This window comes from Paraburkholderia sp. J11-2 (assembly GCF_905220185.1).
Lineage (GTDB): Bacteria > Pseudomonadota > Gammaproteobacteria > Burkholderiales > Burkholderiaceae > Paraburkholderia.
In genome coordinates this window covers 57,672-114,611 of record NZ_CAJMYY010000003.1, presented here as the reverse complement: position 1 = coordinate 114,611, position 56,940 = coordinate 57,672, and the positions used below count along the sequence as shown (strand labels likewise).

General features: G+C 64.3%; 49 protein-coding genes (1 of these 49 cut by a window edge). 34 read left to right on the top strand and 15 right to left on the bottom strand.

The window, feature by feature from the left end; all coding sequences use genetic code 11:
- The 5 genes in view from U5A57_RS04955 to tssJ are tightly spaced (at most 12 nt apart) and all read left to right on the top strand, a layout consistent with a single transcriptional unit that may run on beyond the window.
- Positions 1–2,539, top strand: the 3' portion of a protein-coding gene (locus tag U5A57_RS04955; RefSeq protein ID WP_321908732.1) for an ImcF-related family protein. Its footprint begins 1,064 nt before the window's first position; only the last 2,539 of its 3,603 coding nucleotides appear in the window; its start codon lies off the left edge, out of view; the stop codon is at positions 2,537–2,539.
- Positions 2,536–4,122: a type VI secretion system protein TssA gene (tssA, locus tag U5A57_RS04950; RefSeq protein ID WP_321908729.1), complete on the top strand. Its 1,587-nt coding sequence runs from the start codon at positions 2,536–2,538 to the stop codon at positions 4,120–4,122. Before U5A57_RS04955 ends, tssA begins: the two co-directional genes overlap by 4 nt.
- A gap of 12 nt (positions 4,123–4,134) precedes the next feature.
- Entirely contained in the window at positions 4,135–5,949 is a 1,815-nt protein-coding gene (tssF, locus tag U5A57_RS04945) for a type VI secretion system baseplate subunit TssF (RefSeq protein ID WP_321908726.1), read from the top strand.
- Positions 5,946–7,037, top strand: a complete 1,092-nt coding sequence (gene tssG / locus U5A57_RS04940) for a type VI secretion system baseplate subunit TssG (protein ID WP_321908723.1) — start codon at positions 5,946–5,948, stop codon at positions 7,035–7,037. Before tssF ends, tssG begins: the two co-directional genes overlap by 4 nt.
- Entirely contained in the window at positions 7,030–7,590 is a 561-nt protein-coding gene (gene tssJ / locus U5A57_RS04935; protein ID WP_321908720.1) for a type VI secretion system lipoprotein TssJ, read from the top strand. The genes tssG and tssJ overlap by 8 nt, the downstream gene beginning before the upstream one ends.
- Before the next feature lie 160 nt (positions 7,591–7,750).
- Here tssJ and U5A57_RS04930 read toward each other — a convergent pair whose 3' ends face one another.
- The 4 genes from U5A57_RS04930 to U5A57_RS04915 form a co-directional block, all read right to left on the bottom strand.
- Positions 7,751–8,743, bottom strand: a complete 993-nt coding sequence (locus U5A57_RS04930; RefSeq protein WP_321908719.1) for a sugar-binding protein — start codon at positions 8,741–8,743, stop codon at positions 7,751–7,753.
- A gap of 172 nt (positions 8,744–8,915) precedes the next feature.
- Complete coding sequence (locus U5A57_RS04925; protein ID WP_321908717.1) at positions 8,916–9,911, bottom strand: ABC transporter permease; 996 nt, start codon at positions 9,909–9,911, stop codon at positions 8,916–8,918.
- Between the two features lie 108 nt (positions 9,912–10,019).
- Positions 10,020–10,760, bottom strand: coding sequence for an ATP-binding cassette domain-containing protein (locus U5A57_RS04920; protein WP_321908714.1), 741 nt, complete (start codon positions 10,758–10,760; stop codon positions 10,020–10,022).
- Positions 10,761–10,971: 211 nt separating this feature from the next.
- Positions 10,972–11,445, bottom strand: a complete 474-nt coding sequence (locus U5A57_RS04915; protein WP_158757692.1) for an Lrp/AsnC family transcriptional regulator — start codon at positions 11,443–11,445, stop codon at positions 10,972–10,974.
- 269 nt (positions 11,446–11,714) lie between these two features.
- Between U5A57_RS04915 and U5A57_RS04910 the strand changes: the two genes are divergently transcribed.
- The 12 genes from U5A57_RS04910 (at position 11,715) to U5A57_RS04855 (ending at position 23,942) form a co-directional block, all read left to right on the top strand.
- Complete coding sequence (locus U5A57_RS04910; protein WP_415765211.1) at positions 11,715–13,094, top strand: amino acid permease; 1,380 nt, start codon at positions 11,715–11,717, stop codon at positions 13,092–13,094.
- Positions 13,095–13,137: 43 nt separating this feature from the next.
- A complete protein-coding gene (locus tag U5A57_RS04905; RefSeq protein ID WP_321908709.1) occupies positions 13,138–14,334 on the top strand; it encodes an amino acid aminotransferase in 1,197 nt (398 codons plus the stop codon).
- A gap of 484 nt (positions 14,335–14,818) precedes the next feature.
- A complete protein-coding gene (locus tag U5A57_RS04900; RefSeq protein WP_321908707.1) occupies positions 14,819–15,229 on the top strand; it encodes a DnaJ family domain-containing protein in 411 nt (136 codons plus the stop codon).
- A gap of 98 nt (positions 15,230–15,327) precedes the next feature.
- Positions 15,328–15,933 carry a tRNA adenosine(34) deaminase TadA gene (gene tadA / locus U5A57_RS04895; RefSeq protein WP_321909193.1) on the top strand — a complete coding sequence of 202 codons (606 nt, stop codon included), beginning with the start codon at positions 15,328–15,330 and terminating at the stop codon, positions 15,931–15,933.
- A 25-nt stretch (positions 15,934–15,958) separates the two neighbouring features.
- Positions 15,959–16,885 (top strand): muramoyltetrapeptide carboxypeptidase, encoded by a 927-nt coding sequence (gene ldcA / locus U5A57_RS04890; RefSeq protein ID WP_321908705.1) that lies wholly within the window; start codon positions 15,959–15,961, stop codon positions 16,883–16,885.
- A gap of 309 nt (positions 16,886–17,194) precedes the next feature.
- A complete protein-coding gene (locus U5A57_RS04885; RefSeq protein ID WP_321908703.1) occupies positions 17,195–17,917 on the top strand; it encodes a GntR family transcriptional regulator in 723 nt (240 codons plus the stop codon).
- A gap of 313 nt (positions 17,918–18,230) precedes the next feature.
- Positions 18,231–19,745, top strand: a complete 1,515-nt coding sequence (locus tag U5A57_RS04880; RefSeq protein WP_321908702.1) for an NCS1 family nucleobase:cation symporter-1 — start codon at positions 18,231–18,233, stop codon at positions 19,743–19,745.
- Between the two features lie 37 nt (positions 19,746–19,782).
- Entirely contained in the window at positions 19,783–20,571 is a 789-nt protein-coding gene (locus tag U5A57_RS04875) for an aspartate/glutamate racemase family protein (RefSeq protein WP_321908701.1), read from the top strand.
- 258 nt (positions 20,572–20,829) lie between these two features.
- Positions 20,830–21,789: an allantoinase PuuE gene (gene puuE / locus U5A57_RS04870; RefSeq protein ID WP_321908699.1), complete on the top strand. Its 960-nt coding sequence runs from the start codon at positions 20,830–20,832 to the stop codon at positions 21,787–21,789.
- Positions 21,786–22,307, top strand: a complete 522-nt coding sequence (gene uraD, locus U5A57_RS04865) for a 2-oxo-4-hydroxy-4-carboxy-5-ureidoimidazoline decarboxylase (protein ID WP_321908698.1) — start codon at positions 21,786–21,788, stop codon at positions 22,305–22,307. The genes puuE and uraD overlap by 4 nt, the downstream gene beginning before the upstream one ends.
- 81 nt (positions 22,308–22,388) lie before the next feature.
- Positions 22,389–23,399 carry an allantoicase gene (gene alc / locus U5A57_RS04860; RefSeq protein WP_321908696.1) on the top strand — a complete coding sequence of 337 codons (1,011 nt, stop codon included), beginning with the start codon at positions 22,389–22,391 and terminating at the stop codon, positions 23,397–23,399.
- An 18-nt stretch (positions 23,400–23,417) separates the two neighbouring features.
- Positions 23,418–23,942 (top strand): ureidoglycolate lyase, encoded by a 525-nt coding sequence (locus U5A57_RS04855; RefSeq protein WP_321908695.1) that lies wholly within the window; start codon positions 23,418–23,420, stop codon positions 23,940–23,942.
- On the opposite strand, the gene U5A57_RS04850 is transcribed toward U5A57_RS04855, so the two are convergent.
- The 3 genes from U5A57_RS04850 to uraH all read right to left on the bottom strand — a co-directional run bounded on the left by U5A57_RS04850 (position 23,875) and on the right by uraH (position 26,291).
- Positions 23,875–24,411 carry a hypothetical protein gene (locus tag U5A57_RS04850; RefSeq protein ID WP_321908693.1) on the bottom strand — a complete coding sequence of 179 codons (537 nt, stop codon included), beginning with the start codon at positions 24,409–24,411 and terminating at the stop codon, positions 23,875–23,877. The two genes, U5A57_RS04855 and U5A57_RS04850, sit on opposite strands and share 68 nt — an antisense overlap.
- Positions 24,412–24,518: 107 nt before the next feature.
- Positions 24,519–25,712, bottom strand: a complete 1,194-nt coding sequence (locus U5A57_RS04845; RefSeq protein WP_321908692.1) for a urate hydroxylase PuuD — start codon at positions 25,710–25,712, stop codon at positions 24,519–24,521.
- A 225-nt stretch (positions 25,713–25,937) separates the two neighbouring features.
- Complete coding sequence (gene uraH, locus U5A57_RS04840) at positions 25,938–26,291, bottom strand: hydroxyisourate hydrolase (protein ID WP_321908690.1); 354 nt, start codon at positions 26,289–26,291, stop codon at positions 25,938–25,940.
- A gap of 598 nt (positions 26,292–26,889) precedes the next feature.
- Here uraH and U5A57_RS04835 point away from each other — a divergent pair.
- Positions 26,890–28,290, top strand: coding sequence for an 8-oxoguanine deaminase (locus U5A57_RS04835; RefSeq protein ID WP_321908689.1), 1,401 nt, complete (start codon positions 26,890–26,892; stop codon positions 28,288–28,290).
- Between the two features lie 71 nt (positions 28,291–28,361).
- Here U5A57_RS04835 and U5A57_RS04830 read toward each other — a convergent pair whose 3' ends face one another.
- A complete protein-coding gene (locus tag U5A57_RS04830) occupies positions 28,362–29,294 on the bottom strand; it encodes a LysR substrate-binding domain-containing protein (RefSeq protein WP_158757707.1) in 933 nt (310 codons plus the stop codon).
- A 267-nt stretch (positions 29,295–29,561) separates the two neighbouring features.
- On the opposite strand from U5A57_RS04830, the gene U5A57_RS04825 reads away from it, so the two are divergent.
- The 4 genes from U5A57_RS04825 (at position 29,562) to U5A57_RS04810 (ending at position 34,550) form a co-directional block, all read left to right on the top strand.
- Positions 29,562–31,187, top strand: a complete 1,626-nt coding sequence (locus U5A57_RS04825; protein WP_321908687.1) for an ABC transporter ATP-binding protein — start codon at positions 29,562–29,564, stop codon at positions 31,185–31,187.
- A gap of 66 nt (positions 31,188–31,253) precedes the next feature.
- Positions 31,254–32,360 (top strand): ABC transporter permease, encoded by a 1,107-nt coding sequence (locus U5A57_RS04820; RefSeq protein ID WP_321908685.1) that lies wholly within the window; start codon positions 31,254–31,256, stop codon positions 32,358–32,360.
- Between the two features lie 39 nt (positions 32,361–32,399).
- Positions 32,400–33,329, top strand: a complete 930-nt coding sequence (locus tag U5A57_RS04815) for an ABC transporter permease (protein WP_321908684.1) — start codon at positions 32,400–32,402, stop codon at positions 33,327–33,329.
- Positions 33,330–33,464: 135 nt separating this feature from the next.
- On the top strand, positions 33,465–34,550 hold the full coding sequence (locus U5A57_RS04810; RefSeq protein ID WP_321908682.1) for a BMP family ABC transporter substrate-binding protein: 1,086 nt from the start codon (positions 33,465–33,467) through the stop codon (positions 34,548–34,550).
- Between the two features lie 172 nt (positions 34,551–34,722).
- On the opposite strand, the gene U5A57_RS04805 is transcribed toward U5A57_RS04810, so the two are convergent.
- The gene (locus U5A57_RS04805) at positions 34,723–34,932 is read right to left on the bottom strand and encodes a dodecin (RefSeq protein ID WP_158757712.1); all 210 of its coding nucleotides are present in this window, start codon (positions 34,930–34,932) and stop codon (positions 34,723–34,725) included.
- A 188-nt stretch (positions 34,933–35,120) separates the two neighbouring features.
- Between U5A57_RS04805 and U5A57_RS04800 the strand changes: the two genes are divergently transcribed.
- The 5 genes from U5A57_RS04800 (at position 35,121) to U5A57_RS04780 (ending at position 41,535) form a co-directional block, all read left to right on the top strand.
- On the top strand, positions 35,121–36,020 hold the full coding sequence (locus U5A57_RS04800) for an NAD(P)-dependent oxidoreductase (protein ID WP_415774579.1): 900 nt from the start codon (positions 35,121–35,123) through the stop codon (positions 36,018–36,020).
- A gap of 213 nt (positions 36,021–36,233) precedes the next feature.
- Positions 36,234–37,826 (top strand): ABC-F family ATPase, encoded by a 1,593-nt coding sequence (locus tag U5A57_RS04795; protein ID WP_321908680.1) that lies wholly within the window; start codon positions 36,234–36,236, stop codon positions 37,824–37,826.
- A 192-nt stretch (positions 37,827–38,018) separates the two neighbouring features.
- Positions 38,019–39,452, top strand: coding sequence for an aldehyde dehydrogenase family protein (locus tag U5A57_RS04790; protein WP_321908678.1), 1,434 nt, complete (start codon positions 38,019–38,021; stop codon positions 39,450–39,452).
- A 165-nt stretch (positions 39,453–39,617) separates the two neighbouring features.
- On the top strand, positions 39,618–40,808 hold the full coding sequence (locus U5A57_RS04785; protein ID WP_321908676.1) for a nitronate monooxygenase family protein: 1,191 nt from the start codon (positions 39,618–39,620) through the stop codon (positions 40,806–40,808).
- Positions 40,809–40,890: 82 nt separating this feature from the next.
- The gene (locus tag U5A57_RS04780) at positions 40,891–41,535 is read left to right on the top strand and encodes an OmpW/AlkL family protein (protein WP_321908674.1); all 645 of its coding nucleotides are present in this window, start codon (positions 40,891–40,893) and stop codon (positions 41,533–41,535) included.
- A gap of 53 nt (positions 41,536–41,588) precedes the next feature.
- Here the strand turns inward: U5A57_RS04780 and U5A57_RS04775 are convergent, their stop codons facing one another.
- Entirely contained in the window at positions 41,589–41,792 is a 204-nt protein-coding gene (locus tag U5A57_RS04775) for a DUF1289 domain-containing protein (protein WP_028204006.1), read from the bottom strand.
- 466 nt (positions 41,793–42,258) lie between these two features.
- On the opposite strand from U5A57_RS04775, the gene U5A57_RS04770 reads away from it, so the two are divergent.
- From U5A57_RS04770 to U5A57_RS04755, 4 genes are all read left to right on the top strand, one after another.
- Positions 42,259–43,359, top strand: a complete 1,101-nt coding sequence (locus tag U5A57_RS04770) for a polyamine ABC transporter substrate-binding protein (RefSeq protein ID WP_321908671.1) — start codon at positions 42,259–42,261, stop codon at positions 43,357–43,359.
- A gap of 111 nt (positions 43,360–43,470) precedes the next feature.
- Entirely contained in the window at positions 43,471–44,631 is a 1,161-nt protein-coding gene (locus U5A57_RS04765) for an ABC transporter ATP-binding protein (protein WP_415765183.1), read from the top strand.
- Positions 44,628–45,563, top strand: a complete 936-nt coding sequence (locus tag U5A57_RS04760) for an ABC transporter permease subunit (protein ID WP_321908669.1) — start codon at positions 44,628–44,630, stop codon at positions 45,561–45,563. The genes U5A57_RS04765 and U5A57_RS04760 overlap by 4 nt, the downstream gene beginning before the upstream one ends.
- Positions 45,560–46,378, top strand: coding sequence for an ABC transporter permease subunit (locus U5A57_RS04755; RefSeq protein ID WP_158757721.1), 819 nt, complete (start codon positions 45,560–45,562; stop codon positions 46,376–46,378). Before U5A57_RS04760 ends, U5A57_RS04755 begins: the two co-directional genes overlap by 4 nt.
- Positions 46,379–46,461: 83 nt before the next feature.
- On the opposite strand, the gene U5A57_RS04750 is transcribed toward U5A57_RS04755, so the two are convergent.
- Positions 46,462–47,883: a methyl-accepting chemotaxis protein gene (locus U5A57_RS04750; RefSeq protein WP_321908668.1), complete on the bottom strand. Its 1,422-nt coding sequence runs from the start codon at positions 47,881–47,883 to the stop codon at positions 46,462–46,464.
- A 217-nt stretch (positions 47,884–48,100) separates the two neighbouring features.
- Here U5A57_RS04750 and U5A57_RS04745 point away from each other — a divergent pair, with 217 nt between their 5' ends.
- Together U5A57_RS04745 and U5A57_RS04740 are read left to right on the top strand one after the other, a co-directional pair.
- Positions 48,101–48,232, top strand: coding sequence for a hypothetical protein (locus U5A57_RS04745; protein WP_267904745.1), 132 nt, complete (start codon positions 48,101–48,103; stop codon positions 48,230–48,232).
- Between the two features lie 19 nt (positions 48,233–48,251).
- Positions 48,252–49,022 (top strand): class I SAM-dependent methyltransferase, encoded by a 771-nt coding sequence (locus tag U5A57_RS04740; protein ID WP_321908666.1) that lies wholly within the window; start codon positions 48,252–48,254, stop codon positions 49,020–49,022.
- Here U5A57_RS04740 and U5A57_RS04735 read toward each other — a convergent pair.
- From U5A57_RS04735 to U5A57_RS04720, 4 genes are all read right to left on the bottom strand, one after another.
- Positions 49,019–50,500, bottom strand: coding sequence for an NAD(P)/FAD-dependent oxidoreductase (locus U5A57_RS04735; RefSeq protein ID WP_321908664.1), 1,482 nt, complete (start codon positions 50,498–50,500; stop codon positions 49,019–49,021). The genes U5A57_RS04740 and U5A57_RS04735 overlap by 4 nt on opposite strands.
- Positions 50,501–50,624: 124 nt before the next feature.
- Complete coding sequence (locus U5A57_RS04730) at positions 50,625–51,794, bottom strand: tetratricopeptide repeat protein (RefSeq protein WP_321908663.1); 1,170 nt, start codon at positions 51,792–51,794, stop codon at positions 50,625–50,627.
- Positions 51,795–51,904: 110 nt separating this feature from the next.
- A complete protein-coding gene (locus U5A57_RS04725) occupies positions 51,905–52,585 on the bottom strand; it encodes a PspA/IM30 family protein (RefSeq protein ID WP_042265728.1) in 681 nt (226 codons plus the stop codon).
- A 398-nt stretch (positions 52,586–52,983) separates the two neighbouring features.
- A complete protein-coding gene (locus tag U5A57_RS04720) occupies positions 52,984–53,661 on the bottom strand; it encodes a hypothetical protein (RefSeq protein ID WP_321908661.1) in 678 nt (225 codons plus the stop codon).
- A gap of 600 nt (positions 53,662–54,261) precedes the next feature.
- On the opposite strand from U5A57_RS04720, the gene U5A57_RS04715 reads away from it, so the two are divergent.
- A complete protein-coding gene (locus tag U5A57_RS04715) occupies positions 54,262–56,802 on the top strand; it encodes a penicillin-binding protein 1A (RefSeq protein WP_321908660.1) in 2,541 nt (846 codons plus the stop codon).
- Positions 56,803–56,940 lie beyond the last annotated feature (138 nt).

Sequence of the window (56,940 nt, the reverse complement as noted above, 5' to 3'; positions counted from 1 at the left end):
AACTGGCACACCTGAAACCGTTCACCGCACAGTCTGGCAGTTCATCGCGGATCACAGCCGCAACGTTCACGGACGCCGCGTCGGCTTCTCGTTTTCGACAGCGGCAACATGGGTCGCAACGGCCGCTGTCGGCTTGTGGACGGTCGGCATGATGATCTCGGGGTTCTCTAACCGCGCGACGATCAACACTGCCTCCGGCACACTCGAAAAGCTCACGGCCACCACCGACCGCACACAGTCGCTGCAACTCCTTGACAGCCTCGACAAACAGATCGACACGCTCGAGTATCGCCAGCAACACGGCGCACCGTGGATCACCCGCTTTGGGCTCAATCACGACCGCGCGCTGCTCGACGCGCTCTGGCCCGGCTACGACATCGCAGCCTCACGGGTGCTCGTCGCACCGATGCGCGAGAAGCTCGAGGAGCGTCTGCGCCAGCTCGCCTCCCTGACCGATGCCGAAATCGCCAGTGGCGGTGAAGCCCAGGCCCAGGCAGCCTACGACACACTCAAGACCTACCTGATGCTCGCCCAACCCACGCGTGCGCTCGCGAGTTTCCTCACGCCGCAACTCATCGCAACCGACGTACCGGCGCGCCCGCTGAACGCGCCAATTTCGGCCGGCACCTGGCAGGATCTGCGCGAGCACACGATCACATTCTTCGCCAATCACATCGGACACCCGGTGAGCGCAGGCGCGGCGCTTGCAATCACACCTGATGCGGGACTCGTTGCTAGTGCGCGGCAAACGGTGATCGGCGTGCGCGGTATCCAGAACTCGACCGATACCCTTTACCAGCAGATCATCACCGAGGCGCAGTCCAAATATCCGCCCGTCACGCTGGCGACGCTCCTGGGCGATACCACGAGCCGCGGCCTCTTCACCACTTCAGCAACGATCCCCGGTGTGTTCACGCGTGCCGCGTGGGACGAGCGCATCTCGAAGGCCATCGATGACGCAAGCGGACAACGCGAGGTGGCCGGTGACTGGGTGCTCTCTGATGTGCAGGCAAACAACGCGGCACCCTCAGCACTGCGCGATGCGCTGCGTCAGCGCTATTTTGACGACTACCTGCGTGCGTGGGCGGTGTTTCTCAACAGCATGCGCTGGCAGAGCGCACCAAGCCTGACGGGCACCGTCGACCAGCTCACATTGCTGGGCGATCCGCAACGCTCGCCGCTCGTCGCCTTGATGAACGTGATTGCCTACCAGGCCGCAGCGGGTGCGAGTTCGCAGTCACTTTCCGACACGCTCATCAGAAAGGCACAGCAGCTTGTGGGCGGCGGCGAGAAAGATCCCTCGAAACAGCCACAGGCGCAGGCACCGGTTGCGCCGCTGGCTGCGGGCTTCGGCCCGATTCTCAGGCTCACGGGTAGTGATCTCGTGAGCGGCGCGCCAGCGGCAACAGGCAAGGATGCGGCGAGGCTCGCTGCAACCAGCGATCTGAGTCTCGCGCGCTATCTCGAGCGCGTCACCGCGATGCGCCTGAAGGCACAGCAGATTGCCTCGAGCCCCGACGCCGAGGCCATGTCACGTCAGGCGGCGCAAGCCGTGCTGCAGGGACGCCCATCGGACATCGCGGACAGCCGTGAGTACGCGAGCCGCCTGGCCGCAAGCCTGGGCGAGCAATGGGCCGGATTTGGCGAGCTGTTCCGTGCGCCGCTCGACCAGAACTGGCGTGTCGTCGTTCAGCCGGCTGCGGCAAGCCTCAATGACATCTGGCGCCGCTCGATCGTCGCCGACTGGAACCGTTCGTTTGGCGGCCGGTATCCGTTCTTTGATTCCGACAACGAAGCCTCGCTGCCTGAGATGGCGCGCATCATGCGACCCGACAACGGCGTGATCACGCAGTTCGTTACGACGCAGCTCGCGGGTGTCGTCGAGCGTCAGGGCGATCGCTGGGTGGCAGTGCAGGGCGCCAACCGCGGCTCGCTCACGCTCGATCCCGCGTTCCTTGACGGGTTGAACCGGCTCACGCGTGTCGCAAACGTATTGTTCCCCACCGGCGACGCCCATCTGCGCTTCGAGCTGCGTGGTGTACCGACACCGGGCATCACGGATATGCGCATCGTTCTTTCGGGCAACGAGCTGCACTACTTCAACCAGCGGGAGGAGTGGCAACCGTTCGAGTGGCCGGGCCAGGCGCTGGAAAACATCTCGCATATTGAGTGGCAGACGGCCGAGGGCGGACTGCGTTCAGCGTTCGACGCACAGGGCCGCTTTGGTCTCATCCGTCTGCTGGAGCGCGCACAGGCCGAACAGCAGGATAGCGCGCGCTGGCTGCTAACCTGGAAGCCCGATGCAAGCCAGGCGGTCCCGCTGCGCGTCCTCATGCGTAGCGAGGCGGGTACCGGCCCGCTCGACGTGCTCAAGCTGCGGCACTTCACACTGCCGGAGCGGATTTTTATCAGCGCGTCGCCCTCATCCGGAACGGCAATGACAGGCGCAAGTCCGCCGCCGTTGCCGGCAGCGGCAATCGCAGCGGGCAAGCGTGCGGCGACGCCGCTGCCGGGCGGCGCGGCGCCGGAGGACGAATGAAGCTCGGAGACATTTTCAGAAGTCTCTTTCCCTCGCGCGACGTGGAGCAGGTCGCACGCGAGCGCCTTGATGCCTGGGCGGACTGGCTCCAGCCGCTTGCCGGCGAAACCGGCGTGGGACGTGACCCGGGCTACGAGGACACGTTTTTCCACCTCAGGGACGAGGCGGCAAAACTGTCGGATATCGACGATGCGCTCATCGTCGCGTGCTGTGAGCGCCTGACGAAGGAAACCGGCAAGGACCTGCGTGTGGCGGCCTACTACGCGCAGGCAAGGCTGCGTCAGGACGGGCCGGCGGGCTTCGCCGACGGTCTTGAACTGGCCGCCGCGCTCACCGACCGCTTCGGTGAGGCCGTGATGCCAGTGCGCCCAGAGGCGAAGAAGGGCGCGCTTGAAATGCTGGCCACCACACGCATGGTGGATCTGCTCGAGCGCCGTGGCGAATTTGCGCCTGCGGACCTGGAGCGGGCCATCGCGGCACTCGACGTGCTCGTCGCGCGTACGCAGGCATGGCCGGAGGCGGCCCGTCCCAATCTGCAGCCGCTCGTCTCGCGGTTCCAGCGCAACGACGAGAGCACCTCGACAGCCACGACCCAGGCGTCGCCACCCGTTTCCTCCGTTTCGGCGCCGACAACCGCCACTTTGGGCGCCATTGCCTCCACACGCGATCTTCTCGAACAGGCGCGGGTCATGGCTACGTGGCTGCGCGACCAGGAGAACGGCTATCTGTCGTCGGTGCGGCTCGTGCGCAGCGTGCGATGGGACACGCTGCACGAGGTACCGCCGGCCGACGCTGCCTCGCGTACGCGCCTCATACCGCCGCGCGCCGAACTGCGCCAGCAAATGACGCGGCTCGTGCTGCAGAAGCAATGGAGTGAACTGCTCGAACGGGTCGAGGGCGCTTTCATGGAGGGCGTCAACCACCTCTGGTTCGATCTTCAGTATTTCCAGCACCACGCGCTCGACCATCTCGGCGCGCCGTATGACACGTGGCGCGAACAGCTGCGCGCGGACTTTGCGCTTTTCCTCGAAAGGTTGCCGGGTATCGAACGTCTCGCCTTCAACGACGGCACCGCCTACGCCGACGACACCACGCTCGAATGGATCGCACGGCACGCAGTGGTGCGGGACCTGGAGGCCGGTGAGACGCCTGCGCCTTTGCCCGTTTCGGCAGCGGATGATGGCTCGGCCGGCGACTGGCCGGAGATCGAGGCGCAGGCGAAGGACATGAATTCACGCGAGGGCGTCGAAGCGGCGTTCGCATGGCTCGAGGCACTTCCCGGCATGAAGGGCGAGCGTCATCATTATCTGCAACGCCTCATCATGGCGCGACTCGCCGAGCACGCAGGTCGACCCGACATGGCCTGCGCGCTGCTCACCGAGCTCGACGCGATCGCGCAAACTCTGCCGCTCACGCGCTGGGAACCCGCGCTCATCTTCGAGATAAAGCAGCAATTGATGCGTGTGCTCAAGGCACAGGCGAACCGCAAGGACGCCGACAAGGTGACGCTGATGAACCGCGCCGCTGGACTGCAGTCGGAACTGGCCGTGCTAGATCCGGCGCGCGCGCTGACTCTTTCTTAAATATAGAAATCGATGGAAAACGACGATCCCATCCTGCGGTACTTCGAGGAAGAAATGCGCTACCTGCGTGAATCCGGCAAGGAGTTCGCAAAGGCGCACCCCGACCGCGCGCGCCTGCTGAACCTCGATCGCGTCGGTGACCGTGATCCCTATGTCGAACGGCTTCACGAAGGGTTCGCCTTCCTGACCGGACGACTGCGGCAGAAGCTTGACGACGAATTTCCCGAACTGACGGAGGGCCTGGTCAGCCTGCTCTGGCCACACTACCTGCGTATGATTCCGTCGCTTTCTGTGGTCGAGCTTGTGCCACTCGCCGAAAAGCTCGAGAAGACGGAAGTTCTGCCCGCGGGTGTGCCGGTGCGCTCCGCGCCGATCGCCGTGCCGTCGCCAACCGGTACCGAAAGCGCGACCCCGCGCACGATCCAGTGCCACTACCGCACCACGCAGCCCGTGACGCTGCAACCGCTCAACCTCACACAGGCGGCCCCAGGCGTGCGGCACGATGGCCGCTCGGTGATCCGGCTGGCCTTCGCGCTCCACGGCTCCGCCCGCCGCAAGGAGACCGATCTCTCGCGTGTGCGCCTCCACCTCAGCGCCGATCTGCCAACGGCGTTCGCGATGCATCTGGCGCTCACGCGTCAGGTCGACTCGATCGGCTGGCGGATTCCAGAGTTGCGCAACGGCGAACTGCTGCCGCTGCGCGAGGTGAAAATAGAATCCGCCGGTTTCTCAACTGAGGAACGCCTGTGGCCGAAACCCGATGAGGCGTTTTCGGGCTACCAGTTGCTCCTCGAATACTTCACGTTCCGCGAGAAGTTTCTCTTCGTCGATCTTGTCGGTCTCGACATCGAAAAAATTCCGCCTGGGTCGACCCGCTTCGAGCTGGAGATCGTGCTCAGCGAGATGTACCCGGGTGACCAGCGCTTTACGACGGAAAACATCCGGCTGTACTGCACGCCTGTCATCAACCTGTTCGAGGTCGATGCCGAGCCGGTGACGATTGACCACCACCAGACGGAATATCGGGTCGTGCCGGCCGGGCAGGGGAACAACAACATCGAAACGTACTCGGTGGACAAGGTTTCGGCGTTCGACCACCTCGACGCCAACCGCTACGAGTATGTCCCGTTCGCGACGTTTCGGCATCGTGGCGGCATGCTGCGACATGAGGCGCCCGAGCGATACTTCCATACGCGGGTACGTGCCGGGGTGTCGGGGCTGCACGAGACCTGGCTCGTGCTCGGTGGCCATGCATGGGATACGCTGGAAAACCTGCCGGAGGAAAGTCTCTCGCTGCAGATGACCGCGACCAATGGCATGCTGCCGCGCAAGGGCCTGCGTGAGGCAAGCATCTGCGAACTTGCCGAAAGCACACCAGATGTTGCGGGCGTGCGCAACCTGGTCGCTCCCACACTGCCGCTTTACCCGCCGACCGGCGACCGCTTCCAGTGGCGGGTGCTCTCGCACCTTGCTCCTAATTTCCTCTCGCTGATGAACGCCGAAGTGCTGCGCGGTGCGCTTGCCCTCTACGACTGGACCAACGACGAGCTGAACCGCCGACGCCTTGCGGGCATCCTGTGGGTCTCACAGGAGCTGCTCGAGGAGGTGTCGGGCGGCTCAGTCGAGCGCGGCGTGCTAATCGAGGTGACGCTCGACTCCCACGCGTTCGCGGGTGAGGGCGACGTCATGTTATTTGGCGAGATGCTGCACCGGTTTTTCGAGCTGTACGCGGAGATCAACCTGTTCACGAAACTGTCGATCGTCAGTCTCCCATCGCAAACGCGTACGACATGGCCTCGCAGCAAGACACACAGGGCTGCGCTATGAAGCCGCGCGACGTACCTGATCTCGAGCCGCTTGTCGCGGCGCTGCTTGCCCGCGCGCCACAGATGAGCTTCATGCAGCTCTGCAGGCTACTGGAACACAGCGCGCCAGATCACTCTGGCTTCGGCGCGCAGGACACCCCGGCCGGTGAACCTGTGCGGTTCCGGCCGCGGCCGCGCATGGGTTTTCCGGCGGGCGAAATCGCTGCGGTGGAGTTCGATGACGAACGGCCTGATGCACCGCCCACCGTACGTACGACGTTCATGGGTCTTTATGGCGTCGATGCGGCGATGCCGCCGCATTTCGTGGACGACATCGCGTTGCGCGAAGAAGGGCACGAGGCGCTTGAAGCGTTTCTCGATCAGTTCAATCACCGCAATGTCACGCTGCTTTACCGCGTGTGGAAGAAGTATCGCTATCCGGAGAGCTTCCGCGCCGGTGGCATCGACGATCATTCCCGTAACCTGCTCTGTCTCGGGGGCTTCGGTTGGGGCGGGAAGCCGGCGCGTGCCGGACTCCCAGATTCACGCATGCTCGCGCTGCTCGGCTTGCTGATCCAGCGTACGCGAACGGCAGAGGGCCTCGCCGGTGTGATCGCACTGGCCGCACCCGGCGTCGGAGTACGCGTCGAGGAGTTTCACGCTGCATATGCCAACACCGGCGCCCCGCGGCCACTCACCGCAAAGCCAGCAGCTCAGCCGGTGCAGGCCGCACGCCGCGGGTTGGGCGCCGGATATGTGCTCGGCAAGCGCCTCGCATACCGTAGCCGCGCCGTACGTGTGACACTGCGCCCCGCCGACGCGCAGCAGGCTCACGATCTCTTGCCGGGTGCGTGGCTGCACCGGGAGGTGAAGGCCTTTGTACAGCTCTATATCGGCGAGAAGGCTGACGTGCACCTGCGTATGGAGCTGTCCACCCGGCTTGTGCCGGAACCGGCCATTGCTGCTGTGCATGCAGACGCCCCTCCGCGCCTCGGCTGGACAACGGTCCTCCCCGCTGAAGAGGACCGCCTGATTACCATTGCGCTCGGCGTCCACGAAGCGATTCCTGCGCCTGCGCCCAATCCGTATCTGACTCCCCAACATGTCTGAAACCAACTCCTGGACTCAACGGTGTCTTGCTGCCGTTCTCGCCCTTGCTGCGCCGACCCTCCTGCTTTCGGGCTGTGGCGCCTGGCAGACCATTTCCGATACCACGTCAAATGCATTCCATGCGGTGTTTTATCGTCAGGTCAAGGTCCTCAATGTTGATCTGACGGCACGCGGAGCCGTCAATCCCGACGACGCCGGGAAGGCCAACTCGGTCGCCGTGCGTGTCTACCAGCTCAGGGAGCGTAAGGGATTCGACGGCGCATCTTACGACGATCTGCTCAGGCGAGATCAGACGGTACTCGCGCAGGATCTCAATGCAAGCATGGCGGCAGTCGTAAATCCGGGCGCATCGTCGAGCCTCTCGGAGCCGATGAATAAAGACACGAAGTACGTGGCGGTCGTGGCGTTCTACCGGCAGCCTGGTACGGACGGCGCGTGGAAACGTGTGATCGAGACGAAGAGGCTGGATCCTGAAAAACCGCTGGCGCTTGAGCTTGTTGCCAGCCGGGTGCAGTCACCGGGCGAGGGTAGTGGTGGGAAGACCGAGAAATAGGGTGGCTTCCGTCTCTGGCAATTGCTTACGATGTTCCGGGCAACGCAGATTGAGGGCTAGGCGGTGAGCTCCGCGGCCACCTCCGGGAGGAACGTGGCAAGGCAAACCCATGCACCGCAAGCCGAGCTATCCAAGCCTCGGCCCGCGCACGGTCACGCCCTCAATGCTTGAGGCACGTATCCGCATTCTTCCACGTACACGTATCCAGCCCAGTGTGAATAATCGGCTTCACCATCTTCCCTTCCGCCAGATCACGCATCACCATCGCTGCTTGATAGCCCATTTCCTCAGGCCGCTGCCCAACCAGCACATTGACCTTGTGTTCTTTGAGCGCCTGCAACTCAGGCCCAAGCGTATCGGCTGAAACGATCACGAACTGGCCGCTGTTGATTTTGTCCATGATCGGCGCGACGACCTGCGAATACGCTTCAGGCGCAAAGAGCGGCCAGCCGCCCTCGAGCACGAACGCCTGGAGACTGGTGGCGTTCGCCGTGAGCGTGTCCTGCATCATCTGGTTCGCTTTCGCGGCGTCGTCGTTCACGTAGAGCGGGCAGGCGCTGATCTCATGCCAGTTGTTCTCGCCAGCAAGCTTCTTGACGCCCTTCTTGCCAGAAAGCACATCGCGCGTCCCCTGGGCGCGCTGGTTGATATTCTCGGCCGCCGGGTTGCCCATCACGAGGCAGATGTTGCCGCCCTTGGGCATGAGCATCTTCAACTGCTCGCCGAGCTTCACGCCCAGTTCGTAGTTGTCGGTACCCACATACGCCTTGCGCAGCGACTGGTCCTTCGGCAGCAGATCGGCGTCCGCGGTGATGATCGGGATCTTCGTGTTGCGGCGGCGGATCACCTCAGCGATGGCTGGCGCGTTCGAAGGCGATATCGCAATCGCCGCGACGCCCTTGGTCAGCAGGTCGTCGACGATCTGCACTTCGGCGCTTTCGTCGGCCGCCGTGGCTGGGCCGGTGTAGTAGCAGTTGTAGCCCTGTTTGCCGAGTTCCTTGTTCGCCCGGTCGCAACCCTGTTTCATGAGGTCGAAGTACGGATTGTCGAGGCCCTTCACGACCAGCGCGAGGGTCTTGTCGGCTGCGTAGGCGGAAGACGCCAGCATGGCGAGCCCTCCGATCGCAGCGAGATACTTCCACGCTTTCTTCATGGTTTCCTCCTGTTCGGCGCCGGTTGTGCGGCGCGCGTGTCTCGTACAGTCTTCGTCATCGGAAGGAAAGCCCGCGCCCGTGCCTTGGGCTTCCTGCGGAACCTTGCGTTTTGTGTGATCGCTGGCGTCCGGCGGTTCCGCGTGCAGTCCGGCCGCGCCTCCCTGAAACGGTTCAGTCTCCTTGCCGCTCGCCGCCGAGCCGGTTGAACAGCACCGCGATGATGATGAAGCCGCCCACCACAGTGCCCTGCCAGAACGAGTCGACGCCGAGCAGGATCAGGCTGTTGCGGATCACTTCGATGAGCGCGGCGCCGACGATCGTGCCGAAGGCGCTGCCCACGCCCCCCGCGAGATTGGTGCCGCCAATCACCGTGGCGGCGATTACGCGCAGTTCGTCGCCGGTGCCAAGGCCGGTGGTGACCGCGCCGAGCCAGCCCACTTCCAGAATGGCCGCGACGCCCGCCATCAGGCCGCCGAGCACGTAGACCGAACAGATCACGCGCCGCACCGGCACGCCGGTGAGATTCGCCGCATGACGATTGCCGCCGACCGCGAACACGTAGCGGCCCCAGCGTGTGAAGGCGAAGGCGAACCAGAACAGCACGCCGAGGACGATCAGGAACCACACGGGATTGGCCACGCCGAGTGTCTTGCCGCCGCCGAGCACGAGGAGCTTGTGGCCGTCGGGTCCGAATTCGAAGATGGTGCGGCTGCCGGAGATCACGAGCGCGAGGCTGCGGCCCACGCTCAGCATCCCTAACGTTACGACAAAAGGCTGCATGTTGAGATACGCAATGAGCAGGCCGTTCACGAGGCCGACCAGGCCCGCGGTGAGCAGGCCGAGGCCAATGCCGGCCCAGATCGGGTAGCCCGCGTTCATGGTGACCGAAAGCACGATGCCGCTCAGGCCAATCGTCGAGCCGACCGAAATATCGATGCCGCCCGTAATGATGATGGCCATCATCCCGAGCGCGACGATGGCGACGAAGGCGAAGTTGCGCGTGACGTTGAAGAGATTCTGCTGCGTGGCGAACGTCGAAGTGACGAACGAGAGCAGGACACAGGCGATCAGCGTAGCCAGCACGACCCAGAACACCTGGCTCGCGATCAGTCCACTCCAGCGTGTGTGGGTCTTCGCGGATTGGGGATCGTCAAGCACTGTTGGCATCGCGTTTGGCCTTTGCGGCGCATCGTTCAATTTCAGGTCTCCTGTCGGCCGCACCTGGCGCTTCAGCGCTTGGTGCGGCCCCATGCAACGCAGTCGCGCGGGTCGGCTTCAGGCGGCGGCGATGGCTCCGGTAATCAGGCCGGTGACTTCCTCCGGCGAAGACGCAGCGGTCTGCTTGTCCGCCACCTTGCGCCCGCGCCGCATGACAACCACGCGGTGGGCGACCTCGAAAACGTCGGGCATGCGGTGACTGATGAGAATGACGGCAATACCGTGCTCGGACAGGCGTTTGATGAGGTCGAGCACCTGCGCCACTTGGCGCACGCTGATCGCAGCGGTGGGTTCGTCCATGAGCACGAGCCGCGCGTCGGACAAACGCGTGCGCGCAATCGCCACGGCCTGCCGCTGGCCGCCCGACATCTGCCGGACGAGATCGCGCGGGCGCGTTTCGGACTTCAGTTCCTTGAAAAGCTCGGCGGCGCGCCGGTACATGGCCGCGTGATCGAGCACGCGAAAGGGCCAGATGCCGAGGCGCGGCTCGCGGCCGAGAAAGACATTGGCCGCCGCCGTGAGGTTGTCGCAGAGGGCGAGGTCCTGGTACACGACCTCGATGCCCTTTGCGCGGGCGTCCACAGGCCGGTTGAAATGAACGGGCTTGCCGTCGATGAGCACTTCGCCATGGGAGGGCGGGAAGTTGCCGGCGATGACTTTCACCAGCGTCGATTTTCCGGCCCCGTTGTCGCCCATCAGTCCGACCACCTGGCCGGGTTCCAGGCTCAGCGTCACGTCGGTCAGCGCTTGAATGGCGCCGAAGTGCCTGGAAACGCCTCTGAGTTCAAGAAGACTCATGGACTGTCGCGCTCGCGCTTGTGAAGCCGCTCGCTGCAGTGTCCAGGGCGGCCGGGAGACATGCTGACTAGCCTGTTTTTTAGAGCACGATGGGGCTTTTAGCAAGACTATTTCATCAGCCGGTCCTGCGGCGCCTCTAAAAGGGCGCCGATGAGATAAAATTGCGTTTTCGCCGAAAAACTCCGCCAGACGGACCTGGCGCGCGTTAGTCTCAGGCTTCCAGCGGCATCGCACTCGTCCCCTTGAGTTCGTCGAGACAGACGATCGACTGCACGCTGTTCACGCCGGGCGCGCGCATCAGCGTATCGAGCAGGAATTCGGATAGCGCCTTCAGATCGCGCGCCACCACCTTCAGCACGTAGTCGATATCGCCAGTCACGGAGTAGCACTCCTGCACTTGCGGCAACGTTGCGACGAGCTCCTTGAACTTCATGAGCTCGCGCATGTGCCCGCGTTCCATCGTTACCTGAATGAAGGCGACCACGCCGAAGCCGAGCGCCTGCGCGTCGAGACGCGTCTCATAGCGCCGGATCACGCCGAGTTCTTCGAGGCGCCGGTGACGGCGCAGCGTCTGCGCGGGCGAGAGCTTGATCGCGGCCGCGAGTTCGAGGTTCGAGGCGCGGCCGTGTTCCTGCAGTGCGGCGAGCAGCCGCATGTCGATCGTATCGAGCGCGAGATTTTGCATTTATCTTGCGTGAGATGGGTTTAAGGCGAGAGGGAATTGTATCAATCAGGGTTTGCCTGCGTACGAGATGAAATCATATTTTTCCGCGCCAACTATACACTGGGCGCACCCGATCGGGCTGGCGGCCCATACCGCCAAGCCTGGCAGCACGGCAACGCAGAACGTTGCGTGTGCAATTTTATTTCGTGGAGCGGAGCCGGCGTCCTATCCGGATGCCTGGGCCTCGCGCCGATAAGTCGGAGACAGGAAGAGACATGGTTTCAAACGACATGCGTGAAAATCGCGGCCAGCTAAAACGCGGCCTCAAGAATCGCCACATCCAGCTCATTGCGCTGGGCGGGGCGATCGGCACGGGCCTGTTCCTCGGCATTGCGCAGACGATCCAGACCGCCGGCCCTTCGGTGCTGCTCGGCTACGGCGTTGCTGGGATCATCGCGTTCTTCATCATGCGCCAACTGGGCGAGATGGTCGTGGACGAGCCCGTCGCCGGTTCGTTCAGCTATTTCGCCGACAAGTATTTCGGCCCCTTCGCGGGCTTTCTCTCCGGCTGGAACTACTGGGTGCTCTACGTGCTCGTGAGCATGGCCGAGCTTTCGGCGGTCGGCATCTACATGCACTACTGGTGGCCGACGCTGCCCACGTGGGTCTCGGCGCTCGTGTTCTTTGTCCTGATCAACGGCATCAACCTCACGAGCGTGAAGTCGTACGGCGAACTCGAATTCTGGTTCGCGATCATCAAGGTGCTGGCGATCGTCGGCATGATCGCCTTCGGCGGCTGGCTGCTGTTTTCGGGCTCGGCCGGTCCCGAGGCGAGCGTCTCGAACCTCTGGCGCAACGGCGGTTTCTTCCCGCACGGCGTTTCGGGTCTCGTCATGGCCATGGCCGTCGTGATGTTCTCGTTTGGCGGGCTGGAGCTTGTCGGCATCACCGCAGCAGAGGCTGACGATCCTTCGCATAGCATTCCGCGCGCGACGAATCAGGTGATCTACCGCATCCTGATTTTCTACATCGGCGCGCTCGGCGTCCTGCTTTCGCTTTACCCGTGGCAGAAGGTCGTGGCTGGCGGCAGCCCGTTCGTGCTGATCTTCCACGCGATGAACAGCGACCTCGTGGCCAACGTGCTCAATGTCGTCGTGCTGACGGCCGCGCTCTCGGTCTACAACAGCGGTGTGTACTGCAACAGCCGCATGCTGTTCGGCCTCGCGCAGCAGGGCAATGCACCGAAGGCGCTGCTCAAGGTGAGCCGGCGCGGCATTCCGCTCACGGCGCTCGGTGTGTCGGCGTTCGTCACGGCTGCCTGCGTGATCATCAATTACTTCATGCCGGGCAAGGCGTTCGAACTGCTGATGGGCCTCGTCGTGTCGGCGCTCATCATCAACTGGGCGATGATCAGCCTGATTCACCTGAAATTCCGCCGCGAGAAGGCGCGTACCGGCCAAACGACCACGTTCCGCAGCCTCGGCTATCCGCTGACGAATTACGTGTGTCTCGTGTTCCTCGGCGGGATTCTCGTTGTAATGTATCTAATTCCGGATCTGCGGATTTCCGTGTACCTGATTCCGGTCTGGCTGGGCGTGCTTGGGCTCGCCTACCGTCTGTGGTGCCGCAAGTCGGCGCCGGCGCTGCAGCGTGGCGTGCCGGCTCCGTAAGCGCTGATATTCGTCCCGAATTTCGTCCAGAGAGTTAAACAGCATGTTCGAACACATCGATGCCTACCCCGGCGACCCGATCCTCTCGCTCAACGAGAACTTTCAGAAGGACCCGCGTCAGAGCAAGGTCAATCTGAGCATTGGCATTTACTTCGACGACGAAGGCCGTCTGCCCGTCATGAAGGCCGTTCACAAGGCCGAGGCGGCGATTCTCGAAGAGCCGGGCCCGAAGCCGTATCTGCCGATGGCGGGTTTCGCGCAGTACCGCGACGCCGTGCAGGCACTGGTGTTCGGCGCTGACTGCCCGTCGCGCGCGGCCGGCCGCATCGCGACCGTGCAGACGCTGGGCGGTTCGGGCGCGCTCAAGGTCGGCGCCGATTTCATCAAGCGCTATTTCGCGACCAGCCAGGTATGGGTGAGCGATCCGACGTGGGAGAACCACCGCTTTATCTTCGAGCGTGCGGGGTTCACGGTGAACACGTACCCGTACTACGACGAGGTGACGGGCGGCCTGAAGTTCGAGGCGATGCTCTCGTCCATCGACGCGCTGCCGGCGAAGAGCGTCGTGCTGCTCCACGCGTGCTGCCACAACCCGACGGGCGTTGATCTGGACCGCGGGCAGTGGGAGCAACTGATCGACGTGCTGCAAAAGCGCGATCTGCTGCCGTTCGTCGATATGGCGTATCAGGGCTTCGGCGCGGGCCTCGAGGACGACGCGTTCGCGGTGCGCGAGCTCTCGCGCCGCGGTGTGCCGGCGTTGGTGGCGAATTCGTTCTCGAAGAACTTCTCGCTCTACGGCGAGCGTTGCGGCGGCCTGCACGTGATCTGCGAGGACGCGGCGGCGGCCGACCGTGTGCTCGGCCAGCTCACGGGCTCGGTGCGCTCGAACTACAGCAATCCGCCGACTCACGGCGCGAAGATCGTCACGCGTGTGCTGAGCACGCCGGAACTGAAGGCGTCGTGGGAGCAGGAGCTGGCGGCGATGTGCGAGCGCATTGCGCGCATGCGCGTGGCGATTCACGACGGCCTGCGCGCGCATGCGAGCGAAGCGGCGCTCGCGCGCTACGTGAAGCAGCGCGGCATGTTCACGTATACGGGCTTGAGCGAGAAGCAGGTCGAGCGCCTGAAGGAAGAGTTCGGCGTGTATATCCTGCGCTCGGGCCGCATGTGCGTGGCCGGGCTGAATGAGAAGAACGTGAGCGTTGTGGTCGACGCGGTCGGCAAGGTGATGAAGGACTGAGGGCAGGGCTGAGAGCCCGTCAATCTTTCTAGCGCCGCTGGGGTGCCGGTACAAACCGGACGCGCCAGCGGCGTTTTTGCGTCTGGTGGTCAGAATCGCATGCCGGCGCCGCAACCACCGGCAACGCCGCCGCCGCTGCCGCCTGCCGCTCCGCAGAACACGCCGCAGCCCGAAAGACTGGCGGTAAGCAGGAGGCAGAGGGTGGCGAGGCGAAGTCGCCGCGTAGCGGGCCGTTTGAGGCGGATGTGTTGTTTCATCATCGAGGGTGAAGACGGCGTGGCGGGTCTAACCGCTTAACAATACGCCTCGGCCGCAGCCCCGTGCCATCAGACAATTCCAGGTTTCGTCGTCTGCGGCCATTCATCCCGCATCAAACCCCAAGCCTGTCAAGCCGTAAGAAGTCGATGACACACATGCCAGCGGCGCACGGTCTTCCAGGTCTTACCCTGATAGAATGCGTGGGCCGCAACGTAGTGGATTGCTGATGAAATTGCTTGATGCCCTCGTCGAACAACGGATTGCCGCCGCAGCCGCGCGCGGTGACCTCGACGACCTGCCCGGCGCCGGTGCGCCGCAGGCGCTCGACGACGACCTGCTCGTGCCCGAAGAAGTGCGCATAGCCCACCGCATCCTGAAGAATGCGGGTTTCGTGCCGCCCGCAGTCGAACAGCTGCGAGCCTTGCGCGACCTCGAAGACGACCTCGCCGCCGTGGGCGACAAGGCCGCGCAATGCCGCCTGCGCGCGCGCATGCTCGCGCTCGACATGGCGCTCGAATCCTTGCGCGGCGGCCCGATGGTCGTGCCGCACGAATATCGCCGCCGCATTGCGGAGCGCCTGTCCGAACGTGCCGCCGGCGAGTCCGGCCAGCTGGCGCTCTCGGCGGGGGCGGCGTGACGGGCTCTCCCGTTCAGCCACAGGCCCCTGGCGGCGAGCGTGAAGAGGCGCACCCGGCTGCCAGTCTGAAGGCTGGCCCGGCTCCCGCCGATTCGCTCGTGCCGGCGTCCGGGGACGATTCACAATCCGCCCCACAACCTGCCTCCCAACCCGGTCCCGTCTCCGAGCGCGACCAGCATTTCATGCGCCTCGCGCAGGCCGCAGCCGAAGAGGCGCGCGCTGCCGGCGAAGTGCCCGTGGGCGCGGTGCTCGTGCGCGGTGACGAAGTCATTGCTTCGGGCTTCAATCACCCGATCGGCGCGCACGATCCGTCTGCACACGCGGAAATGGCGGCGTTGCGCGCGGGCGCTCACGCGCTGGGTAACTACCGCTTGCCCGGCTGCGAACTCTATGTGACCCTTGAACCGTGCCTGATGTGCGCCGGCGCGATCATGCACGCGCGTATCGCACGTGTGGTGTTCGGCGCCCATGATCCGAAAACCGGCGCATGCGGCAGCGTGGTCGATGCCTTTGCCAACGAGCAGTTGAATCACCACACGAGCGTGTCAGGTGGTGTGCTGGCGGACGAGTGCGGCGAGGCGTTGCGATCGTTCTTCGCCGACCGGCGCCGTGCGAGCCGGGAAGCGCGCCGTGCGGCTCGCACACAGGCCGAGGAAGCGCAGGGAGGAACCGGCATAGCCGGTCCGAACGAACCCGCGGGTTGAATCTCACGGTTGAATCGAATTCGACATGACCATTCATCGCACCATCGAACTGATCGCACCGTCTGGTTATCCGCACGACCCGGAAGCGGTGCACCGCGGGCTCGCACGGTTGCGCGCGCAGGGCCATCACGTCGACGGCGTGCAGGCGACCGAGCGGCGCTATCAGCGTTTTGCCGGCACGGATGGCCAGCGCGCGGCCGAACTGAATCGCCTGGCCGACCCGTCGCGCGATTTGCCGGACATCGTGCTCGCCGTGCGCGGGGGCTACGGCGCAGTGCGCATCCTCCACGGCCTCGACTACGACGGACTGCAGCGGCGCTTGAAGGACCAGCCCATTGCGTTTGTGGGGCATAGCGACTTCACCGCCGTTCAGCTCGCGCTGCTCGCGCGCGCCGGGCTCACGACGTTCGGCGGTCCGATGCTGTGCAGCGACTTCGGCGCTGAAAGCCTGAGTAGTTTCACGATGCATCACTTCTGGGACGCGCTCTCGAAACCGAGCTACACGCTCAAGGTGAATGCGCCCCAGGCTCAATCGACGAATGTTTCGGGCACGCTCTGGGGCGGCAATCTGGCGGTGCTGACTTCGTTGATCGGCACGCCTTATCTGCCGCCTGTCGAGGGCGGTATCCTGTTCGTGGAAGATGTGAACGAGCAGCCGTTTCGCATCGAGCGCATGATTTACCAGTTGCACCTGGCCGGCATTCTCGCGCGTCAGCAAGCGCTGGTGCTGGGCGACTTTTCGGGCCACAAGCAGTTCGATTACGACAACGGCTACGATCTGCGTGAAATGGTGGAGCAGGTGCGCGCTTTGGTTGGCATTCCGGTGGTGACGGGCCTGCCGTTCGGCCATATTCCGGATATGGTCACGTTGCCGATGGGCGCGCCGGCACAACTGAGCAGCACGGCTCATGGCTTCGAGTTGACCGTGAGCGATTATCCGTATTTGAGCTGATTCCGCACTGCCACAGAAGCGCTTTCGGGCGCTTTTTTTATGGGTTATTACGCAACTAACGGCCAGATCCGAGCGGCGTCCGACCATGTTCATTGCAACGCTTCTTCCGTAAATTGTTGACAAAAAATGCGACCGAGTTGGGGCAGAGAATCACCATGCAGGTGCTGAATTCCCCGAAATAAAGCGCCTTTCACCGATAAGAAGCATGTGGCAGCAGGTGCGTGCGTGGGGATCTTCCCCAGGTTCGTCCAAAAAATTGTTGACAATATTTATGTCCAACCTAGGATACCCAACATAGAGACCCGAGCCATGGCAAAGACCGATATCGACGCCGAAGCAACCGGCATGAAGCCCGAAGCCATCGCCGCGCGAATCCGCGCAGCGATTCTCGAGCACCGGCTGCCGCCAGGCGCGAAGTTGACGGAAGCACAGTTGTGCGAAGTATTCGGCGTGAAGCGCGGCCCGATCCGCCAGGCGCTCGCGCTGCTTGCGAAGGACCATCTCGTGGATCTGGAGCCCAATCGTGGCGCGTTCGTCGCAAGCCCGACGCTGCAGGAAGTGCACGAGGTGTTTGAAATGCGGCGGATCATCGAGTTGGCCGTGGTGGGGCGAATTTGCAGCGCGCAGCATGGCAACCGTCGTTTGAAAAGCATCGGCGAGACGATCCGGCGCGAGCGCAAGGCTTTTGAAGGGCGCGACTTTCCGACGTGGATCCGGCTTTCAGGCGAATTCCATACGTCGCTCGCCACGCTCACCGGCAATACGGTGCTGTGCGATTGCCTCAATGGACTCGTGGCGCGTTCGACATTGATTTCGGCGCTCTACGAATCGCCGGGCCGCAGCCCGTGTTCGTTCGACGACCACGAGGCGATTCTCGCGGCGCTCGAGGCCGGAAACGAGAAAGAGGCAGTCGAGCTCATGGTGCGCCATTTGCAGGGTGTCGAGCTCCGGATGCTTGACCGGCCGGCAGGCGCTTCGGTCGATTTACAGGAAGTGTTCGGCGCTCGCGAGGCGGCTGCGCACGGACGCTGAGCGGCTTCTGAGGCGGCACTGAAGCGGGACTTGAAGCGGATTGCGGTAAAGGATTGCAGTAAAGCGCGGCGGCTCACGACGTACGGTGGCCGCCGCGGCTGAAAAGGATGGAGTGGGGCGCATGCCGTGCATGCGTACGGCTCACACAGGCACAGCGTTACAGGGCGCCAGCAAGCGGCGACCGGTGCGGTGCCTGCAAGGGCCAAAACCATTCGGGGATATCGCGGCGGCCGCGTCCAGCGGCGGTACGCACGCGTTTCGAGGCGTTCAGGCGTCTTTTTTTCCGTCGGCAAATCCATCCAAGGAGCGGATCATGGCTCAGTTCAGCGCGTCACCTGGCAGTCCGGCAGTGCCCAATTTCGAATCCGGCGAAAGCAGCGAGTCCGCAGAAAACCTGCGCTTGCCGGCCGGCTACAGCGAGCGGCTCTACAACCACGACCTCGCGCCGCTCAAGGAGCAGACCTGGGGCGCGTACAACATCTTCGCGTTCTGGATGTCCGACGTGCATAGCGTCGGTGGCTACGTGTTCGCGGGGAGCCTCTTCGCGCTTGGCCTCACGAGCTGGCAAGTGCTCGTAGCGCTGATCGTCGGCATCTCCATCGTCAACGTGCTTTGCAACCTGATCGCGCGGCCCAGCCAGCGTCACGGCGTGCCGTACCCGGTGGCCTGTCGCGGTACCTTCGGCGTGCTCGGGGCCAATATCCCCGCTGTGATTCGCGGCCTTATCGCCGTGGCGTGGTACGGCATTCAGACCTATCTTGCTTCGAGCGCGCTCGTGATCGTCGTGCTCAAATTCGTTCCGCAACTCATGCCTTATGCCGATGTGCACAAGCACGGCCTGCTTGGGCTGTCGGCTGTCGGTTGGGCCGGTTTCATGACGCTCTGGGTGCTTCAAGCCCTCGTGTTCTGGAACGGCATGGAGACCATCAAGAAGTTCATCGACTTCGCGGGCCCGGCGGTTTATGTCGTGATGTTCGCGCTTGCGGGCTACATGGTGTATCGCGCGGGCTGGCACAACATTGGGCTGAATCTCGGCGGTGTGAAGTATCACGGTGCAGAAGTGATTCCCGTGATGATCACGGCTATCTCGCTCGTGGTGTCGTACTTCTCGGGGCCGATGCTCAACTTCGGCGACTTCTCGCGCTACGGCAAGTCGCTCAAAAGCGTTCACAAGGGCAACTTCTGGGGTCTGCCCGTCAACTTCCTCGCATTCTCGCTCGTCACGGTTATCACGACGTCGGCCACGCTTCCTGTGTTCGGAGAACTGATTACTGATCCCGTCGAAACGGTCGGCCGCATCGACCACCCCACCGCTGTGATTCTCGGTGCACTCACGTTCACGATCGCGACCATCGGCATCAACATCGTCGCGAACTTCGTTTCGCCCGCGTTCGACTTTTCCAATGTCGCGCCGCGGCTCATCAGCTGGCGTGCGGGGGGCATGCTCGCTGCCGTCGCCTCGATCTTCATCACGCCGTGGAATCTCTTCAACAACCCGGCTGTGATCCACTACACGCTCGACATACTCGGTGCTTTCATCGGGCCTCTGTATGGTGTCCTGATTATCGACTTCTATCTCGTGAAGCGTGGACGTCTCGCCGTGGATGATCTCTATTCGGTGTCGCCGAAGGGAGCGTACTGGTATCGCAACGGCGTGAACTGGCGTGCGGTGTCGGCCTTGTTGCCCGCAGCGGTGATCGCGATTCTCTGCGTGATGGTGCCGTCGCTCGGAGGTGCCGCGAACTTCTCGTGGTTCATTGGCGCAGCGCTCGGCGCGCTGTTCTATCGCGCGCTCACGATGGGCGAACGCGCTCGCGCAAAGGCATGAGCGGCACGCAAAACCAGGCATCGACGAAGGAATCGAAATGCGCATCAAACTGATCAATCCGAACACCACGCAGCGTATGACCGCGGCGATGGAGCAGTGCGCGCGTGCCGTGATCGCACCGGGCACGGAGGTGGTGGCGGTGAGCCCGACGATGGGCCCGCCGTCGATCGAAGGCTATTACGACGAGGCGCTCGCCACACCTGGTCTGCTCGCCGAAGTGGAGGCGGGCGAGCGCGAAGGCTTCGACGGCTACGTGATCGCGTGTTTTGGCGACCCAGGCCTCTACGCGGCGCGCGAGTTGGCTCGCGGGCCCGTCGTGGGCATCGCGGAAGCCGCGATGCATGCGGCGAGCGTGCTCGCGCCCGGCTTCTCGGTCGTCACGACGCTCTCGCGCACCCGCGCAATGGCCTGGCATCTCGCCGAGCGCTATGGCATGACGCGCTTTTGCCGCAACGTGCGTGCGATCGACGTGGCCGTGCTCGAACTCGATGAGCCGGGATCGGCCGCGCGCCGCGCGATCGTCGAAGAGTGCCGCCGTGCGCTCGAGGAAGATGGCGCGGACGCCATTGTGCTGGGTTGCGCGGGCATGACGAGTTTGTGCGCGCAAGTGGAGGACGCGCTGGGCGTGCCCGTGGTGGACGGTGTGACGGCCGCCGTGAAATGGGTGGAGGCGCTCGTCGCACTGCGCCTGACGACCGCCAAGCGGGGTGACTTCGCGCGGCCGCTGGCCAAGCGTTACGACGGCGATTTCGCGCGCTTCAGCCCGACCAACCTCGCGCCGGTCACGGAGACGCCGCCGCCCGTGCGCCCGCTGCGCTACGGGTAAACGTGTAACGCCTGCGAGCCGATGTGGCCGCCCATCTGTCCGGCAAACCGGGCGGCCACATACACCTCGCTTGACCCGTACTATCTGAGCGTGCGTATGGGCGCGTACGGGTGATTTCGCTACACTGAACCGGTCCTGTAAGCAGGTTGCGCGGACCGTCCGCCACGCCTGGCCAGACAGCGCCGGCGGCCGCTTCACGGCGCCTTGCCGTTGCGCGGATATTCGTCTCATCCTCTCTATTCGATTGATTCGACCAGCATGCCACTCGATCCCCAATATCCCCGCGATCTGATCGGTTATGGCCGGTATCCGGTGCAGGCCAACTGGCCCGGCCAGGCGCGCGTCGCGGTGCAGTTCGTGCTCAACTACGAAGAAGGCGGCGAAAACTGCGTGCTGCACGGCGACCCCGGCTCCGAACAGTTCCTCTCCGAAATCGTGGGCGCGGCTGCGTATCCCGCGCGCCACATGAGCATGGAGTCGATCTACGAATATGGTTCGCGTGCGGGCGTGTGGCGCATCCTGCGCGAATTCGAAAAGCGCGGTTTGCCGCTTACCGTGTTCGGCGTGGGCATGGCGATCGAGCGTCATCCCGAAGTCGCGCGCGCATTCGTCGAGCTGGGCCACGAGATCGCGTGCCACGGCTACCGCTGGATTCATTACCAGGACGTTTCGCCGGCCAAAGAAGCCGAGCACATGAAGCTCGGCATGGAAGCGATCGAGCGCGTGACAGGTGTGCGCCCGCTCGGCTGGTACACGGGCCGCGACAGCCCGAATACACATCGTCTGGTGGCCGAGTATGGCGGCTTCCTCTACGACTCCGATTACTACGGCGACGATCTGCCTTTCTGGATGGACGTGGAAGTCACGGGCGGCAAGACGGTGCCGCAACTGATCGTGCCTTACACGCTCGACACGAACGACATGCGCTTCGCGTCGCCCCAGGGCTTCAACACGGCGGACCACTTCTTCACGTACTTGCGCGACGCGTTTGACGTGCTCTACGAAGAAGGCAACGAGGCGCCGAAGATGCTGTCGATCGGCATGCACTGCCGGCTGCTCGGGCGCCCAGGGCGTTTTCGTGCGCTGCAGCGCTTTCTCGATCACATCGAAAAACATGAGCGCGTGTGGGTCACGCGCCGCGTGGACATCGCGCGCCACTGGCGCGAGCATCATCCCTATCAACCGCAGCAGAACGACCACCGCGGGGCCGCCGCATGAAGGCAATGCACTACACCCTCGAACAGCTGAATCAAGCTTCGGCCGACGCCTTCGTGGCGGCGCTTTCGGGCATCTTCGAGCACTCGCCCTGGGTGGCCGAAGCGGCCGCGCAGCAGCGCCCGTTTGCAAGCATCGACGCGCTGCATCGCACCATGTCGCAGGCCGTGGAAGCCTCGGGCGAGGTCAAGCAGCTTGCGCTCATTAACGCCCACCCGGAGCTTGCGGGCAAGGCTGCCGTGCGCGGCGAGCTGACTGCCGAGTCCACGCGCGAGCAAAGCGGCGCGGGCCTGAATCAGTGCACGCAGGAAGAGTTCGACAAGCTCCTCGCGCTCAACGGCGCGTATCGAGAGAAGTTCGGATTCCCATTCATTCTGGCTGTGCGCGGCTATGACCGCCACGGCATCATCGCGAACTTCGAGGCGCGCGTGAACAACAGCCGCGCCGATGAAATGCGCGCGAGCCTCGACCAGATTTACCGCATTGCGCGCTTCAGGTTGGATGAACTGATCGACGCGTAACGTGGCGATGCGCCCTCCGGTTTTTCGCGAGAGGGCGCAGCGCCGTTTTGATCTACAGAAAAGACACGAAGGAAGACAACGATGGCACTCCCGACTCTCGACCCCAACGCCCCTGATTTCACGCGCCGCTTCGTGAATCTCGCGGACCCGCGCCTGGGTGCGCAGGCGCTCGAGGCGAGCGACGACTTCTTCGCACCGAAGGATCGCATGCTCAATCCGGAGGCTGCCGTCTTCATTCCGGGCAAGTACGACGAACACGGCAAGTGGATGGACGGCTGGGAAACGCGCCGCAAGCGCACGACCGGCTACGACTGGTGCATCGTGAAGCTCGCGCGCCCGGGCGTCATCAAGGGCCTCGATATCGATACGAGCCACTTTACGGGCAACTATCCGCCGGCGGCGTCGGTTGAAGGCGCGTATGTGGCGGACGGCGCACCCACTGCGACGACGCAATGGACGGAAATCGTCCCCTCGACCTCGTTGAACGGCAATAGCCACCACTACGTGGAAGTATCGAGCGAGAAGCCGTACACGCACTTGCGCGTGAACATCTATCCCGATGGCGGCATTGCGCGTTTGCGCGTGTATGGCCAGCCGCAAGTGGACTGGGCGGGCGCGAGCCGCACCGAACTGTTTGACCTGGCCGCGATGGAAAACGGCGCGTACCTCGTTGGCGCGAACAACCAGCACTTTGGCATGGCCTCCACGCTGCTCATGCCGGGTCGCGGCGTGAACATGGGCGACGGCTGGGAAACGCGCCGCCGCCGCGAGCCTGGCAACGACTGGGCGATCATCGCGCTCGCGCAACCGGGCATCATCAAGAAGATCGAAGTCGATACGGCGCACTTCAAGGGCAACTACCCCGACCGCTGCTCGTTCCAGGCCGCGCGCGTGGTCGGTGGCACGGACAGCTCGCTCGTGACCCAGGCCATGTTCTGGCCGGTGCTGCTCGGCGAGCAAAAGCTGCAAATGGACAAGCAGCACTACTTTGAGAGTGAGCTGGCCGCGCTCGGCCCGGTTACGCACGTACGCTTCAACATTTTCCCCGATGGCGGCGTTTCGCGCGTGCGTCTGTGGGGCACGCTCGCGTGATCGGGTGACGAGGCCATCATGAGTGAAACAAGGACGACGCTGACCATCGAGCCGCTCACGCGCGAGGCGTTCGCGCCATTCGGCGACGTGATTGAGCTGGCAGGCGCAAAGCAGATTCCGATTAATCTCGGTACCACAATCCGCTATCACGACCTCGCGAAAGTGGATGTCACCGACGAAGGCGGCCGCACGCTCGTGAATCTGTTTCGCGGGCAGCCTCGCGAACTGCCGTTCGAAGTGAAGATGCTCGAGCGGCATCCGCTTGGCAGCCAGGCGTTCGTGCCGCTCAACGAGAAGCCGTATCTCGTGGTGGTCGCGCCGGCTGGCGATCTGGATGTCACGCAGATTCGCGCTTTCGTATCACGCGGTTGGCAGGGCGTGAACTATGCGAAGGGCGTTTGGCACCATCCGCTGATCGCTTTGGGCGAGGTAACCGATTTCATCGTCGTCGATCGCGGCGGCGACGGGCTCAATCTCAACGAGCAGGATTTGCCTGAGTCGCTTTGGTTGACGCAAGAGGCGATGAACGCGGCGATACGCTGATCATCTGCATTCCCGAGCAGTTCAAAAAGCCACGACCGACGTCGTGGCTTTTTTTATGTTTGCGCGGTTCGCTTCGCTCGATGAGCCGTTGCGCCAGATTCTTGTGCGTCTGCGCAACGGTTTCACTTTCGCGGGGAGAGGGCGGCGCCGACGAGAAGAAGGCCGCGGTTGGTTCAGGAAGGCGCATACGTGGATCGATTTGGCCGCCGAGCGCGAGCGCCGGTTCAATCTCGACACGCTTCGATGCGCCCACGCGCAGGCGCAGCCGCGCGTAACAGTCACGCAAGCGCGGAACTTGCCTGCCATCTGATGTGTGCGCAAAGCGCAGCGACCTTTGGTGAACGCTTCTTTTGGGGCTGTGCGCACGCACGGCGTCGATCGGGTATCCGGCTGCGTTCAGCTTATAGCGCGCTGTGACAACGAGCTGGAGCAGTTCGTCCTCGTCAGGCTTGCCCGAAACGCAGGCCATTCGAAACGCGCCCCCAAAAGCAAAAGGACCCGAAGCGTATCGCACTTCGGGTCCTTCCTTTCCTGGTTGGCAGCGCGCGAATCATTCGATACGCGCTGCCGGCTACGTTACTGCTTCGCGCCCCCCTGGAACCACATCGCAATCTTCTGCCGCTCGTCGTCGGTCATATGCGTGACGTTGCCAAGCGGCATCGCCTTGAGCGTCACAGCCTGCTGATACAGCCGCTGCGCATTCTGCGAGATTTCATCGGGCGTATCGAACATCACGCCGGCGGGCGCCGCGCCCATCATCGTCGGGTGAGCAGAGTGGCAGGACGCGCAGCGCTGCTGCAGGATCGGCTGGATGTCCGAGACCTTGAGCGCCGGCGCATTTGCGGCTTCGGCCTGCGGCACGACCGGACGCGGCAGCGTCCACACGAGTGCGACGAACATCAGCGCCACGCCGCCGATCGGCAGATACCACAGCTGCTGGCCGCGATGACGCATCACGAAGAACTGGCGAATCAGCGCGCCGGCCAGCATGATCACCACGAGCACGGCCCAGTTATAGGCGTGGGCATAGGTCATGGCGTAGTGGTTCGAGAGCATCGCGAACACCACGGGCAGCGTGAAATAGGTGTTGTGCACCGAACGCTGCTTGCCGCGCTTGCCGTAGATCGGGTTCGGCACTTCGCCCTTGAGCATCGCGGCGACCATCTTGCGCTGGCCGGGGATGATGACGAAGAACACGTTGGCCGACATGATCGTCGCGAGCATCGCACCCATGATGAGATACGCAGCGCGGCCGGAGAAGATATGGCAGGCGAGGTAAGCGGCGATCACCACGTAGATGCCCACGCACACGCCGAGCAGTTTGTCTTTCGTACCGAGCACGCGGCACAGCGAGTCGTAGACGATCCAGCCCGCGGCGAGGAAGCCGAGCGCCGAGAAGACCGCGACGACCGGACCCATGTCGAGCACGTTCTTGTCGATGAGATACGTGTTCGGCGCCATCAGATACAGCACGGTGAAAAGCGACGCGCCCGAGAGCCACGTGGTGTACGACGGCCACTTCGACCAGTGCAGGTCGTCGGGCATTTCTGGCGGCGCCACGGTGTACTTCTGCATGTTGTAGAAGCCGCCGCCGTGCACGTGCCACAGCTCGCCGAACACGCCGCGGCGGCGCTGGTTCGGGTCCGTGGGCGGTTTGAGGCTGTTGTCGAGCGCGACGAAATAGAACGACTCGCCAATCCAGGCGATCGCCGCGATGACGTGGAACCAGCGCAGTGCGAGGTTCAGCCAGTCGGTAATAAAGCCTTCCATGAAACGTCTCCAGTCCTGATGCAAGGCGCGCGCGTTGGTTCGCACACGCTAACTGCGGGGTATGAGCGCGCCGTGCAGTTCCCGGGCCGTTCGCCGACCCTCGCGCTGCCGCGCCGCCGTTGTTGTTCGTATGACCTTGGGCTCGTTGAATCGGGCTTGAATATCGCCCGCAATGCCCTCTGAGAATGTGCTGCGGTGGTCGTTCCGTTGCCGCTCAGTTGCCGCTCAGCTGCCCCGATACGTGCTGTACGACCACGGCGACACGAGTAGCGGCACGTGGTAGTGCGAGCCGGCGTCGGCGATGCCGAAGCGCAGCACGACGCGGTCGACGAAACGCGGCTCGGGCACGTTCGCGCCTAAGGCGGCGAAGTAGTCGCCAGCGTGGAACACGAGTTCGTATTCGCCTTTGGCGAGCGCCTCGCCTTCGAGCAGCGGCGCGTCGCAGCGGCCGTCGTCATTGGTGGTCACGGTCTTGAGCGCGCGGCGTGCGTCGCCCGAGAGCGCAAAGAGCTCGACCTTGATGCCCGCGCCGGGACGGCCGTTCGCGGTGTCGAGCACGTGGGTAGTCAGCTTGCCCATTCGCAGTTTTCCTTGTGAGTGCCTGGTGCGATTGCGAGGTTTCAGCGGCAGCTCTCGATCCCATGCATGATGCATTGCGGCGGATCGAGGCTCCACGTCAGTGGCTACATACCCGTCGGCGGATCGAAGCGAGCGCCGTGAACGCATTTTAAGAACGATCGCCCCCGGCGAGCGCGAGCGATAGGAAAGATAAATCCGCGAGCATGAGGGTACGCCCTGGGTGCCGCGTGGGTGCCACATGGGTCCAATCGTCGATTGCGCCCCGGATCGACGCCGCGCCCCTTGTTTGCATCGTAGCGACGCCAAAAATCGACCTTTATATGCGTGGCGTAAATGTGGGTATCGCAGTGGCGCGAATTGCCATGACTATTTTGGTTGCGGATCGTAGAGGCCATGCGCAGCGCGTGCTGCGCGTCCCGAAGACGGCGGTGGACGCCGGGTAACCGGGCCAGCGGCGTCCTCGTCGGGACGCGTCGGCACCGGGCGCCTGGGCGACCGGCGAGGCCGGCGGGTGAGGCGAGGGCGTCTGGTTCACACGCCGCGCGAGCGAGAAGGGCTAAGGGCTTGCGGCGGCACGACAACGGAGCGAACAAGGACGATGGAACGCACACTCGCACAGGGCCAGGACCCGCAAAAGGCCGGCAAGACCTTGCTGGTGAAAAACGCCGACATGCTGGTGACGATGGACGGCGCACGCCGCGAAATTCGCGGCGGCGGTCTCTATATCGAAGGCAACCGCATCGTCGCGGTCGGCACGACGGCGGAGTTGCCCGCCACGGCCGACGAGGTGATCGACGCGAGCGGCCACCTCGTGACGCCGGGACTCATCAATACGCATCACCACATGTACCAGAGCCTCACGCGGGCCGTGCCGGCCGCGCAGGACGCCGAACTGTTCGGCTGGCTCACGAATCTGTACAAGGTATGGGCGAACCTCACGCCCGAGATGATCGAGGTCTCCACGCTCACGGCAATGTCGGAACTGCTGCTCTCGGGCTGCACAACGTCGAGCGATCATCTGTACATCTACCCGAACGGCAGTCGTCTGGACGACAGCATTCGCGCCGCGCAACGCATCGGCATGCGTTTTCATGCGAGCCGCGGCAGCATGAGCGTCGGGCAGAAGGACGGCGGCTTGCCGCCCGATTCCGTGGTCGAGCGCGAAGACGCGATTCTTGCCGACACGCAGCGCCTCATCGAGACGTATCACGACGAGGGCCGGTACGCGATGCTGCGCGTCGTGGTGGCGCCATGCTCGCCGTTCTCGGTGAGCCGCGATCTGATGCGCGAATCGGCGGTGCTCGCGCGGCACTACGGCGTGTCGATGCACACGCATCTCGCCGAGAACGTCAACGACATTGCTTACAGCCGCGAAAAGTTCGGCATGACGCCTGCCGAATACGCCGAGGATCTCGGCTGGGTGGGCCGCGACGTATGGCATGCGCACTGCGTACAGCTCGACGACCACGGTATCGGCCTATTCGGCCGCACCGGCACGGGCGTCGCGCATTGCCCATGCTCGAACATGCGGCTCGCCTCGGGCATCGCGCCCGTGAAAAAGATGCGGCTCGCGGGCGTGCCGGTTGGACTTGGCGTGGATGGCTCGGCGTCGAACGACGGCGCGCAGATGGTGGCCGAAGCGCGTCAGGCCATGCTCCTTGCGCGCGTGGGTTTCGGCCCGGACGCCATGACGGCGCGCGAAGCGCTCGAAATCGCGACGCTGGGCGGCGCGCAGGTGCTGGGCCGCGACGACATTGGCGCGCTCGCACCCGGCATGGCGGCCGACTTCGTGGCGTTCGACTTGCGCCAGCCGCTTTTCGCCGGGGCGCTGCACGATCCGGTCGCGGCGCTGGTGTTTTGCGCGCCCTCACAGGTCGCGCTGAGCGTGATCGGCGGGCGCGTGGTCGTGAAGGAGGGCGTGTTGCAGACGGTGGAGCTCGGGCCGGTCATCGAGCGGCACAACCGGCTCGCGGCGCAACTCGTGGAGATGGCGCGCTAAGTCAGGTCAGCGCGCAACGCACAAGGGTGTAGAAGCAGTCAGGCGGCCGCAGCAACCTGCGGCCGTGATACTCAAGGCTTGTCGATCAGCGTCTTCGTCGCTTCGGCGATGAGGCTGCGCAACCAGCGTACTTCGTCCGAGTAATGACAGCGTTCGTGCCACAACTGGTAGTACTGCATCGGCGGGAAGTCGAGCGGCGCGGGCACGACCGTGAGCGGCAGGAAGCGCGCATAGTGGTCGGCGAAAAGGCGCGTGGTCGTGAAGACCAGGTCCGACTTGACGAGCACGTAGGGCGCGAGATTGAAGTACGGGAGCGTAACGACCACGTGGCGCTTGAGGCGCTCGCGGGCGAGGTGCACGTCGATGGCGCCGCGCTGGCCCACGGAATAGGGCGTGGGCGCGAGATGCGGCGCGTTCAGGTACTGGTCGAGTGTGAGCCCGCCGCGCTTGGCGAACGGGTGCGTGTTGCTCATCAGGCAAACGATCTGGTCGACGAACAGGTTCGAGAGGTGCAGCTGTTCGGGCGGTTCGGGCCAGTTGCCGATGACGATATCGAGCTTGCCTTCCTCGAGCGCGAGCTCGTAGTCGAACGCGGGCCCGAGCGAGTGGAACTCGAGTGTGGCGTTGGGCGCGGCCTGACGAAAGCGCTCGACCACGGTCGGCACGAACAGGACGTTCAGATAGTCAGGACAGCCAATCCGGTAACAGCGGATGGAAGTGGCGGGGTCGAAATTGTGTTGCTGGAAGCGGATGCGCTCGATCTCGCGCAGCGCGTTCTGAACGGGCTCGAGCAGGCGCAGGCCGTACTCGGTCGGCACCATGCCGGACTTGCCGCGCACGAGCAGCGGGTCGCCGGTGATGTCGCGCAGACGCCGCAGCGCCGCGCTGATTGCGGGCTGGGACTGATTGAGCTTGACGGCCGCGCGTGTCACGCTGCGCTCCATCAGAAGCGTGTGCAAGACGCGCAAGAGGTACGTGTCGATCGCCTCGCGTTGCTGACTCATGAATTCTCCGAATTATATGTTCTGGCTGATCGATAGGGCTTGGGGGTATATCGTTTTTAATATGGACAAAAAGTGACGTCAAGCGAGGCTTACCCCGAGACATAGGCCGGGCGGCCCGTGCAGCGAGGCAACAGCGATTTTTGGCGGCTCGACCTGCGGGGGGCTAACAGGTATCGTCACCCCCGCACGGCGGCGCACGGCGCCTGGGCAAAGCGGTAAGCATCAAACGGTTTTCGGACAGCAATAACGTACAACGGCGGAACCTCCATGGGTGATTCTTCTTCACGTCAGGCAACGCTTGCGCAGGACGGCAGCGGCGTGCCGCGCCTCGCGCTTGCCGGCATCACCAAGCAGTACCCGGCGGTGCGCGCGAACGACGACGTCACGCTCTCGGTCGCGCCGGGCGAAATACACGCCTTGCTCGGCGAGAACGGCGCGGGCAAGAGCACGCTCATGAAGATCGTCTACGGCGCGGTGCGCCCGGACGCCGGCGAGATTCGATGGGAAGGCCAGGTGGTCGAAATCGCCAATCCGGCTGCGGCGCGCAAGCTCGGCATCGGCATGGTGTTCCAGCATTTTTCGTTGTTCGAAACGCTGACCGTCGGCGAGAACATTGCGCTTTCGCTCGACGAACCGTTCGACCTGAAAACGCTCGGCAAACGCATTCGCGAGGTGTCGGCGCAATACGGCCTCGATGTCGATCCGCAGCGCCACGTGCATAGCCTCACGGTGGGCGAGCGGCAGCGCGTGGAAATCGTGCGCTGCCTGCTGCAGAACCCGCGTCTTCTGATCATGGACGAGCCGACTTCGGTGCTCACGCCGCAAGCCGTGCGCAAGCTGTTCGGCACACTGCGGAGGCTGGCCTCCGAAGGCTGCAGCATTCTCTATATCAGCCACAAACTCGACGAAATCCAGGAGCTTTGCGACACGGCCACCGTGCTGCGCGGCGGCAAGGTCACGGGCCACGTTATTCCGCGCGAAGAAACGCACGCCTCCCTCGCGCGGTTGATGGTGGGGCGCGAGTTGCCCGACTATACGCGGCGCGCGCACACGCCTGGTGACGTGCTACTCGAGGCAAAGCATCTGTCGATGCCGAGCGACGACCCATTCGGCACGTCGCTCAACGACGTATCGTTCAGCGTGCATGCAGGCGAGATTCTCGGCATTGCCGGCGTCTCGGGCAACGGCCAGGCGGAATTGCTCGCGGCGCTCTCGGGCGAGGCGCAAGCGGCACGCCACGGCGTGAGCGCCGATGCGGTCAAGATTTGCGGCAAGCCTGCAGGACGGCTTTCCGCCGGGGCGCGCCGCAAGCTCGGCTTCGCGTTCGTGCCGGAGGAGCGGCTGGGGCGCGGCGCGGTGCCGGCCATGTCGCTTGCCGAAAACGCCTTGCTCACGGCGCACCGCGAAGGCATGGTGCGCACGGGGTGGCTCAAGACCGGCGCAATGCGCGCGTTCGCCGAGCGCTGCATCGATGCGTTCGATGTGCGCTGCGGCGGCCCGGACGCGCTCGCGCAGAGCCTCTCGGGCGGCAATCTGCAGAAGTACATCGTCGGGCGCGAGATTCTCCAGGCGCCGAAGGTGCTCGTGGTCGCACAGCCCACCTGGGGCGTGGACGTGGGCGCGGCGGCGTTCATCCGTCAGCAGTTGCTCGACCTTTCGGCGCGCGGCGTGGCGATACTCGTGATCTCGGAAGAACTGGAAGAACTGTTCGACATCTGCGACCGCATTGCCGTGCTCGCAGGCGGACGCCTTTCCCCCGCGCGTTTGACTGGCGAGACGAACGCCGAGGAAATCGGCCGCTGGATGGCGGGGCTCTTTGGCGAGCGCACCGAACATGGAGGCGGCGGCCGGCCGAACGGCGAGCCGCCCGCGCAGACCGTGGCGAACGCCTGATATGCGGCACAGAACGACACGCGCACGCTGATAAACCACTCGAGACCCCCCACCGATTTCACGACCATGATCTTCCCGTACCGACTCGAAGCCCGCACGACGCCCTCGCGCACAGTGCGCATCGCCGTGCCGGTCATTGCGGCGCTGCTCACGCTCGCGATTGGCTTCCTGATCTTCGGCCTTGTGGGCCGCGATCCCTTGCAGGCCATGCACGCGTTCTTCATCGAACCGCTTTCGAGCGTCAACGGCTGGTCCGAACTCTTGCTCAAAGCCTCGCCGCTTTGCCTGATCGCGCTCGGTCTCGCGGCGGGCTATCGCGCCAACGTGTGGAACATCGGTGCGGAAGGGCAGATGGTGCTGGGCGGCATCGCGGCGAGCGGCGTGGCGATCTACTTCGATCAATCCACGGGCTGGTGGATTCTGTTCCTGATGATGTTCGCGGGCGTGCTGGGCGGCATGGCGTGGGCGGCGATTCCCGCGTGGCTCAAGAGCCGCTTCAACACCAACGAAATTCTCACGAGCCTCATGCTCACCTACGTCGCCACGCAACTGCTGATCTGGCTCGTGAGCGGCCCCTGGCGCGACCCGCTAGGCATGAACTTTCCGCTCTCCGAAATGTTCAGCGGCGACGCGCTTTATCCGACCTTCGGTGGCGACTGGCGCATCCACTGGCTGCGCGGCACGCGCCTGAACGCGTCGATCTTCCTCACGCTCGCGGCCATTCCGCTCGTCTGGCTCTTCATGCGCCGCAGCTTCGCGGGCTACCGCATGAGCGTGGGCGGGCTCGCGCCGCTCGCCGCGCGATATGCGGGCTTCTCGGAGAAAAAGACGATCTGGACGTCGCTGCTGCTTTCCGGCGGCCTCGCGGGGCTCGCGGGCATGGGCGAAATTGCCGGCCCCATTGGCCAACTGCAGGCGACGTGGTCGCCGGGCTATGGCTTCACGGCGATCATCGTCGTGTTCGTCGGGCGGCTGCATCCGGTCGGCATCGTGCTCGCGAGCCTCTTGATGGCGCTGCTCTATCTGGGCGGCGAAGCAGTGCAGACGTCGCTGCAATTGCCGCAGGCGCTTTCCGGCGTCTTTCAGGGGCTGCTGCTCTTCTGCCTGCTTGGCGCTGACCTGTTCGTGAACTATCGCGTGCGCCGCCATCATTCGGTCACGGCCGCGAACTGATCAGCGCAATCCTGAGAACAACGAAACAGGCCACACGATATGGATATCCAGCAAGCCAGCTCGCTCGCATCGAGCGCCGTCACCGCCGCCATCCCGCTCATGTTTGCGGGCGTGGGCGAACTCGTCACCGAGAAGTCTGGGGTCCTAAACCTCGGCGTGGAAGGGATGATGCTGATGGGCGCCGTGACGGGCTACGCGGTCACGACCATTACCGGCAGCCCATGGCTTGGCCTCGTCGCGGGCATGGCCGCTGGCATTGTGATGTCGTTACTGTTCGGCTTCCTCGTGCTCACCATGCTCGCCAACCAGGTCGCGACAGGGCTCTCGCTCACGATCTTTGGCGTCGGGCTTTCGGCATATGTCGGCAAACCGTACACGTCGGCCGCCACGTCGGCGACCATCGCAACCTGGCCGATTCCGGGCCTCTCGCAACTGCCGGTGGTCGGGCAGGCGTTCTTCAGCCTCACGCCCGTCGATTACCTCGCGTTCATCATGTTCGCCGTGGTCGGCTGGTTCCTCTATCGCACGCGCGCCGGACTCGTGCTGCGCTCGGTGGGCGAGTCGCCGCAGGTCGCGCATTCGGTGGGCTTTCCCGTGATTGGCGTGCGCTATGGCGCGACGGCGTTCGGTGGCGCCATGGCCGGGCTCGCAGGCAGCTATTACTCCGTGGTGCAGCTGCATTTGTGGCAGGAGCAAATCACGGCAGGGCGCGGCTGGATTGCGCTTGCGCTCGTTGTGTTCGCGACGTGGCGCCCGGGGCGTCTCCTGATCGGCGCGCTGCTCTTTGGCGCGGTCACGGGCGCGCAGTTTTACGCGCAGGCCGTGGGCGTGCCGGTGCCCACGCAGTTCCTCGCCATGCTGCCGTACGTCGCGACGATCGTCGTGCTCGTGCTCATTTCGCGCAACCCGAACACGATCCGCCTGAACGCGCCGGCTTCGCTTGGCAAACCGTTCTTTGGCGCCGCCTAGGTGGGGCCACCTAGGTGCGGCCGCCTTGGTGCGGCCGCCTGGCAGGTAGCCGCAAAGCATGTAGTGGCAGTACGGAATACTAAACAACACGCATTAAATGCTCGCCGTTTTCCAATCCACGACAGGAGATCCACGATGAAAAAAACCATCCTGACCGCTTTCGCCGTCGCCGCCACGTGCGGCACGGCGGCGCTCGCGCCCGCGGCCCACGCCGCCGATGCGCCGGGCGTCGCGTTCGTCTACCTCGGCAATCCGGGCGATGCCGGCTGGACCTTCGCGCACGATCAGGGCTCGAAGGCCGCCGAGCAGAAGTTCGGCAACAAGATCAAGATCACGCGCGTGGAAAACGTGCCGGAATCGGCGGACTCGGAGCGCGTGTTTCGCGATCTCGCCAACAAGGGCAACAAGATCATCTTCGGTACGAGCTTCGGTTATCAGGACTTCCAGCTCAAGGTAGCGAAGGATTTCCCGGACACCGTGTTCCTCCACGCAACGGGCTACAAGAAGGCGCCGAACTTCGGCACCTATGACGTGCGCATGTATCAGGGCGCGTATCTCGCGGGCGTCGCGGCAGGCTACGCGACGAAGACGAACACGCTCGGCTTCGTCGCCTCCGTGCCGATTCCCGAGGTCGTACGCAATATCAACGCGTACACGCTCGGCGCGCGTTCGGTGAATCCGAAGGTGCACACCAAGGTCATCTGGATCAACAGCTGGTTCGATCCGGGCAAGGAGAAGCAAGCGGCTGAAACGCTGATCGGCCAGGGCGCCGACGTGCTGCTCCAGAACACCGACTCGAGCGCCACGCTCGCGACGGCCGAAGAGAAGCACGTCCACGCATTCGGCTGGGATTCGAACATGAAGAAGTTCGGCCCGAACGCGCACCTCGGCTCGGTCGAGGCGAACTGGGGCGTGTACTACGTCGCCGTGATCCAGCAGGTGCTCGACGGCAAGTGGAAGAACGACCCCGTGTGGTGGGGCATCCCGCAGAAGGCCGTCGATCTCGGCGACGTCAACACGTCCGAACTGTCGGCTGACGCGCAAAAGGCCGTTGCCACGAAGCGCGATCAGATCGCGAGCGGCAAGTGGGACGTCTTCACGGGCCCGATCAAGGATCAGGCGGGCGCAGTCAAGATTCCGGCCGGCAAATCGCTGACCGATCCGGAACTGCAACGCCTGAACTGGTACGTCGAAGGCGTGGACGGCTCGCTGCCGAAATAAGTATGGGGTGAGCGCACGTGCCGTCTCACACGGCGGCGCGTGCGCTTTCTTCGTACGATTTCGACATGCGTACGCGAAACGGCTGCGTGTAGCCCGCGAGGCTCGCGCAGCCGTTTTGCCTTGATCGTCATGCGGCAGGCGATGCGCCGACGCGGCCCGAAGCCGCGACGCGTCAGTCGTCGATGCGGATGCCCACCTTGATCGTGACCTGCCAGTGCGAGATTTGATCGTTTTCGATCAGCCCGCGCGTTTCCACGACTTCGAACCAGTGCAGATAACGCAGTGTCTTCGACGCTCGTGCGATCGCGCAGCGGATGGCGTCGTCGCTCGATACCTTCGACGAGCCGGTCAGTTCGATCTGCTTGTAGACGTGGTCGCTCATGGCAGTGTCTCCTCGGGAGCACGCGCGACGTGGGCGCGTCAATCGAGTATAGGCAACAGACCGCCAGCGCAAACATGAACGGTTCCAGCGCCGGTTATGATGGCGCCTCGCGTGAAGCCGGGCATCGAGCGTGTCCGGCAGGAACGGGCGCAACACGCCGGCAACAGAGGAAGCAGGAGACGAAAAGCATGAATGAGCAGGTACTGGGTTTTTGCGGACCAGGGCTGATGGGCGCACCGATGATCCGTCATTTGCTGCGTGCCGGGCACGCGGTGCGAGTGTGGAACCGGACGCCCGCGAAGGCCGAGGCGTTGATCGCCGACGGTGCGCAAGTGGCCGCGACACCCAACGAGCTGGCGCGCGAGGCCGATGTGGTGCTGCTGTGTGTCGCCGATGCGGCGGCGGTCGAGCAGGTGGTGTTCGGCGAGCACGGCCTTTTGGCCGTTGCGTCGGGCGAAAGCGTGCGCGTACGCTGCATCGTCGATCACTCGAGCATCCCTCCGGACGCAACGCAAAGGCTCGCGGAGCGCGCGGCGGCGTTCGGCGTGGGTTGGGTCGACGCACCGGTTTCGGGCGGCGTGGCGGGCGCGCAGAACGGCACGCTGGCGATCATGGCGGGCGGCGCGGCGGCCGACGTCGCCGCCGTTGCGCCTATCCTCGCTGCCTACTCGGCGCGCGTGACCCATATGGGCGGCGCGGGCGCGGGCCAGACCACCAAGCTGTGCAACCAGGCGATCGTCACGGCCACGGTCGCCGCGATTGCCGAAGCGGTGAGCCTCGCGCGGCGCAGCGGTATCGATGCGGCCAAACTGCCCGAGGCGCTCGCGGGCGGCTGGGCCGATTCGACGTTGCTGCGCACGTTCGTGCCGCGCATGACGCAGGAAGGGCTCGAACCTATCGGCGCGCTCAAGACGTTCCAGAAGGATGTGGACACGATCGCCGCTGCGGCCGCGCAGACGGGCACGCCCATGCCCGTTTCGGGCACGGTCCAGCAATTGCTGCGTCTGGCCGCGGCCATGGGCCTCGCGCAGGCCGATTTTTCGGGATTCATCGACGTGCTGCAGACGCCGCGCACCGGCGAATCCTGAGTCGCGCGGGCGCCTGCAGGTGCTGCCCGCAAGCGTTGTGGCCCCGTTGTAACCGGCGCGCAGGGCGGGCTTCACATTCCTCACTTCCAGCCGTGTCATGCTGCGCGGGGCAGGCCCAACCCAGAGCTGTCCGTGCGGCTGGAACTCGCGCGCGAAGTGGCATAACCTGCTAAAATTACAGGTTTTTCGTCGATCTACTTACCGGGACGCGCTGTGCTCTCTACCGCCAACATCACCATGCAATTCGGGCCGAAGCCCTTGTTCGAGAACATCTCGGTCAAATTCGGCGAAGGCAACCGCTATGGCCTGATCGGCGCGAACGGTTGCGGCAAATCCACGTTCATGAAGATCCTCGGTGGCGACCTCGAGCAGAGCTCGGGCAACGTCATCCTCGAGCCGAACGTGCGTCTGGGCAAGCTGCGCCAGGACCAGTTCGCGTACGAAGACGTGCGCGTGCTCGACGTCGTCATGATGGGCCACACGGAAATGTGGGCCGCGATGACCGAGCGCGACGCGATCTACGCGAACCCCGAAGCTACCGACGACGACTACATGCACGCCGCCGAACTCGAAGCGAAGTTCGCCGAGTACGACGGCTACACGGCCGAAGCGCGCGCGGGCGAACTGCTGCTCGGCATCGGCATCGGCACGGATTTCCACAACGGCCCGATGAGCGGTGTGGCGCCGGGCTGGAAGCTGCGCGTGCTGCTCGCGCAGGCGCTGTTCTCGAAGCCCGATGTTCTGCTGCTCGACGAACCGACCAACAACCTCGACATCAACTCGATCCGCTGGCTGGAAGACGTTCTGAACGAGTACAACTCGACGATGATCATCATCTCCCACGATCGACACTTCCTGAACCAGGTCTGCACGCACATGGCGGACATGGACTACGGCACGCTGAAGGTCTGGCCGGGCAACTACGACGACTACATGCTCGCTTCCGCACAGGCGCGCGAGCGTCAGCAGGCCGCGAACCAGAAGGCGAAGGAGCGCGTGGCCGACCTGCAGGACTTCGTGCGCCGCTTCTCGGCGAACAAGTCGAAGGCGCGCCAGGCCACCAGCCGTCTGAAGATGATCGACAAGATCAAGATCGAGGAATTCAAGCCCTCTTCGCGTCAGAACCCGTTCATCCGCTTCGAGTTCGAGAAGAAGCTGCACAACATCGTCGTGGTCGCGGAAGAGATCACGAAGACGTACGAGCGCCGCATCTTCAACAAGCTCAGCATCAGCGTGCAGCCGGGCGAGCGCATCGCGATCATCGGCGAGAACGGCGCGGGCAAGACCACGCTGCTGCGCTCGCTGCTGGGCAACCTGGCTGTCGACAACGGCTCGGTGAAGTGGGCGGAGAACGCGAGCGTGGGCTACATGCCGCAGGACACGTACGAAGAGTTCCCGGCCGACGTCACGCTCATGGACTGGATCGACCAGTACCGCCAGGAAGGCGACGACGAGCAGTCGGTGCGCGGCACGCTCGGCCGCCTGCTGTTCAACGCCGACGACATCAGGAAGTCGGTGAAGGTGCTGTCGGGCGGGGAGAAGGGCCGCATGATCTGGGGCAAGCTGATGCTCGGTCGCCACAACGTGCTGCTCATGGACGAGCCCACGAACCACATGGACATGGAGTCGATCGAGTCGCTGCAGATCGCGCTCGAAAAGTTCGAAGGCACGCTGGTTTTCGTGTCGCACGACCGCGAGTTCGTGAATGGCCTCGCCAACCGCATCATCGAGGTGAAGACCGACGGCACGGTCAAGGACTATAGCGGCAACTACGAAGACTTCCTGGCGAGCCAGGGGCTGCATTGAGGCTCGGTCGCTGATCGAGGCATGAAATGAAAACGGGCGGCGCGTGAGCGTCGCCCGTTTTGTTTTTCCGGCGTCGTAATGTGCTTGCTGCACGCCGGCTTTACGTATGCGTCAAGCAGGCTAGAATGCACTGTCGCCGCGGCGAGCGCCGCGATGAAATCGCAAACGAACACGGAGACAGGAGCACCGCCCATGAACAACTACGCGCAGTTCTACATCAACGGCCAGTGGGTCGCCCCGCAAGGCAAGGGCACGATCGACGTGATCGACTCGGGCACCGAAGCGGTGATGGGCCGCATTCCCGAAGGTATCGAAGCGGACGCCGAAGCTGCCGTCGCCGCCGCGCGCGCCGCTTTCGAGGGCTGGGCCGCAACGCCGGCCGCCGAGCGCGGTGCATATCTGCAGAAAATCGCCGACAACCTCAAGGCCCGCACTGACGAACTCGCGCAATTGATCGCTGGCGAAGTGGGCATGCCGCTCAAGCTCGCGCGCGCCATCCAGGTGGGCGGCCCGGTCTACAACTGGGGCGCTTACGCGAAGCTCGCAAGCGACTTCCAGTACGAAGAGCGCGTGGGCAACTCGCTCGTCGTGCGCGAACCGGTGGGCGTCGTCGTGGCCATCACGCCGTGGAACTATCCCCTCAACCAGATCACGCTCAAGGTCGCCGCCGCGCTCGCCGCGGGCTGCACTGTCGTGCTCAAGCCTTCCGAGGTCGCGCCGCTCAACGCATTCGTGCTTGCCGAGGCCATCCATGAGGCAGGCCTGCCCGCGGGCGTGTTCAACCTCGTGACGGGCTACGGCCCGGTGGTGGGTGAGGTGCTCGCGCGCCATCCGGACGTCGACATGGTGTCGTTTACCGGCTCGACGCGCGCGGGCAAGCGTGTGTCGGAAGTCGCATCGGCCACGGTCAAGCGCGTTGCGCTGGAACTGGGCGGCAAGTCGGCCTCCGTGGTGCTCGACGACGCCGACTTTGCGGCCGCCGTGAAGGGCACGGTGGGCGCATGCTTCCTGAATTCGGGGCAGACCTGCTCGGCGCACACGCGCATGATCGTGCCGGAATCGCGCTACGAAGAAGCGCGAGACCTGGCGAAGCAGGCCGCAGAGGCGTTTACCGTGGGCGACCCGCGCGACGAGAAAGCGAAGCTCGGTCCGCTCGCCTCGAAGGTGCAGCAGGAGCGCGTGCTGCACTACATCGAGCGAGGCATGGCCGACGGCGCCGAGCTCGTGAGCGGCGGTCCCGGCATGCCGGAAGGCGTGACACAGGGTTTCTTCGTGAAGCCGACCGTGTTTGGCCGCGTGCCGCGCGACGCGGCCATCGCGCAGGAGGAGATCTTCGGGCCGGTGCTCACGATTCTCACGGCGAAGGATGAGGACGACGCCGTGGCGATCGCCAACGACTCGCTGTATGGCCTTGGCGGCGCGGTTTGGGCCGGCAGCGACGAGCGCGCGATGCGCGTGGCGCGCCGCATTCGTACTGGCCAGATCGACATTAACGGCGGCACATGGAACATGGCCGCGCCGTTCGGCGGCTTCAAGCAGTCCGGACACGGCCGCGAAAACGGCGCGTACGGCCTCGAGGAGTACCTCGAATACAAATCGATGCAGTTCAAGCTCCCGAAGGGCTGATGAGGCATCTCGTCGCGCGCTATCGCAAATCTTTTAGTGCGACGTGTTGATGTAAATCATGATCGCGGACTTCTTCACAGATGTCCGCGTTTTTGTTTGATGCATGTCAATGTCATATGTGGGGTACGCGCGACCATAGGCGCTTTGTCATCGACAGAGCACAACATGGTTCCTGGCCACTCCTTCGCTCCGCTCCAGATTCGCGGTCGTCAACTCCTGCCCGTCGTGCAGGGCGGCATGGGTGTCGGCATTTCGGCACACCGGCTGGCTGGCAGTGTCGCGCGTGAAGGCGCGCTCGGCACGATCGCGAGCATCGACCTGCGCCATCACCACAGCGATCTCATGGACATGTGCCGCGCCGACCCGCAGCACGAAACGCTCGCGCGCGCGAACCTCATCGCGCTTGGCCGTGAAATTGCGGCGGCTCGCAAGCTGGCAGGCGGCAACGGCATGATCGCCGTGAACGTCATGAAGGCGGTCAACGCCCACGCCGACTATGTGCGCGCCGCCTGTGAGCACGGCGCCGACGCCATCGTCATGGGCGCTGGCCTGCCGCTCGATCTGCCCGACCTCACGGCGGGCGTGGATATCGCGCTCGTACCGATCCTGTCCGATGCACGCGGTGTCGCGCTCGTGCTCAAGAAGTGGATGAAGAAGGGCCGCCTGCCCGACGCCATCGTGATCGAGCATCCGGCATACGCGGGCGGTCACCTGGGCGTGACCGACATCGCCGACATGGGCAACGAGCGCTTCGCATTCACCCAGATTTTCGAGGAACTCGAAGGCGTCTATGCCACGCTCGGCATTTCGCGGCGCGACGTGCCGCTCGTCGTGGCCGGCGGCATCAACAGCCATGAGGCTGTGCGCAAATGGCTCGAAGCGGGCGCCAACGGCGTGCAGGTCGGCACGCCGTTCGCGGTGACCGAGGAGGGCGACGCGCACCCCGACTTCAAGCGCGTGCTTGCCGACGCAAAGCCTGAAGACATCGTCGAGTTCGTGAGTGTGACGGGCTTGCCGGCACGCGCGGTGAAAACGCCGTGGCTCGAACGTTATCTGCGCAACGAGTCGCGTATTCGCACCAAGATCGGCTCGCTCAAGCTCGCTTGCCCAACCGGGCTCGAATGTCTTTCGGCCTGCGGGCTGCGCGATGGCATCGAGAAGTTCGGCCACTTTTGCATCGACACGCGCCTCGCGGCGGCGTTGCGTGGCGACGTCGCGAACGGCTTGTTCTTCCGCGGCCGCGAAGCGCTGCCGTTTGGCAATGCCATCCGCAGCGTTCGCGACCTGCTGGAACTGCTGCTGACCGGCGCTGCGCGACCCGCGGTCGCACAGCGCGCAGCGTTCGCACTGGCTTGACACTTATCAAAACGGCACCGGGCCCCGTCTCTGACAATTTGTAGGCCTTCCTACGGCTACATAACAGACACGGGGTTTATCGATGTACCAAGCAATTAAAAAGATCGCGGCAACCGCCGCGCTCACCATGGGCGCGGCCCTCCTGGCGGCCCCCGCCAACGCAGCCAGCTCGCCCGACTCGGGCATCTACGCGGGAGACTGGCTGGTGCGCCTGCGCGCGATCGAGATCGCGCCGGACGCGCGCGGCAACGGTACGCTCGGTGCGATTGGCGCGGACGTGAACAACGCCATCGTGCCCGAGCTCGACTTCACCTACATGGCGACCAACAACATCGGCGTGGAGCTGATTCTCGGCACGTCGCGCAACCAGGTCACATCGAACATCGGTGCACTCGGCGGCGTGGGCGTGCTGCCGCCTACGCTGCTGCTGCAGTATCACTTCAACAACGCGGGTAAGGTGCGGCCGTACGTGGGCGCGGGCATCAACTACACGCTGTTCTACAACAACGGTCTGCACGCAGGCGGCCAGCCGGTTTCGATCGACAACCACAGCTTTGGTCCGGCGCTGCAGTTCGGCATCGACTTCCAGGTGACGAAGCGGATTTTCGTGAACGCGGATATCAAGAAGATCTGGATGCACACCGACGCGTCAATGGGTGGCACGTCGCTCGGCACGCTGCACATCGATCCGCTCGTGGTGGGTCTGGGCGTCGGCATGAAGTTCTGAGCGATCGCCCCTCCACCGACTTTCGAACGCCGGCTTGTCCGGCGTTTTTTGCTTCAGGCGCGGTCTTTCTGGAAGCGCATGGCCGTGCCTTCGCGCTCGATGCGCTCCCACACGGCGCGCTTTTCCTCGTCGCTCAAGAAGACCCAGTTGGAGACTTCCACGGCGGTGCGCCCGCAACCTTTGCAGACGTCGTCGAAAAGGGTCGAGCACACGCCAATGCATGGGCTGTCGGGGAGGTCGTGGAGATTGGATGCCATTGAAGAGCCTTGGGGCGTGGCCGGGCGTCGCGCGCGCCGGCTTGGGAACGAAACGCCGCTATGTTAACCGATACCGGGCGCGGCGGCCGCCCGCGCCCGTGCTCGCGCCGCGGCGGCATACGATGCGCGATGAATCGGCAAAGCGACTGCAAGCCGATAGCAAGGTGGAGCGAGGCGCCGCGCCCAGCGGGCAGCGGGCCGTCGCGCGCATGCGCCACTAGAGCGGTTTTTTGTGGACATGGCCCGTGAAACGGCTAAAATTGCGCGCGATTTACCGTCCGCGCGCGGCTGGCCGTACTCCCATGGCCCATGTTCCGTTTGCGCGACACGCCCGCGTTTTATTACTTGCCGGGCGGGTTTGATGGTAGGTTTTAGGAAAGTCAGGGGAGCCGTGCACGGGTGACACGTGGCGCGGCACGAAGCGAGGCAGGCGGCCGGCCGGAGCCGGTCAGGATCGGAGAACGGGATGAAGAAAGGGCTTGTGGCGCAACTGGTCGCGCTCGCACTGTGCGCGGCGCCGTGGATGACGTCGGTAGCGAAGGACACGCAGCTGAACGTGTACAACTGGTCCGATTACATCGCCAAGGACACGATTCCGAACTTCACGAAGCAGACCGGCATTCAGGTCAAGTACGACAACTACGACAGCGACGACACGCTCCAGGCCAAGCTGCTCGCGGGCAATTCGGGTTACGACATCGTCGTGCCGACCAGCAACTACGCGGGCAAGCAGATCGCCGCCGGCATTTTCGCGCCGCTCGACAAGTCGAAGATCCCCAACCTCAAGTATCTCGATCCGCAACTGATGGCGCTGGTCGCCGGCGCGGATCCCGGCAACAAGTTCGCGGTGCCCTGGGCGTACGGTACGACCGGTCTCGCCTATAACGTCACGAAGGCACAGCAGATCCTCGGCAAGAACGTGCCGCTCGACAACTGGGACATCCTCTTCAAGCCCGAGAACATCTCGAAGCTGAAGGCCTGCGGCGTGTCCGTGCTCGACGCGCCGGACCAGATGTTCGCGGCCGCGCTGCACTACATCGGCCGTGACCCGCTCTCGACGAACCCGGACGATTATCGCGCCGCGCTCGCGATGATGAAAAAGATCCGCCCGTACATCACGCAGTTCAACTCGTCGGGCTATATCAACGACCTCGTGGGCGGCGACATCTGCTTCGCGTACGGCTGGTCGGGCGACGTCGTGATCGCCAAGCACCGCGCCATCGACGCGAAGAAGCCGTACAAGATCGAGTACTACATTCCGAAGGGCGGCGCGCCGATCTGGTTTGACGTGATGACCATCCCGAAGGATGCGCAGCACAAGGAGGCCGCGCTCGAGTGGATCAACTACATCGAGACGCCGCAGGTTCACGCAGCGATCACGAACGCGGTCTACTACCCGAGCGCGAACGCGGAAGCGCGCAAGTACGTGGACAAGGACATCGCCAACGACCCGGCCGTGTACCCGTCGCCCGAAGTCCTGAAGACGTTGTTCCTGCTCAAGCCGCTGCCGCCTGAGATCCAGCGCCTGCAGACGCGTCTGTGGACCGAGTTCAAGTCGGGCCGCTGACGCGGTTGAAATCCAATCCCGTTTTACCCCGAGCCCTCGGCACGATGCCGGGGGCTTTGTTCGTCAACCCCGTCCAAGATTCACGCAGAAACAGGCAGGGCAGAGAGAATCATGAGTGACCAGTCGAGCGCGCCGGCAACCGCCGGTTCGCTGCCTTCGGGCTTCACCGCGGCAGATTCGGCCGCGGACAACTTCGTGCAGATCGTCGATGTCGTCAAGAAGTTCGGCGAAACGGCGGCAGTCAAGGGCGTCAACCTGTCGGTGAAGAAGGGCGAGCTGTTCGCGCTGCTCGGCAGCTCGGGCTGCGGCAAGTCCACCTTGCTGCGCATGCTCGCGGGTCTCGAAACCGTGACGTCAGGCAAGATCCTGATCGACGGCGAGGACCTGGCCTCCATGCCGCCGTACCGCCGGCCGGTCAACATGATGTTCCAGTCGTACGCGCTTTTTCCGCACATGACGGTGGAGTCGAACGTGGGCTTCGGACTGCGCCAGGAAGGCGTGAAAAAGGACGAACTCAAGGACCGCGTGGCGAACGCGCTCGAACTCGTGCAGATGACGCGCTTCGCCAAGCGCAAGCCGCACCAGCTTTCGGGCGGCCAGCAGCAGCGCGTGGCGCTCGCGCGCTCGCTCGTGAAGCGCCCCAAGCTGCTTCTGCTCGACGAGCCGATGTCCGCCCTCGACAAGCAGATTCGCCAGCGCACGCAAATCGAACTCGTCAACATTCTCGACAAGGTCGGCGTCACCTGCATCATGGTCACGCACGACCAGGAAGAGGCCATGACGATGGCGGGGCGCCTCGCGGTGATGAGCGAAGGCGAGATCGTCCAGCTCGGCACGCCGAACCAGGTCTATGAATTCCCGAACAGCCGCTTCTCGGCGGAGTTCATCGGTTCGACCAATCTCTTCGACGGCAACGTGGTCGAGGACGAGCCCGATCACGTGTTCGTCGAGTGCCCGGAACTGCCGGTGCGCCTTTACGTGAATCACGGCATCACCGGGCCGCTCGGCATGCCCGTGACGATCTCGGTGCGCCCCGAGCGCATCTCGCTCACGCGCAAACCGCCCGAAGGCGTGTTCAACTGGGGCAAAGGCGTGGTCAAGAACATCGCCTATATGGGCGGCTACTCGCTCTATCACGTCAAGCTCGACTCGGGCAAGACGGTGATCGCGAACATGTCGAGCCTCGCGCTCTCCGAGATCGACTCGCCCACGTGGGAAGACGAAGTCTACGTGCGCTGGAGCGCCTCGGCCGGTGTGGTGCTGACGTCATGAGCACGACGACTTTCCGCAACTTCCTGAACTGGCCCGCGAAACGCTTCAACCTGACGGGCCGCACGGCCGTCGTGGCGGGTCCGTTCATCTGGCTGCTGCTGTTCTTCCTCGTGCCGTTCATCCTGGTGGTGAAGATCAGCTTCGCCGACCAGCAGCTCGGCATTCCGCCGTACACGGAGCTGGCGTCGTTCGCGGACGGTGTATGGCACATCGCGCTCGACTTCTCGCACTACGCGTTCCTGTTCCAGGACAGCCTGTACTTCGCGACCTACGTGAATTCGGTGGTCGTGGCGGCGATTTCGACGCTGCTGTGCCTCATCATCGGCTATCCGATGGCGTATTACATCGCGCGCTCGAATCCGGCCTCGCGCAACATCCTCATGATGGCCGTGATGCTGCCGTTCTGGACGTCGTTCCTGATCCGCGTGTACGCGTGGATCGGCATTCTGAAGAACAACGGACTGCTGAACAATTTCCTGATGTCGATCGGCATCATTCATTCGCCCCTCGAGCTTTATCACACGAACACGGCCGTTTATATCGGCATGGTGTATTCGTATCTGCCGTTTCTCGTGATGCCGCTCTACGCGCACCTCGTGAAGATGGACCTCACGCTGCTCGAAGCCGCGTACGACCTCGGCGCGAAGCCGTGGCGCGCGTTCGTGGAGATCACGCTGCCGCTCTCGAAGAACGGCATTATCGCGGGCTGCCTGCTGGTGTTCATTCCGGCGGTGGGCGAGTACGTCATTCCTGAGTTGCTTGGCGGCGCGAACACGCTGATGATCGGCCGCGTCATGTGGAACGAGTTCTTCGACAATGCCGACTGGCCGATGGCCTCCGCCGTGACCTGCGCGATGGTGCTCCTGCTGCTCGTGCCTATGGCGCTGTTCCAGCACTACCAGGCGAAGGAACTGGAGGGCCGCGGCAAATGAAACCGAATCGCGTTCTGATGTTTATCGCGCTCGGCCTCGGCTTCGCGTTCCTCTATATCCCGATCCTGAGCCTGATCGTCTATTCGTTCAACGAGTCGCAACTCGTGACGGTGTGGACGCGCTTTTCCACGCGCTGGTATCAGGCGCTCATCACCGACGACGAGCTGATCACCGCCGCCTGGCTCTCGCTGCGCATCGCGCTGATGACGGCGTTCGCGTCGGTATTCATCGGCACGTGGGCGGGCTTCGTGCTCGCGCGCATGGGGCGCTTTCGCGGCTTTACGCTCTTCTCGGGCATGATCAACGCACCGCTCGTGATTCCCGAAGTGATCCAGGGCATTTCGCTCTTGCTGCTCTTCGTGGAAATGGGCAAATTGATCGGCTGGCCCGCGGGGCGCGGCGTGTTCACAATCTGGATCGGCCACGTCATGCTGTGTATTTCGTACGTTGCCATCATCGTGCAGTCGCGCGTGCGCGAGTTGAATCCGTCGCTCGAAGAGGCTGCGCTCGACCTGGGCGCGACGCCGTTCAAGGTGTTCTTCCAGATCACGCTGCCGCTCATTTCGCAGGCGCTTGCGGCCGGCTGGCTGCTCTCGTTCACGCTCTCGATCGACGACCTGGTGCTCTCGGCGTTCCTTTCGGGGCCGGGCTCGACCACGCTGCCGCTCGTGGTGTTCTCGCGTGTGCGCCTCGGCCTGAACCCGGAGATGAACGCGCTCGCTACGCTGTTCATTGCGGTCGTGACCGTGGGTGTGATCGCCGGCAACTATTTCATGCAGCGCGCGGAGCGCAAGCGGATGGCGATGGCCGTTTGATCGCCAACGCGCTTCGAGGCGCATGCAAAAACGGCGCGCGGACAGCCATGTCCGCGCGCCGTTTGCTTTTGGGCGATCGATCGTTACAGACGGTATCCCATGCGAAACCCGCCCCAGTGCCGCCCGTTCACGAAGATCGGCGCGGAGGCGTCCTTCATCATCACGAACGTGCCGCCGCCCATGTCACGACGGTACGTTTGCAGCAGGAAGGGCTTGGTGTGCGAGCCGGCGGCGCGCCCCGCACGGTCGTTGAAGATGCGGTGATTGCGGCAGTTCGCGGCATTCCACACCGGGTCGGCGCCTTGCGGATGCGAGAACTTGCGATTGTGCGTGGGAATGTAGCCGCGCGGATCGATCGCCACGCAGAAGGCGACGCGCTCGTCGAACGCGAGCAGCGGTTCGAGGATCGCAGGCAGCACGCGGTCGGTGAAGGCGGTGAAGCGCGTCATATGCTGCTGCGGGTTCGTGTTCGGCACCGGCGCGTAGACGCTGTCGAACAGATCCGCTTCGCCGATCTCGCCACGCGCGAGCGCGCCTTCGAACTGCTTGCTGACCTGGGCGGCGGCGCGCTGTACGGTCTCGATGAAACGCGTGTCGTCGGTTTCCACGCCCGTGGCGGCGGAAAGTTCGATGAGCGTTTCCGAGACCTCGAGCAACTTGCCGAGCTGATCCTTCGCCTGCACGAAGTTGCGCCCCGAATCTTCGACGCCGGCGACCATCTCGCCCACCTGGCTTTCGAGCCCGTCGCATTTCGTCTCGATCTCGCCCGTGAGCTGGGCGATCTGTCCGGCGTGCTCGTCGAGCTGCATGATCGCCTGGCCGGTGCTGTGCACGGCCGCGCCAATGGTGTGCGTGCCTTCGCGCACGCGATGCGCGCGTTCAGTGTTGGCGGTGCCTTCGGCGATGAGCTGCTCGGTCTGCTGCGTGAGCTGCCCGAGCGTTTGCTCGATCTGGCCGGTAGCCTGCGCGGTTTTCGCAGAGAGGTTCTTCACTTCGCTCGCGACCACGGCGAAGCTCTTGCCGGACTCGCCCGCGCGCGCTGCTTCGATGGCCGCGTTCAGCGCGAGAAGCTGGGTTTGCCGCGCGATCAGCGAGATTTCCTCGGAGACCTTCGAGACATGCGCAAGCGCGCTCTTGAGCGAGCGGATCTGCGTCTCGATGACGGTGACGCTCTCGACCAGCCCGTGAATGTCGGCGAGTGATTCCTCGATGGTCTGCTGCGATTGCTGCACCGTGGCGGCGGTGCCCGTGCTCAGCTCGCGCATGGCGCGCGCTGCCGCGGCGATCTGGTGGTTGCCGGCGAGCGTGTGCGCTGCCGACTCGCGCAGGGCGTGGCACACGTCGGTCTGACGCTGCACGCGCGCGGCGACTTCGTCGACGTGGCCCGCCACGTCGCAGATCTCGATTCCGAGCCTGCCGGCGTGCGCAGCAATGTCGCCAACGACGCCGGCGGATTTTCCCGCGCGGCGGCGACCGCGCAGGCCCAGCAAACGCAAACGTGTCATCGGGTGTCTCCTTGCCCGGTGCGCAATGAAAAGCGCAACGCTGTGAAAAGCGGCGTGCCCAGTCGTCAGCAGGTCCGATCGCCGGGCTTTCTGAACTTGTTTACGGCGCGTAATACGCAGACTTGAGCGCAGGGGGTGCGCCTGGCGCTATGATCGGGAACTCGGGCGCTCCGCAAGCCTGAAATGAGGAGCACAGGGGCGTCGCGATGGGAGCAAGATGATCGAAGCGATTTTCGGCGGGAGCGCGCCGCTCGCGCTCTGGCAGCAACTGATCCAGCTCTGGGAGCTGATCCTGATGGTATTGCGCTTCCTCTGGGAGCTGGTGAAGCTCCTGGGCGGCGGCGGTTGAACGACAAAAGGGCAGAACGATGATCGACGATTCCACCCGGCGTTTCACCGACCGGGTCGCAGACTACGTGAAATACCGGCCGACCTATCCGCGCGAAGTGGCGACCTTCGTGCACGTGGAGTGCGGCATTGCGCCGGGTGCGCCCGTGGCCGACATCGGCGCGGGTACGGGCCTCTCAACCAGGCTTTTCCTCGACGCGGGCCACCCCGTCACGGCCGTCGAGCCGAACGCGGCCATGCGCGCCGCGGCGGACGAAATGCTAGGCGGCTACAAAGGCTATCGCAGTGTCGCGGGCACGGCGGAGGCGACGACGCTCGACGCCGCGAGCGTGGACCTCGTGAGCGCCGCGCAGGCGTTCCACTGGTTCCACAAGACCGATTCGCAGCGCGAGTTCGCGCGCATCCTGAAACCGCGCGGCAAGATCGTGCTGTTCTGGAACAGCCGCCTGCTCGAAGGTTCGGCGTTTCTGGCGGGCTACGAGGCGCTGCTGCAGCGTTTTTGCCCCGACTACGCGCAAGTGGCCGAAACCTATCCCGACTCGGCCGCGATGGCCGACTGGTTCGGCGACGGCTTCGAGCATCAGACTGTGTTCCCGAATGCGCAGTTGCTCGACTTCGATAGCCTGCGCGGGCGGCTGATGTCGTCGTCGTATGCGCCAAGGGCCGGCGATGAGCGCCACGAGCCGATGCTCGCGGCACTGCGCGAGCTGTTCGAGGCGACGCAAAAAAACGGTACGGTGAACTTCGCCTACGAGACGCGCGTGTACGCGGGGCATCCGCAGCGCGTCTAACGCTCGAACGCGTAGTCGGCGCTGCGCACGCGGCGCGTTTTGCGGCGAAACATGAACGTGAAGCCAGGCCACAGCGCGGTGTTCTTGCCCGCCTGCGTAAGGTAGAAGCTGCGGCACCCCGACTGCCACACGGTGCCTGCGAAACGCGCCTGCAGGCGCGCGTTCCAGCTTCGCTGCGCCTCGGCGCGAACCTCCATCGTGCGCGCGCCCGAGCGCTGCAGCGCGCGGATGCAGGCGGCGATATAGGCGATATGCGACTCGATCATGTAGATCATCGAGTTGTGCCCGAGCGCCGTGTTCGGCCCGACCATGAAGAAGAGATTCGGGAAGCCCGCGACGCTCGCGCCCAGGTACGCCTCGGGGCCGTCGCGCCGCCACGTTTCGCCGAGGTCCTGACCGTCTGCGCCCGTCACGTGGAAAGGCGCGTCGACGCCGTTGACCTGAAAACCCGTGCCGCAGACGATCGCGTCGTAAGGCCGGTGCTTGCCGTCGGCGGTGACGATGCCATCCGCAACGACCTCGCGGATCGCGTCGGTCACCAACTCCGCGTTCGGCTGCGCGAGGGCAGGGTAGTAGTCGCTCGAGAGCAGCACGCGCTTGCAGCCCAGCACGTAGTCCGGCGTGAGCCGCGCGCGCAGTTCGGGCTCTTTGACCTTATGCGCGAGATAGCTTAGCGCGAACTTCGTCGGCGCCTTGAGCAGGCGCGGCTCCACCGCGAAGCCAAGCGCACGCGATTCGTGCTGCCAGTATATGGCGGCACGCGCCACGCGTTGCGCGAAGGGCATGTGCCGGTAAATCCAGCGCCAACGTTCGCTGATGGCGCGATCGCGCCGCGGCATGATCCACGGCGGCGTGCGCTGAAACACCGTGAGCTGAGCCGCGCGCGGCTGGATATGCGGTACGAACTGAATCGCGCTTGCCCCAGTGCCGATCACGGCGATGCGCTTGCCTTCGAGTGCATAGTCATGGTCCCAGCGCGCCGAATGGAAGAGCTTGCCCTCGAAGCGCTCGATGCCCGGGATCTGCGGCATCGCCGGCCGCGAGAGCGGGCCGTTCGCAGCGATCACGATATCGGCTTCGATCGTCCGGATCGCGCCGTCGCGTTCGATCTCCACTTCCCAGACGCCGCGGGCCTGCACGAAGCGCGCCGCGTGCACGCGCGAACGATATTCGATGAAGCGCTCGACGTCATACTTGTGCGCGCAATGGCGCAGGTAGTCGAGAATTTCGTGCTGCGGCGCGTAGGTGCGCGTCCACGCCGGATTCAGCTCGAACGAAAACGAGTAGAGGTGCGAAGGAATATCGCAAGCGGCGCCTGGATACGCATTGTCGCGCCAGGTGCCTCCGAGGCTTGCGGCGGCTTCATAGATCGTGAACGAGTCCACGCCCATACTGCGCAGGCGGATCGCCATGCCGATGCCGGAAAAGCCGCTGCCGATGATGGCGATGCGCAGTGCCGCCCCGTTTCTGCTGCTCATGTGTGCGTCCGCCGTTACGTGTGATGTGCGGTGTGTCGTGCGAAGTGCTGTGATTCGCGCCGATGCAAAACGGGCTCCGTGAAGGAGCCCGTCGTTTGCGTAAGCGGTGTGCGCTGGAGAAGCCTCAGGAGTTGTTCCAGTCGTCCGAGCTGTCGTTGCTGCCCATATCGACACCGCCGCCGCCCGAGCCGTCGTCCCAGTCGTTCGATCCCTGGCCGAAGTCGAGGCCGCCGCCATTGCCGCTGCCGTCGCGCTGAACACGGCGCCCATCCTCGTCGACGAACACGTCGCGCTCGATCACGCGGTCGCGGCCATGGTTCAGCGCTTCACCGAGCAGGACGCCCGTGAGCAGTCCGCCCATGCCGCCCATGCCACCGCCGCCTTGCTGCACGATCACCTGCGGCGGTTGCTGCGGCGGCGCCGGCGGATACTGCGGCTGACGCCCGAACGCGGCATCGGCTTCACGCGCGTAGCTCGAGTTGCTGCCGTACTCCGGCGCTGCGGGCTGCGCGTTCGGATCGGGACGGCCTTCGGCGCGCGCCTTGAGGCTCGCGAACTGGCGTTCGAGGTCCTCGATCTCGTACGGCGGCCGCGGATTCGCGCTGTTCGAGAGCGTTTCGACGAGGCTGCGCAACTGCGCTTCGAGTCCTTCGACTTCCTTCTCGAGCGCTTCGTGGCCCGGTGCCGTCGAGAGCTTCACGTCGAGCTTGAGCGAGCGCACGCCGTTAAGCAGTTCGGTGGCGCGCTTGAGCTGGTCGCGGCGGTCGTCGCCGGCCTTGGCGTCTTCGGTGGACTTCGCGCGGCGCAGTGTCCAGCGCAGCACGAGCGCAATGCCGACCAACAGAATGGCGATACCAATCCACATGCCCATACCAGGACCCTGCCTTTGCGGCGTGGGAGCCGCCGCTGCTTGCTGCGTGAACGGGTTGTTCGAACTGCTCTTCGTCACCGCGCCGGCGCGCGTGGCGTCGGAGCGGATCTTCGCTTCGACCTGCGCGAAACGCTGCGGCTGGGTGAAGCGGATTTGCGGATCGAGCGACTTCGCTTGCTGGACCTGCGTGAGCGCGTCGGCGTAACGGCCTTCGCGGTTGAGCACCTGCGCGTAGAGGTAGTGGGCACGCGCGTTGTCCGGATGCGCCTGCAGGACTTCGGTGAGGCCCGAGTCGGCGCGCTGCCAGTCGCCCTGGGACATCGCAGATTCGATCTGCTGCACGCTCGGCACGGCGAACGCCACGCCGCCCGTGAAGGCGAGCGATGCGACAGCGATGCTGGCAGCGGCAAGAAACTTTTTCATGTTGCTGGCCGGGCGGCTTGACGCCCGTCTCCATGGCATTCGATACGGGGATGCGGCGCTATGCCGGCAGCGCGGCCCATGCCGCGCCGCATCCAGCACGCTGGCGCGCTTTACTGCGCCGGCGTGTTCATCTGCTTCTTGAGTGCCTCGAGGCGCTCGTCTACCGACGGCCCCTTGTTGAGCGCCGCGAGCTTGTCGTCGAGCGCCTTGCCGCTCGACTGGTCGGACGAATTCAGCCGCGCGTCCGAGCGCGCGTTCGACAGCGCGACCTTCTCTTCCAGCTTCTGGAAGTCGCCATCGAGATTCTTGCCGCCGATGCCGCCCAGCGCCGTGGCTGCGACGTCCTTCGCCTGAGCGATCTGTTGCTTCGCTTGCAGGATGTTCGAGCGTGCGTTCAGGTCGTTGCGGCGCTGGCGCATGTCGTCGATCTGCTGCTTGAGTTGATCGACCGACGGTTCGAGCTTGGCCAGTTCGCCCGCGAGCGCGTCGCGCTCGGCTTCGGCGGTTTGCTGCGCGCCGAGTGCTTCGCGTGCGAGCGCTTCGTCGCCCGATTGCAGCGCGCGCTTTGCGCCGTCTTCGTACTTCTTCGCCTTGTCGGCGGCCACGTCGCGCTTGCTTTGCTGCGTCGCGACCTGCGCCTGGATCTCGACGAGCGAGTTCTCCGCGCGGGCGATGCTGTCGTCGAGCTCACGCACGATCTGGCGCGCGTCGCGCGACGGATCCTGCACCGAGTCAGCCGCGTCGTTGAGCAGGCCCTTGACGGTGCGGGAGATGGAGTCGAAAAGCGACATGAATTCCTCCAGTGAAATGAGATCGGCCATGATGAGCCGAGGTGCGTGCATGCGGGTTGGGCTCACGCGCCGGCCGGCTGGCGACGGCTGATCCATCTACCAGCTTACGCCGCTTTGCGCCTGGCGCACATGCACCGCGCAAATCGGGGCAAATGCGGCAATTGCAATAGCGTGACGGCGTTTTCTTGCACGCGTATGTTCGTCAGAACGAGGCCTGGCTGCGCGGCTGGGAGTACCGCTGGAGGCCGGGCGCCGCCATCGATCGCGGATATTACACCACGGCCTGTCTTAAAAGGGACTTAAAGGAACAGGCCGCGCACAGCCCTCGCACGAACGGGTAAGCAGGTGTCAAGCGCCAACTGTGACACAGGCGTATGGCTGCGCGAATGCGGCCCGTGTCAGGCGAATTTTCCGCCTTCGGGCGCGCCGTCGTCGCTGTGGGCTTCGTCGCCTGTGTTGCCCGCGTCGCTTGCGTTGCGCCGCGAACGTGCGAAGGGCGCCGAGCTTAGCGGTTGCAGCGGCTCGACGTCGAGCGAATGCGCGGCGGCTGCATCGAGCGCGGCGCTTTCGTCTGCGGCAGCCGCTTCGGCGCTGAGTCGAGCCACCGCCTGCGCGATTTCGCGTGCGGCATGGCTCACGTCTGGTTCGTCGGTGTGCGCGGCGGGCAGGGGAGCGTCTGACGCATGAGGCGCTGGCTCGTGGGCGGCGGCGCCGTGAAGGGGCGCAGTTGTCTCGCGATCCGCGTGCGCAGCATCTTGCTGCGCGTCCGGGTTCGCGCCGTTTGCACCGGTGGCCGCCGCCGCGCCATCGGATGGCCGGATCGCGCCTGCGCGGCCCGCGCGCAGCGGCTTCGCTGCCTTTTGCAGCACCTGGGCGAGCGCGTCGGGCTGACGCGGCGCGTTGAGCCGGTCGACAATGCTCGCGGCTTTCACCTGATCGCTCGTGGCGCTGAACGCAATCACGGCGCGGCGCATAAGCTCGCTAATACTGATGCCAAGCTCACCGGCGGTAGCGGAGATCGCGCGCTTTTGCGCGGGCGTGACGAAGACGACGATGCGTTCGCTAGGCTTGTTCATAATCGGCGGGCCGTTGGGTCGGCTTCGTATGACGTCCGTTTTCCTGCCTGCGCCACAGCGATTTGTAAGAATAAGTGCGGGCTTGCCCGGGCGCGAACAGGGGCGTGTAGCAGATCTTTCATCATAAGACGAGTGCGCCGATGCGCAATCGGAAGGTGCTCGGATGGGAACAACCCTGCCTGCAAGAATTTGCCGCTCTTTGTACAAATTTGTGTAATTTGTCGCCTGATATAAGGGCAGATAACGAAACTTTTCGCGCATAAAGGCGCGATCGGTGCAAGCGATCGCCTCGCTCGCAAAAAATCGGGCGGGAATCATTTCCCAAGAAACTCTTACAAAAAAAGCGCGACCCGCCGCCCGCGATTTCTTTAGAATGCGCTGTTACATTTCGCGAATGGCGCCTGAACGGGCGTGTATTCGCCTGTGGCGTGCCGTAGTGCGCGCCGCGCGGCCGGACGGGGGCGTTGCCGGTCGCGCCGCGTCGCCGGGTTTGAGCCGGCGACGTCGTATGCCGCATTGGCGCCATGACGCCGTGGTCGAGATCCATGCGTGCGAGTTGCGCGCAGCCGGCGCGCGCGAGACGCGCCCATCATTCCAGTCATGCCTATCATCAAACGACCGCCTTCACCGCAGTACCCGAACGAAGATCGGGAACCCTCCTTCAACAACGGGCGCCAGCCGCCTCGCCGTCCTGAATCGGGTGGCGGCTCAGGTGGCGGTTCCGGCGGCAACGGGCCGCGCGATGGCAGCCCGAAGCGGCGCTCCATTGGAACGACGCTCGCGCTCTGGTTCGTCGGCCTGATCGGTACGCTCTGCGTGGTGGGTGCGCTGCTCGTGGGTTACGGGCTCGTCGTGATGGAGCCGCAGCTGCCATCGCTCGACGCGCTCACCAACTATCAGCCCAAGGTGCCGCTGCGCATCTATACCGCCGATCACGTGCTGATCGGCGAGTTCGGCGAAGAGCGTCGTCAGCTCGTCCGCTTCCAGGATATTCCTGATATCCAGAAGAAGGCCGTGCTCGCGATCGAGGACTACCGGTTCTACGAGCACGGCGGTGTGGACTTCGTCGGCATCCTGCGCGCGGGCGTGGCGGACCTCATGCACGGTGGCGCCTCGCAAGGCGCGAGCACGATCACGATGCAGGTTGCGCGCAACTTCTTCCTTTCGAGCGAGAAGACCTACACGCGTAAGGTCTACGAGATGCTGCTCGCCTACAAGATCGAGCGCGCGCTCACCAAGGACCAGATTCTCGAGCTGTACATGAACCAGATTTATCTGGGTCAGCGCGCCTACGGTTTTTCGGCGGCGGCGCGCGTGTACTTCGGCAAGGACCTGAAGGACATTACGGTCGCCCAGGCCGCGATGCTCGCAGGTCTGCCGAAAGCACCTTCGGCGTATAACCCGATCGTCAATCCGCACCGCGCGAAGATTCGCCAGGAGTACATCCTCAAGCGCATGCTCGATCTCGGCTACATCACGCAGGCTCAATACGACGAAGCGATGAAGGAACCGCTGCAGACGAAGACCGCCGGCACCGAGTACAACGTGCACGCCGAATACGTCGCGGAAATGGTGCGTCAGATGATGTACGCGCAGTACAAGGACGAGACCTATACGCGCGGGCTCACCGTCACGACGACGATCGATTCCGCCGACCAGGACGCCGCCTACGCGGCCGTGCGCAAGGGTGTGATGGACTACGAGCGCCGCCATGGCTATCGCGGGCCGGAAGGTTTCGTGCAATTGCCTGCCGACGGCGACGACCGCGAGCAGGCAATCGAAGACGCGCTGACCGACCACCCGGACAACGGCGACCTCGTCTCGGCGGTCGTGATCGACGCGGGTCCGAAGTCGGTGACGGCACAACAACTCGACGGCACCTCGGTGACGGTGACGGGCGAGGGCCTGCGCTTCGTGGCGGCCGCGCTCTCGCCGCGCGCCTCGCAGGCGCTGCACATTCGCCCGGGCTCCATCGTGCGCCTGATGCAAGATGCGAAGGGCAACTGGCAGATCACGCAGTTGCCGCAGGTGGAAGGCGCACTCGTCTCGCTCACGCCGCAGGACGGCGCGATCCGCGCGCTGATCGGCGGCTTCGACTTCAACAAGAACAAGTTCAATCACATCACGCAGGCGTGGCGTCAGCCGGGCTCGAGCTTCAAGCCGTTCATCTACTCGGCTTCGCTCGAAAAGGGCCTTGGACCGGCGACGATCATCAATGACGCGCCGCTCTATTTCCCGCCCAGCACGCCGGGCGGCGACGCATGGGAGCCGAAGGACGACGACCAGCCCGAAGGCCCGATGACGATGCGGCTCGCGCTGCAGAAGTCGAAGAACCTCGTGTCGATCCGCATCCTTTCGTACATCGGCACGAAGTACGCGCAGGACTACGTGACGCAGCGCTTCGGCTTCGACGCGGACAAGACCCCGCCGTACCTGCCGATGGCGCTCGGCGCGGGCCTCGTCACGCCGCTGCAGTCGGCGGGCGCGTACAGCGTGTTCGCGAACGGCGGCTATCGCATCAACCCGTATCTGATCGCCGAAGTCGACGATGCGCACGGCCAGCCGATCCTGCGCGCGCAGCCGCTCGTGGCGGGTCAGAATGCGCCGCAAACGCTCTCGCCGCGCAACGCGTTCGTGATGAACAGCCTGCTGCATTCGGTGGCGACGGCGGGTACGGGTGCGGGCACCAACGTGCTCCATCGCAACGACCTGCAAGGCAAGACCGGTACGACCAACGACGCCAAGGACGGCTGGTTCGCGGGGTATCAGCGCACGCTCGTTGCCGTGGCGTGGATGGGCTACGATCAGCCGAAGAGCCTCGGCAGCCGCGAATTCGGCGCGCAGCTCGCGTTGCCGATCTGGGTGGAATACATGCAGCGCGCGCTGCGCGGCGTGCCGCAGGAAGAGCCGGCGATGCCCGAGGGCCTCACGACGATCAATGATGAACTGTTCTTCTCGGACATGACGCCGGGTAACGGCTTCGTCGCGAGCATCGGTCTGGACTCGGCGAACCCGGCGGGGGCGGCGAGCGATGCGAGCGGGGCGACCGGCAGCATGGGCCCTGGCGGGATGACGCCTCCGAGCGTCACCACGACGGAAAAGAAGCAAATCATGGATCTGTTCGAAACGAACAAACCTTGATTCGGGTTTAGTGAGGTATGCAGGATAAACACGGCGCGTCGGCAACGACGCGCCGTGTTTTGTTTGATGAACGGAATTTCCTTGTGGGCCAAGGAGTTGGCTGAGCTTTCCAGGGCTTTTCCACAGGGCTGCCAACAA

What these genes read in the sequence shown, in the direction of transcription:
- U5A57_RS04925 (WP_321908717.1), bottom strand. Translation starts at nt 9,911, where the DNA reads ATGCCAACAGTGCTTGACGATCCCCAATCCGCGAAGACCCACACACGC.
- U5A57_RS04785 (WP_321908676.1), top strand. Translation starts at nt 39,618, where the DNA reads ATGGTTCCTGGCCACTCCTTCGCTCCGCTCCAGATTCGCGGTCGTCAA.
- U5A57_RS04715 (WP_321908660.1), top strand. Translation starts at nt 54,262, where the DNA reads ATGCCTATCATCAAACGACCGCCTTCACCGCAGTACCCGAACGAAGAT.
- U5A57_RS04875 (WP_321908701.1), top strand. Translation starts at nt 19,783, where the DNA reads ATGCGCATCAAACTGATCAATCCGAACACCACGCAGCGTATGACCGCG.
- U5A57_RS04915 (WP_158757692.1), bottom strand. Translation starts at nt 11,445, where the DNA reads ATGCAAAATCTCGCGCTCGATACGATCGACATGCGGCTGCTCGCCGCA.
- U5A57_RS04790 (WP_321908678.1), top strand. Translation starts at nt 38,019, where the DNA reads ATGAACAACTACGCGCAGTTCTACATCAACGGCCAGTGGGTCGCCCCG.
- U5A57_RS04805 (WP_158757712.1), bottom strand. Translation starts at nt 34,932, where the DNA reads ATGAGCGACCACGTCTACAAGCAGATCGAACTGACCGGCTCGTCGAAG.
- U5A57_RS04850 (WP_321908693.1), bottom strand. Translation starts at nt 24,411, where the DNA reads ATGGCCTGCGTTTCGGGCAAGCCTGACGAGGACGAACTGCTCCAGCTC.
- U5A57_RS04725 (WP_042265728.1), bottom strand. Translation starts at nt 52,585, where the DNA reads ATGTCGCTTTTCGACTCCATCTCCCGCACCGTCAAGGGCCTGCTCAAC.
- U5A57_RS04910 (WP_415765211.1), top strand. Translation starts at nt 11,715, where the DNA reads ATGCGTGAAAATCGCGGCCAGCTAAAACGCGGCCTCAAGAATCGCCAC.
- U5A57_RS04800 (WP_415774579.1), top strand. Translation starts at nt 35,121, where the DNA reads ATGAATGAGCAGGTACTGGGTTTTTGCGGACCAGGGCTGATGGGCGCA.
- U5A57_RS04770 (WP_321908671.1), top strand. Translation starts at nt 42,259, where the DNA reads ATGAAGAAAGGGCTTGTGGCGCAACTGGTCGCGCTCGCACTGTGCGCG.
- U5A57_RS04735 (WP_321908664.1), bottom strand. Translation starts at nt 50,500, where the DNA reads ATGAGCAGCAGAAACGGGGCGGCACTGCGCATCGCCATCATCGGCAGC.
- U5A57_RS04900 (WP_321908707.1), top strand. Translation starts at nt 14,819, where the DNA reads ATGAAATTGCTTGATGCCCTCGTCGAACAACGGATTGCCGCCGCAGCC.
- tssA (WP_321908729.1), top strand. Translation starts at nt 2,536, where the DNA reads ATGAAGCTCGGAGACATTTTCAGAAGTCTCTTTCCCTCGCGCGACGTG.
- tssJ (WP_321908720.1), top strand. Translation starts at nt 7,030, where the DNA reads ATGTCTGAAACCAACTCCTGGACTCAACGGTGTCTTGCTGCCGTTCTC.
- alc (WP_321908696.1), top strand. Translation starts at nt 22,389, where the DNA reads ATGGCACTCCCGACTCTCGACCCCAACGCCCCTGATTTCACGCGCCGC.
- U5A57_RS04815 (WP_321908684.1), top strand. Translation starts at nt 32,400, where the DNA reads ATGGATATCCAGCAAGCCAGCTCGCTCGCATCGAGCGCCGTCACCGCC.
- U5A57_RS04780 (WP_321908674.1), top strand. Translation starts at nt 40,891, where the DNA reads ATGTACCAAGCAATTAAAAAGATCGCGGCAACCGCCGCGCTCACCATG.
- U5A57_RS04880 (WP_321908702.1), top strand. Translation starts at nt 18,231, where the DNA reads ATGGCTCAGTTCAGCGCGTCACCTGGCAGTCCGGCAGTGCCCAATTTC.
- U5A57_RS04835 (WP_321908689.1), top strand. Translation starts at nt 26,890, where the DNA reads ATGGAACGCACACTCGCACAGGGCCAGGACCCGCAAAAGGCCGGCAAG.
- U5A57_RS04845 (WP_321908692.1), bottom strand. Translation starts at nt 25,712, where the DNA reads ATGGAAGGCTTTATTACCGACTGGCTGAACCTCGCACTGCGCTGGTTC.
- U5A57_RS04820 (WP_321908685.1), top strand. Translation starts at nt 31,254, where the DNA reads ATGATCTTCCCGTACCGACTCGAAGCCCGCACGACGCCCTCGCGCACA.
- U5A57_RS04755 (WP_158757721.1), top strand. Translation starts at nt 45,560, where the DNA reads ATGAAACCGAATCGCGTTCTGATGTTTATCGCGCTCGGCCTCGGCTTC.
- U5A57_RS04905 (WP_321908709.1), top strand. Translation starts at nt 13,138, where the DNA reads ATGTTCGAACACATCGATGCCTACCCCGGCGACCCGATCCTCTCGCTC.
- U5A57_RS04730 (WP_321908663.1), bottom strand. Translation starts at nt 51,794, where the DNA reads ATGAAAAAGTTTCTTGCCGCTGCCAGCATCGCTGTCGCATCGCTCGCC.
- U5A57_RS04745 (WP_267904745.1), top strand. Translation starts at nt 48,101, where the DNA reads ATGATCGAAGCGATTTTCGGCGGGAGCGCGCCGCTCGCGCTCTGGCAG.
- U5A57_RS04930 (WP_321908719.1), bottom strand. Translation starts at nt 8,743, where the DNA reads ATGAAGAAAGCGTGGAAGTATCTCGCTGCGATCGGAGGGCTCGCCATG.
- tssF (WP_321908726.1), top strand. Translation starts at nt 4,135, where the DNA reads ATGGAAAACGACGATCCCATCCTGCGGTACTTCGAGGAAGAAATGCGC.
- U5A57_RS04765 (WP_415765183.1), top strand. Translation starts at nt 43,471, where the DNA reads ATGAGTGACCAGTCGAGCGCGCCGGCAACCGCCGGTTCGCTGCCTTCG.
- puuE (WP_321908699.1), top strand. Translation starts at nt 20,830, where the DNA reads ATGCCACTCGATCCCCAATATCCCCGCGATCTGATCGGTTATGGCCGG.
- U5A57_RS04920 (WP_321908714.1), bottom strand. Translation starts at nt 10,760, where the DNA reads ATGAGTCTTCTTGAACTCAGAGGCGTTTCCAGGCACTTCGGCGCCATT.
- U5A57_RS04760 (WP_321908669.1), top strand. Translation starts at nt 44,628, where the DNA reads ATGAGCACGACGACTTTCCGCAACTTCCTGAACTGGCCCGCGAAACGC.
- U5A57_RS04720 (WP_321908661.1), bottom strand. Translation starts at nt 53,661, where the DNA reads ATGAACAAGCCTAGCGAACGCATCGTCGTCTTCGTCACGCCCGCGCAA.
- U5A57_RS04855 (WP_321908695.1), top strand. Translation starts at nt 23,418, where the DNA reads ATGAGTGAAACAAGGACGACGCTGACCATCGAGCCGCTCACGCGCGAG.
- U5A57_RS04825 (WP_321908687.1), top strand. Translation starts at nt 29,562, where the DNA reads ATGGGTGATTCTTCTTCACGTCAGGCAACGCTTGCGCAGGACGGCAGC.
- U5A57_RS04810 (WP_321908682.1), top strand. Translation starts at nt 33,465, where the DNA reads ATGAAAAAAACCATCCTGACCGCTTTCGCCGTCGCCGCCACGTGCGGC.
- ldcA (WP_321908705.1), top strand. Translation starts at nt 15,959, where the DNA reads ATGACCATTCATCGCACCATCGAACTGATCGCACCGTCTGGTTATCCG.
- U5A57_RS04750 (WP_321908668.1), bottom strand. Translation starts at nt 47,883, where the DNA reads ATGACACGTTTGCGTTTGCTGGGCCTGCGCGGTCGCCGCCGCGCGGGA.
- U5A57_RS04740 (WP_321908666.1), top strand. Translation starts at nt 48,252, where the DNA reads ATGATCGACGATTCCACCCGGCGTTTCACCGACCGGGTCGCAGACTAC.
- U5A57_RS04830 (WP_158757707.1), bottom strand. Translation starts at nt 29,294, where the DNA reads ATGAGTCAGCAACGCGAGGCGATCGACACGTACCTCTTGCGCGTCTTG.
- U5A57_RS04885 (WP_321908703.1), top strand. Translation starts at nt 17,195, where the DNA reads ATGGCAAAGACCGATATCGACGCCGAAGCAACCGGCATGAAGCCCGAA.
- uraD (WP_321908698.1), top strand. Translation starts at nt 21,786, where the DNA reads ATGAAGGCAATGCACTACACCCTCGAACAGCTGAATCAAGCTTCGGCC.
- U5A57_RS04775 (WP_028204006.1), bottom strand. Translation starts at nt 41,792, where the DNA reads ATGGCATCCAATCTCCACGACCTCCCCGACAGCCCATGCATTGGCGTG.
- uraH (WP_321908690.1), bottom strand. Translation starts at nt 26,291, where the DNA reads ATGGGCAAGCTGACTACCCACGTGCTCGACACCGCGAACGGCCGTCCC.
- tssG (WP_321908723.1), top strand. Translation starts at nt 5,946, where the DNA reads ATGAAGCCGCGCGACGTACCTGATCTCGAGCCGCTTGTCGCGGCGCTG.